Here is a 57,463-nt window from a genome sequence, read left to right as displayed (position 1 = left end):
AAGATTGGCAATGAGGCCCGTGTAGAGGTCGCTGATGGTGGCGTCGTCAACCGGCTGCGCGACGAGCGACGCAGTGTCGAGAAAAATCTCGAGGATTTCACGGAGCTCAGGTAATACGGCAGGGTCAAATGGGGCTTCCCAGAGTTCGAGGTCCTGCTCTTGCAAATATTCACCGGATGCAAACACCCTCAAATCCTCGATGAACTCGTCGACATCGGATTGGAATGTGGATCGGAGACTACTCATCGTTGCTGCCTACCTTTACACCGAGTAAGCCTTCGATAGCTTGTCGAAGTAACCCGTTGTAATCACCTTTGGCGGCGTCGATAATTTGAATCGCAGTTGGTGTGTCGAGGTCGTCAGCAAGGGCCTGGCGCAAATCTTGAATTGTCTGCTCCACGCGAGACTGCTGATCTGTCTGAGAAAGAATTGTGTGCCACGACTTGAGTCGATGCTCTGCTTGATCGAGTGCCTCGTAGGAAAAATCACGGTCTTGGCGATAGTGGCCGGAGAAAACGGCAAGGCGAATCGCAGACGCTGAGTGTCCCTGTTCCGTTAGCTTGTGCACAAAGACGAGATTGCCGAGAGATTTCGACATCTTCACTCCCTCAAGCGCGATCATTCCCGCGTGCACGTAGTGGTGTGCCATCCGTTGTTCTCCAGTCGCAGCCTCAGCATGCGCGGCAGAAAACTCGTGATGTGGAAACGCTAGGTCCGAGCCTCCGCCTTGGATTGCAAACGGTACGCCGAGACGGTTCGCAGCGATGGCAGAGCACTCGACATGCCAACCTGGGCGGCCGGGGCCGAAGGGCGAATCCCACGCGGGCTCCCCTTCCCTGTGTCCACGCCACACCAGCGCATCGAGTGAGTCTCGTTTCCCCTCACGGTCAGGGTCTCCCCCGCGCTCGGCAAAGAAATGCTCCATCTGCTCGCGCGTCATGTTTGACTCGTATCCAAACTGTTTGGTTGCGGTGATATCAGCGTAAATATCACCGTGGTCTAGGCGGTACGCTGCGCCGACGTCGAGCAAGCGCTGCACCATCTCAATGACCTCATCGACAGTCTCCATCGCGCCAACATAGTCCTGAGGCGGGATGACTGAGAGCACTTCCATGTCGCTGCGGAAAAGGTTGATCTGTTCCGTTCCCAGCTCGCGCCAATCGACGCCGTCTCGCTCCGCGCGCTCGAACAATGGATCGTCGACATCGGTGATGTTCTGCACGTAATGAACGTCGTGGCCGTTAGCAAGGAGCTGACGATAGATGAGATCAAAGGAGAGGTACGTAGCTGCGTGTCCTAGGTGAGTGGAGTCGTATGGGGTGATCCCGCAGACGTACATCCCCACCTTCCCCGAGTGATGGGCAGCTGTGTTCACGGGCTTTACCACCCTATCTGCGGTGTCATACAGAGACAGCGGCACCGGAGTACCAGAGACAGCAGGGACTACAGGTTGTGGCCAAGAATGCATAGTGACCACCATACCGCGGCACGCTCATCATGCGCGGTTACCGGCGTTCAAAGGCAAGCGTTGCCTACACCGGTTGTATAACTCCGGTAGCCAGCAGCGCCATCACGATGATGCCAAGAGGTATGCGGTACGCAGCAAACCAGGAGAATGAGTGGTGCGAAACAAACTTCAGCAGCCAAGCAATGGAAATATATCCCAAAACAAATGCGATAGCGCTTCCGACGAGCAACTGCAGACCTGTTGCTGCTTGCCCTGCTTGCGGATCAAACGCATCCGGTAGTGAGAAGATGCCTGATGCGAGCACTGCCGGGATAGCTAAGAGGAACGAAAAACGAGTTGCTACTTCCCGCTCAAGGTTCAAAAAGAGACCGCCCGAAATAGTGCCGCCCGAACGCGAAACACCCGGAATGAGAGCTAGACACTGCCACAGGCCCATCACGATGGCATCTTTTACTGTCAGCTGCTCGAAGCTACGCTTTTTCGTCCCGCGCTTTTCCGCCAAGATGAACACGAACGAAAACAAAATGAGAACCGTTGCAGTAATCCAAAGGTTGCGGAAGTTCTCACGGATCAAGTCTTTCAGAGCAAAGCCAAGCACCCCGACTGGAATAGTGCCAGCGATGACCATCCATCCCATCCGGTAATCGAACCCGCGCTTCGTCTTATCAAACAGTCCGACACACCATCCAGAGAGGAACCTCCAAATGTCCTTCGCAAAGAAGACCAGCACAGCGAGTTCGGTGCCGAGCTGAATGACAGCGGTAAAACTCGCGCCAGCGTCCTCGCCCCACAAAAGCTCGGACACAATGCGGAGGTGGCCTGACGATGAGACTGGAAGGAACTCGGTTAAGCCTTGGACGACCGAGAGGACAATCACTTGAGCCCATGTCATTGACTCTGCTAACTGAGAGGCGGCAATCATGTTGGAAAACCTTACCCGTGCGGAGAAAAATCCCCACATGCGTACAGCATTGATAAGGTTGACCTCCGTGAGAACAAAACGAAAAGTCGCCTTAATGCTGCCCATTATGGCCGTAGCTTTGGCTGTTGCGGCGTGTACCCCCGATGTCGTTGACCCAAATGACGCCATAAGTATGGGTAGCGCTGAACCAGTTGCGTCACCCCCTTCGGCACATCCTGACGGCCAGTTGCTTCAATTTGACACCATCGTCGATGTGGATCAAACGAACGACTTGATTGGTGTGCGCACCCCGGATGCGCTTTACGTTGGGACCAGCGCACAATTCGAAGAAAACCGAGTTGAAGAGTTCAAGTTGGAGGATGCTTGCGGTGAGGTCTCGGCAAACGCTGGTCAGTTTGCGGTAGGGTGCGGGGACTTCATTGCCATCATTAACAAAGAGGGGCTTCAAAAAGTTGCTACCGACCACCCGGTGACTGTGGCAACTGTCGCCTCGGACGGCAGTGTTTTAGCCGGAAGCGACAGTGCGAAGTCAGTGTGGTTGTATAGCAACGGTGAGCTCAAAAAGGAGTTTTCTGTCGCGCGCGAAACTGACCAGCTGCAGGCTGTTCCGGTAGATGGTGGTGCCGATTCCGTGGTGCGCGTCAACACATTTGACACCACCATTCAGGACCTTGATTGGGGCACTGGACGTCAGGGGGCAACGTTGCGCGCTGGGCTTGGCGTCGGCAAGGTTGCTGCTGGAGAGCACGGTCTGGTGCTCGCTGCGGATGCGACGGGTAGCCAGCTACTCGTGTACACCACCAATGAAGTCATTCGTCTCCAGCAGAGTGTGCCGGTGCCCTCCGGAGCGTGGGACGTCGCGTGGGATAGCGCTAATAAGCTCGCGTGGGTGACTTCAACCGAAAGGAACCTCGCGACTGCCTATGACATTTCCCACGGCGTCCCCGTTGAACGTGCTCAGGTCAGTACAGTTCCAGATGCACAAAGTATTGCAGCGCTCTCTGACGGAACACTCATTATCGGATCTGCGTCAGGTAGTGGCCTGCAAATAGTTTCCACTGAAAGCATTGAGGCCAAATAGAAATGAATCAACGCAATTTATACGACACGGTATATGGGCTCGCACTTCGGGGAATGTTTACAATTCCGCCTGAGCGCATCCACGACATCATCATGGGCGGGCTGAAAACCCTACAACGCCTAACTCCCCTCACCCGAGCTATGACTCGTGTCGTACGTGTCGACGGCCCGCTTCTCGAGCAGACGTTGTTCGGCGTGCGTTTCCCCGCCCCGGTGGGTCTCGCTGCAGGATTCGATAAGAACGCGGAAGCTCCGGACACGTGGTCGGCGATCGGCTTCGGTTATGCGGAATTAGGAACTGTGACCCCGAAGGCACAGCCCGGAAACGAACGTCCACGGCTCTATCGCTTGCCGAAGGACAAAGCGATCCTCAACCGAATGGGCTTCAACAACGATGGCGCGCTGAGCATTGCAGAGCGTCTCCGAGCACGGAAGACTCCTGAGATCGTTGGAATCAACATCGGGAAAAATAAGCTCTCCGAGGACGCAGTTGGAGACTACCGAGCTACCGCGACTGTGCTCGGCCCTCTGGCGGACTACCTTGTTGTCAATGTTTCTTCCCCAAACACCCCTGGGCTTCGCAACCTTCAGTCAGTTGAATCGTTGAGGCCAATCCTTGACGTGGTTACTACGGCAACTACGACGCCTGTGCTGGTAAAAATTGCTCCTGATCTCAGCGACGAGGATATCGACGCAGTTGCAGACCTGGCCGTCGAATTGAACCTTGCCGGCATCGTGGCGACCAATACGACCATCTCCCGCGAAGGCCTTCGAACCGATGCTGCCGAAGTGGAAGCCATGGGGGCGGGTGGTATTTCCGGCGCGCCGCTCAACAGCCGCGCACTGGAGGTTTTGCGACGTCTCCATGCGCGAGTCGGCGACCAACTCGTACTTGTCAGTTCCGGTGGCATTTCGACACCAGAGCAGGCATGGGAGCGTATTACATCCGGCGCAAGCCTTCTCCAGGGGTATACGCCGTTTATTTACGGTGGTCCGGGGTGGATCTACCGAATTCACAAGGGCTTGCAGGAGCAACTTAAAGCCCATGGACTTTCCAATATTACAGATGCTGTTGGCTCCGAACTCCCCTGGATCGCCTTGAGCTCCGACTAGCCTAGTGGCCTACGTTTGGGCATTTGTACTGGCGATTTGCATCTTGAATCAACGTCACTCTATAGTAGTGCAAGTGCCCAGCCGAGAGGTTGAAAGCAAAACACCCAGCCCGGGTGGCGGAATGGCAGACGCGCTAGCTTGAGGTGCTAGTGTCCTATTAACGGACGTGGGGGTTCAAGTCCCCCTCCGGGCACAATGACCGGCTTCCTCCAGGAAGCCGGTTTTTTGTTTAGGCCGCACTTAAAGACGAAGGGCAAACGGATGCGCCAACAGTCACCACTACGCGTGATGCTCATTTTGGTACTTCTCGCAATTGCACTGTGGGTGTGGCGCTTCTTTGAAATACCTTCGCTGTCGACGTTTCGCGAGTGGGCTGATAGTACGGGAGCCTGGTTTCCAGTCGTTTTTTGGTTGCTCTACGTACTCATCACGCAGTTCCCGATCCCCCGTACGTTGCTCACCATTTCCTCCGGTGTTCTCTTCGGTGGTTGGTTCGGGATTCTGCTCGCTATCACCGCAACGACGGCCTCAGCAGGTCTTTCGCTAACCGTTGTGCGGTTTCTTTTACGTGACTGGGTTGAGAGCAAAATTTCTCACCCCAAGCTTCACATGATTAATGAGCGGTTGGAACAGCGCGGTTGGCTGGCTGTAATGAGCCTGCGACTCATCCCCGGTATCCCTTTCTCGGTCATGAACTACGCTTCAGCGCTAAGTCGAGTCCGGCTTTTGCCGTTCATGGGGGCAACGCTCATCGGCTCGGCTCCTAACACGATTCTCGTTGCATTGTTCGGAGACACGTTGAGCGGAGATGCAAACCCAGTGCTTCTCGGCGCCGTGTTTGCACTGTCTGTTCTTGGCGTGACAGGACTGATTATCGACGCGCGCCACCCGGCGAAGCCGCGTCGAATAGAAGAGTAAAGGCTCGAGCGTGTACTTTCTTGAAGCACGCTAGTATGTACGCATGATTGCTGTGCATGCACGTTACCGTGGTCGCGAAAAAGGTCGCGCCGCGTTCGTCGAGTCCTCGGCTCACGCGCTCTCGACGCTTCCGGGTGTTTCGCCGTTCGAAGTCATTGGCGTTGAGGATATCCGCACAACAGTGGATGGGCCGGAGACAGCACTTAACCTCATTATGGCGCTGCTGTCAGATGGTAATTGGGCTGTCGGCCTGGGAATCACGCGCAGGCGACGTGCGCAGTTTGCCGCCACTGAGGCTGTCGGCACACGTGCAGCGCAAGTGAAAGTTATCACGGATGCTCATGCGCCTGACACCGAGGCAGAAGATATCTCAGCGACGTTTGCCCTGCTGGCGCACATTCTGCATAAGCGAACGTTTGAAGGCCGCGAAGCCACATCGCTCGTGCGCTCTGGGCTCAACCAAAATGAAGCCGCAGCGCAACTAGGTATTTCTAAACAGGCAATGAGCCAGCGCCTGCAGGCCGCCGGGTGGCAGGCCGAGCAGGCTGGCTGGAAACTCGCGCTACACCTTATGCGTCGCGCGAGTCATTAGATTCAATTGCCCGGTGTTCGCCCTTTTGGGCAACTTGCGGCGTTTCGGTCGGGGTAGAGACTTCGTCGAATGCGCTTGTCGGATCCGGGTCGTCGACGTGCTTGTTCGCGACGGCACGCGCCTCTGCAAGTGCCCGAGCAAGTTCAGGATCAGTGGAGGTATCAAACCACTGGTCCGTGCTGTCGTCTTCGCCGGCCATAGCGCGCGTTTGTGAATCTGCACGCTGGGGTTCGTAGCGGAACACTCCGTCGCTGTCCTTGCCAGCGAACGCCTTGGCGAACTGCTCCAAAGAATCGCCAAAGCTGTTCGGAATCATCCACATCGTTGATGCTTCATTGGCCGCGATCTTAGGCAGCTTCTCCAGGTACTGGTACGCAAGCATCTCCGGCGTCACCTCTGAGGACTTGATCGCCGCGTTGACTTTCTGAATGGCTCGCGCTTCACCTTGCGACTCAAGATATTTCGCCGCACGCTCGCCTTCCGCGCGTAGAATCATCGCCTGGCGCTCAGCTTCAGCCGCGAGAATAGCAGCGTGCTTCTCGCCTTCAGCAGAGAGGATTCGCGCCTGCTTCTCACCTTCGGCAGTCTTGATGTCCGACTCGCGCTTACCTTCAGCGGTAAGGATCATGGCGCGCTTTTCGCGGTCGGCTTTCATCTGCATTTCCATCGATTGCTGAATCGATGGTGGCGGATCAATCGCTTTCAGCTCAACGCGGCTAATACGCAGTCCCCACTTGGCGGTAGCAGCGTCAAGCTCACCCCTCAGGCGCCTGTTAATAGTTTCTCTCGAGGTCAGCGTTTCCTCAAGCGTCATCCCGCCGACGACATCACGCAACGTCGCGACGGATATTTGCTCAACACCTACCAAGTAATTATCGACGCCGTAAATAGCCTTTGCCGGATCGTTAATCTGAAACGTCACCACAATATCAATTGCGACGGTGAGGTTGTCCTGCGTAATTACTGCTTGCGGAGGAAACGAAACGACCCTCTCGCGCGTATCAACGCGCGCTCTAACACGATCAATAAACGGCACCAGTAGTGTTAGCCCACCGGAAACGGTCCGTGTATAGGACCCCAGACGTTCAATAACTGCTGACTCACCTTGCGGGATTAGCTTCACAGATGCGAGCAGCACCGCGATTACCAAGATGAGCAGCAGCCCCAGTATTACCAAGGCCATTATGGCGACTCCTTCCATACGACAGCGATTGGGCCGTCAATATCTGAAACGATGACTGTGGAACCAGACTTAATGGTGTGGCTTGGATCAATTGCTCTCGCGGACCAAAGCGATCCGTCCAGTTGAATCTGACCGCTGCTCGGCGTGATCTCCTCAACCACTTGTGCACTCGTGCCAATGAGTGATTGGCCAAGCTCCCCCACCGTAGATGGGCGGCGCAAGCGCCTGTGCAAGTAAGGCCGGAGGAGGAACCAGAAACCGGCCGAAGCAACTACAAACGCCCCGATTTCAACCCCCAAAGGCACCCCGGCAAGCGCAATAGCAGACGTAGTAAGCGCCCCTGCTGCAATCATGAGGAACGTAAACTCCCCTACGGCGAGTTCAGCAACTGCGAATGCTACGGCAATGCCTAGCCAAATAAGACTACCCACGGCTTCACTATACAGAAACGATTCGGTCAGCAGTCGGATTTCTTAAGCTGCGGATTGGTGACAAAATCCACGAGTCGCTCAACTGCGCCGATAAGGGTGGAATCAAGATCTCGGTATGTCTCGACAGCATCGTAGACACGCCGCCAGCCATCCTTCGGACTGCCCCACCCGGCACGTTGGCATACCCCTGTCTTCCAATCCTCTCCGTAAGGCACCTTTGGCCAGTTCTTCAACCCAACTCGTTCCGGCTTTACGGCTTCCCAGATGTCGATGTATGGGTGGCCTGTGACAAGTACGTGTGGACCTACCCCCTCGACGAGGCGGGACTCTTTTGTGCCTTCGATGAGGTGGTCAGCAAGCACACCGATGCGTCGCCCCGGTCCCGGGTGGAACTCCTCCAGCCTGTCGCTCAAGTTGTCAAGCCCCTCAAGATACTCAACGACGACACCTTCGACTTTGAGGTCGTGCCCCCATACCTTCTGTACGATAGCGGCGTCGTGAATACCTTCCACCCAAATTCGGCTTGGCTGCGCAACTTTCGCTTTCGCGTTAGCTACTTTCCGTGAACCGGAGTTTGAGTGGGTGCTCGATTCCTGCTGCGGAGCGACATAGCGGTGTAAGGAGACTCGCTGTCCCTCTACTTCGAAGGCTCCGGGAAGCATCTTAAAAAGGCGTTGTTGCCCGTGCCTGTCCTCAAGACGAACGAAATCACCGTCGTACGTACGCTCAAAACCAACTACGGCTCCCACGAATTCGTCGCCCACAATCTCAACGATGATGCCCGGCTCTGCGGGGATGCTGGGATACTTGGGCTTCTTGTTGCGCGAATGCCCTTGGAAAATATCTCCGCTGTAACGATTATCCGGTGTCATAGTGGCACTAGTCTATCGGTTACCATCAGACGAATGAATCTTCGCGCGCATGTTTACTCGCCACTGCAAAACACTGCGGTGTGGATCGCAGCGTGGTTGTATCACGTGACGTCGACAGACGAAACGCTCGCAGCACTTGACGAGCTCGGTGGAGGCCACCATTATGGCACCGGTGGGGGCGTAGAATTGCTCACCGAAATTCGCAGGGTAGCTAATCTTGAGTCCCGCGAGCCGGTCGTGCGGCTAGTCCTAGGTGGAGCGGGCGACACTCCTGCGCTGTGGGCGCACACAGCAGCGGCGGAAGCAATGACGGATGCAGGAGCCTTGATCATCATCGGGGCAGAAGGGCTCTATCACATTCTCATTCCGAGCTTCGAAACAGACGGCGTGCACTGGCGGTGGTTCGAGGATTATCGACGCCCACCAGAACCAGACTGGCTATCTCCTGGTGAGGCCGACCAAATGCTGAGAAGCGCAACAGATCAAGCTGCGATGATGATTGAGGCCGTCGCCCAGCCCAACGAAACGCTGTCCTCACCCCGACTGACGGTCGGCCATATCACCGATTTCTATGACACCCCAGGATTGCCAATTGCCACCACGCCAAGGGCAGCTCAGATTTTTGCGCGCGCGGATAGAGTCTCGGCGATCGTCGAGACGGTGACAGATCGGCTGGGAGATCACTCTTTTGATCAGCACTTGCTCGTATTGGGAAGGAGCATCCGAAGAGCGCGAACAGCAGGCGTTGCGGAAGCCGTTCGCGATTTTCGGGCTACTCGGTAACGCGCGGACGAATCGGAGCGCAGCAATCAGTGTGGCAAGGAACACCATTTTCGGTGCAGCCCTGCACCGAAATCGTGGACAGCGTAGGAGGCGTCGTGCCGCGGCTAATGCATTCTGCAATGTCAACGATCATCGATGCGAACCGCGGCTCGAGACCGATAGTCGGGACCCTGGTGAATTCAACGCCGAGCTTGTCGCACTCAGCCTTCAATTCGGTATCGAGATCCCACACAACCTCCATATGGTCAGTCAAGAACCCGATCGGCACGCAAACGATGTGAGTGACTCCCTGTTGATGGAGCTCCTTGACGCGGTCGATAATATCGGGCTCTAGCCACGGAGTCTGCGGGTTGCCGGAACGCGATTGCCAAACGTTTTCGTAAGTCTCTACTCCTGCATGCTCTGCGACGAGGCGCGAAGCCTCAAGGACCTGTCGCGAGTAAAGATGTGCGTCCTCGTGGCCGCCAGCGGCGGCATCTGCAGCTGTGGGAATTGAGTGCGCCGAGAAGAGGATCCGGGTCGTTCGCAAAGCCTTGTCATCAAGTGACTCCATTGCTTGCTTCAACGAATCGCCCATGAGCCGGACAAACGTTGGGTGCCCGTAGAACTGCCACAGTTTTGTGAAATGCAGCTCAGGGTGTGCCTGGTGCAACCGAGCAATATCCTCATCATACTGACGGCAAGCGGAGTAACCGCCCCAAGCGCTCGTAGCGAAAACGAGGATGTCCCGATGCCCAGCTTCTGAGATTTCGCGTGCGGTATCTTCTGCGAAAGGATGCCAATTCCGATTTCCGAAATAGACCGGAAGATTATGCCCCCGCCTACTCAGCTCGGCACGAAGCTGCTCGATGATTTCTAGATTTTGGCCATTAATTGGGCTCACTCCACCGAAGTGGAAATAGTGCTCACCAACTACTTTCAACCGCTCTTTCGGGATGCCCCTGCCGCGTGTGACATTTTCGAGGAATGGAATTACTTCGTCCTCCCCTTCTGGTCCACCGAAAGAGAGCACGAGCAACGCATCGAAATTTTTGAATGCCATGGGGAATGATTCTAATGAACTAAAGCAGACGGACTGCATTCGCTGACATACCAGACCAACGAACTGGAGCAATCTGAACATTCTGGCCAGCTTGGGGAGCCTCGATCATCATGCCGTCGCCGAGGTAAATTGCCACGTGCTGACTGCCGCCAGGGCCCCAGAACAAGAGATCGCCACGCTGTGCTTCACTCGGCGCAACTGGAGTTCCTCGCTGGTACTGGTAGCCCGTGTAGTGCGGCAGCGAAATTCCTACGCCAGCAAAGGCGTAGAGCACAAGCCCAGAGCAATCGAATCCAGACATGCTCCCGCCATTCACACCCACAGTTGGACCATTCGCGTCACCACCGCCCCAAACATACGGCGTACCGATCATCGCTTCGGCACGTGCGATTACTGTCTCTACAGACGAAGAATTTGCCGACGGTGCTAAGGCAGACCGAACTTCATTCGTAATCGACTCGAAGGTGCCAACTGCAGGAACGACCTGTGACAGATCGGAAGTAGCAGACTCAGGCTGACCAGCGGAGGAATCAGCAGCCAGAACACTATTGAGTCCCTGTGCGAAAGCAGCAATGACTTCACTTGTGCTCGAGCCTCCATAGGGGTTCGCTGTTTCGCTGTGATCAGGCTGAGAGGAACCAACGAGGGCTTCAGAAGCGACGATGGTTGCTGCTTGGGTCAGCAAGTCAGTGACATCGCTCCCCTCGGAGTACTCCAGCCGCGGCGTATCTGCCTGGTTGGAGACCTCCACATATCCACCTGTACGCTGCGCCGTATTCACGGCTTGTACTAGTGCTTGCTCATTTGGAACGTCAGCTCCGGGAGCAATTTCGTTCACTCGTTCTTCGACGGCGTCAAGAAGCTCAGGCGAAACCTCATACGTTTCAGCTGGAGTCTCGTGAACCTCAGCTGACTGCGGCGCAGGGCTATTTGAGATGCCACGTTCCTGCGCGACGTCGCTCTCGATGCTGTTCAACTCCGCAGATGCAGCCTCACGCTGCTCAATGACATCGTCTAGCTGTGAAGACAGAGAGGCAAGCTCATCACGCGTAGCGGTTTCAGCGGCCACAGCTTCATCCGCAGCCTGCTGCGCAACTTCACTGGCCTGGCGCTGCAGAGATTCATCGTTCGCAGCCTCGAGGCGAGCTTGCTCAACTTCGGCAAGCTTTTGCTGTTTTTCCTCGCTTCGTTGACGGAGAAAGAGTGAACGGTCAAGTACATCCTTTTGCGATTGCTCTCCACCGAGTGCCTGAATCGGGCTTCCACCAGCGGAGTTGCGATACTGCGACCGAGTCACTGCGGATAGCTCAGCACGAGCTTTCTCAACTGCCGCCTGCGATTCCTCCAGACGACGCTTCGCCTCCTCAGCACCGCGGCGTGCCTGCTCAGAACGAGACTGAGCATCATGGAGGTCTACAAAAGCACGATTTGCCGCTTCCCGTAGTTGACCAATTTTCAGGTCTAGTTCGGCGATCTCAGCTTGCGATGCTGAAAGCTTGGCTACTAGAGCAGACGCAGTTGACTGCGCTGCGGGAGCAGCAACAGCAGGGCCCACAGGAGAGCTCAATGAAAAAGCCAACGCGAAACTGGTTGAACAAGCAAGGGTGCTGGACCAAACCTGGCGAGCACGCGTTCGCGTGCTCTTCGACGGGGTAACCACGAAGGTGCTCCTCACGCCGCACCCAACATCAACTCATGCAAAGTCTCACGCCGGGCAAGCAAGCGAGTGACTAGCTCGCTGTCAGGCAAACCCGACCTGTGAAGACTCCGCGTGCTGAGACGAGTACGGCTCTGTTAAATCGACTACTGAAAACAGCCTCACGGTTGTGTACGACGCAAACATAGACGTGGTTTGACTGGACCACACGTGTCAAAAGTCAGTGCAACTTCCTTGACTAGAGGAAAGCTCTGGCACGTTTGCAACACACCTCAGCTCATGAGGCAACAAACAAACCATACGACACTTAACTGATTTGTTACACAAACTTTATCTTCAGTAACAGAAGTTAAGGATTTTCACTTGACGACGAGAGCTCTAACCTTGGATTATGTAGGCACAAAAGTAGCAGTGTGATTATCGTCACTTAAAAGTTGCTAATCGAAATGTCAAGTCTCTACGCCTGACGCCAATTCTGGATAGCGGTGGCTCCACACGTGACGATGAGGACTACTGCAACCGCAATCAATACCGAAATCCAATCAAGCTGCCTAGAGGTTGCCTCTTGCAGAAACTGCGCCACCCCATCTTCGTAGCTTGAGGCCCGTACAGAGGCGAGCTGGCCAGCCTCGATTGAGGAACGTGGAAACTTTTCTGATGTAGCAATGGCGACATTGGGCGTTCGGATATAGATAGTTTCGATTCCGGTGGCAAGATTGAGGTCTTGCGCCAGATCTCTTAACTCAGGAATGCGGGGAGGCGTCGAGTCGAGAAAAACGAGCCCCACATTAAGGCCAGAATGATCATGCGCGCTCGACAAGGTGGAAGATAGTGACTGTTCCAGGCTGCCGGTGCCTTCATTGACAGTCTCGAATGCGATACCGTCAATATTGAGCTGATCTACAAGGCTATCGAATCGTGGATCTGGATTTTGGTATTGCATGTCGCGGCTACATTCCTCTGCGGTCGATGGGCCCCTCATTCTATCCTGTATGGCGATAACCGCCTTGTACTCCCCCGTACGGTTCGCCTTAACTGCGGAGATTGTTGGGTTGTGCCCCAAATGGGGGGTTTAGCTCCATTTTTTCTCAAATCTTCCCTGTTGGACAACAAACATTACATCCGTACTGTTATCATTGCTACGCATAGGCGGTTAATCGCATATCTTTGAGGTTGACCGTTTGGACCTTGTTCCAATTTATCTGGTTTACGACGAGAAACGGAGCTTACTGTGACCGAAAGCAAGAACTCCTTTAACGCCAAGAAGTCGCTTCAGGTCGGCGAGAAGTCTTATGACTACTTCGCACTTGATGCGGTTGAAGGCATGGAGAAACTTCCATACTCCCTCAAGGTTCTTGGTGAAAACCTCCTCCGCACTGAGGACGGCAAGAACGTGACCAAGAAACACATCGAGGCTATCGCGAACTGGGATCCAGATGCCGAGCCATCTGTAGAAATTCAGTTCACCCCTGCCCGCGTCCTTATGCAGGACTTTACTGGTGTTCCTTGTGTCGTGGACCTGGCCACGATGCGTGAGGCAGTTTCCACACTCGGCGGTGATCCTGATCAGGTCAACCCGCTGAACCCAGCCGAGATGGTCATTGACCACTCTGTGATCATCGAGGCGTTCGGTTCCACCAACGCTCTCGACAAGAACGTCGCAATCGAGTACCAACGCAACGAGGAGCGCTACCAGTTCCTGCGATGGGGTGCTGAGAACTTCTCGAACTTCCGCGTTGTGCCACCGGGGACCGGTATCGTTCACCAGGTCAACATTGAGTACCTCTCCCGCGTTGTATTCGATAACGATGGAGTTGCATACCCAGACACCTGTATTGGTACCGACTCCCACACCACCATGGAAAATGGCCTTGGCATCCTGGGCTGGGGCGTTGGCGGTATTGAGGCTGAGGCTGCAATGCTTGGCCAGCCAGTTTCGATGTTGATCCCACGCGTTGTCGGATTCAAGCTCACCGGTGAGATTCCTGCCGGCGTCACCGCTACCGATGTTGTGTTGACGATTACCGAGATGCTGCGCGAGCACGGCGTGGTTCAGAAGTTCGTCGAGTTCTACGGCAATGGTGTAAAGCAGATCCCACTTGCAAACCGTGCGACGATCGGCAACATGTCGCCTGAGTTCGGCTCCACCTGTGCGATCTTCCCAATCGATGAAGAGACCATCAACTACCTGCACCTTACCGGTCGTTCCCAGGAGGACATCGACCGTGTGGAGGCATACGCGAAGGCTCAGGGCATGTGGCTTGAGCAGGACGCTCCAGAGGCGAAGTACTCCGAATACTTGGAGCTTGATCTCTCAACGGTCGTTCCGTCAATCGCTGGCCCGAAGCGTCCGCAGGACCGCATCCTCCTGTCCGAATCCAAGGACACCTTCCGTAAGCAGCTGCCAGACTACAACGATGCTGGCAACGAGACCTTCGAGCCAGTTCGTGCGGCGAAGGTTGAGACAGTTGACTTCAATCAGTCCTGGCCTGCAAATGGAGAATCTGCAGCGGTCGGCGCAGAGGGTCGTGCTTCGAAGCCCGTTATCGTTGAGTCGCCGCAGGGTGGCGAGTACACCCTGGATCACGGCATGGTTGCGATTGCAGCTATTACTTCCTGCACCAACACTTCCAACCCATCGGTCATGGTTGGCGCTGCTCTGCTCGCACGCAAGGCTGCGGAAAAGGGTCTGAAGGCGAAGCCATGGGTTAAGACAATCATGGCACCGGGTTCCCAGGTTGTCGACGGCTACTACGAACGCGCCGATCTCTGGAAGGACCTCGAGGCTGTTGGCTTCTACCTCACCGGCTTCGGCTGTGCATCCTGCATCGGTAACTCTGGTCCTCTGCCAACAGAGGTCTCCGACGCTATCAACGAATACGACCTGACCGCGACCGCAGTCCTGTCTGGCAACCGTAACTTCGAGGGCCGCATTTCTCCTGACGTCAAGATGAACTACTTGGCTTCGCCTCTGCTCGTCATCGCCTACTCCATCGCTGGCACGATGGACTTCGATTTCGAGACCCAGCCACTTGGTCTGGACCAGGATGGCAACGACGTCTTCCTGAAGGATGTATGGCCATCAACTGAGGAAATTGAATCCACCATTGCTGGCACAATCTCCCGTGAAATGTACGAGGCTGACTACGCCGACGTCTTCAAGGGTGACAAGCAGTGGCAGGATCTGGATATCCCAACCGGCAAGACATTCGAGTGGAACGACGATTCCACGTACATCCGCAAGGCCCCGTACTTTGACGGAATGCCAGCTGAGCCAAACGACGTTTCGGACATCGATGGTGCTCGCGTACTTGCCAAGTTGGGTGACTCTGTGACGACGGACCACATCTCCCCTGCTTCGTCCATCAAGCCAGGTACGCCGGCAGCAAACTACCTCGATGCAAACGGCGTCAAGCGTCAGGACTACAACTCCTTCGGCTCACGTCGTGGTAACCACGAGGTCATGGTTCGCGGTACCTTTGCCAACATCCGTCTCCGCAACGAGCTTGTTGAAGACGCTGGTGGCTACACTCGCGACTTCACCCAGGAAGGTGCACCGCAGGCATTCATCTACGATGCTGCACAGAACTACCAGGCCGCTGGTATTCCGCTTGTCGTCCTGGCAGGCAAGGAATACGGCACTGGTTCTTCCCGCGACTGGGCTGCAAAGGGCACGAAGCTGCTCGGCGTCCGCGCTGTCATCGCTGAGTCCTTCGAGCGTATTCACCGTTCGAACCTCATCGGCATGGGCGTGCTTCCACTGCAGTTCCCAGAAGGAAAGTCTCACGCATCGCTCGGGCTCGACGGCACAGAGACGATCTCCATTAGCGGCATCACAGCGTTCAATGAGAACGGAACGATCCCTGAGACCGTCCGTGTATCCGCAACGAAGGATTCCGGCGAGACCGTAGAATTCGACGCTGTAGTCCGCGTAGATACACCAGGTGAGGCTGAATACTACCGTCACGGTGGTATTTTGCAGTATGTTCTTCGCCAGATGGTCAAGAACTAACACCGTAGTTACGTAACACGCTTGAGGGGTCTCCGCGGTATGTGGTGACCCCTTAAGTCTTTCTTTTTCTCCAATGCAATTATTAAGTAGCTCGAAAGGTTGGGCGCCTGACTATGCCGATCATTAGTGATGCAGAGCTCGCGCGGCGTCGCAAAGAAATCTTGGATGCGTCGAGAGCATGCTTCGCCAAGTATGGGTTTGAAGGAGCTACCGTAGCTCGTTTGGAAAAGGCCACTGGCAAAACGCGTGGTGCTATTTTTCATCACTTCGTAGACAAGGAAACGTTGTTTCTCGCCATCGCCAGCGAGGACGCTGAACGCCAAGCTGAGGTAGTTAGCCGACAGGGGCTCGTAGAAGTTATGCACGACCTCTTGCAACATCCGGAAGAAAATGACTGGTTCGTGACGCGTTCTGAGATTGTTCGAAAGCTCCGCACAGATCCTGCATTTGAAGCTCGGTGGAGGAAGCACCAGGAAGTACTTGATGAGGCTGTGCGGAAACGGCTGGAATCGAATACGGCGATGCGGCAAGATGTGCCAATTGAAGTAATGCAGACCTATCTAGAGACAGTTCTGGAAGGGTTCATAATCAAATTGGCCGCAGGTGAGCCACCAGAGCAGCTGGAAGCAATGCTAGACGTTGTCGAGCAGTCTGTTCGATCTTCGGTTTCTAGCTAGCTACCGGGCGATATAGACTGTTCGTCATGTCTAAGTTGCTTATGGTGTCGCTGCGAAATGGTGAGATCGGTGCTGACGTTGCTCACGCCGAGTACAACGACGTACTCAAAGCGACGAAGATGGATCAGACAGCTATAGAGCTCTGTCATATCTCTGACGAGCACGCCCAGCTGAAGTCACTGGATTCAGTTGAAGGCGTGATCGTTGGAGGTTGTTCTTTAAACGTTTCAGATGCACATACCTCAGCGTGGGCGCAGCATGTAGATGCTGTGCTCACTGAGGTTGTGGAATCTGGAAAACCCGTGTTCTTCGTTTGTTTCGGAACGAGCTGGCTGGTGCACTACCTCGGAGGAAACATCGTTCACACGCATCCAGAGGACTCTGGCCCGACACAGGTTTCGCTTTCAGACGCCGGTAAACGTGACGTACTGCTTCAGGGGTTCCCAGGGAACTTCACAGCGCTGACCGGACATACCGAGAATCCTGACGAGTCCACCCTCCCGCCCTCACTTGAGATATTGGCAGTTGGGAATAGTTGTCCGGTTCAGATGATTCGGTACGGTGATCATGTTTGGGCGACGCAATTTCATGCGGAGATGGATGCCAAAGCAATGCAGACTCGTATGGACTTCTTCGCTAACTATGGGTACTTCTCTCCGGAAGACTACGACAAGATCGTAAAGGGGCTGCCTCTTCACGATGTTTCGTGGGCAAACAGAATTTTACAATCATTTACGCAATACTGCGTGGGTTGAGTAGAAACAACTTGTTTCTGGTAGCTAGAATTCCTACTTATGCATGCAATCATCACAACCACAGGTAAAGACCGTGTAGGCATCATCGCAGGAGTTGCGATCGCCGCGGCTGAGGTAAACCTCAATATCGTAGATGTTTCCCAAACTCTCATGGATGACTTCTTCACCATGATCATGCGTGTGGAACTTCCCGAAGGCGATGTAAACATGGAATTACTGCAAACTCACCTTTCAGCAGCTGGTGAATCTTTGGGGGTCATTGTTCGGATCCAGTCCGAGGACCTTTTCACCGCCATGAACGAAATCTAGGGAGGGGTTGCTGTGGCTGTTGATTTTGATTTCAAGTCCCAACACATTCTTGACGTCATCAAGATGATTGAGGACTACCGGCTGGACATTCGTACTGTAACAATGGGAATCTCACTCATCGGTTGTACACGTCCCACTATGGATGCAACGTGCCAGGCGGTCTACGACAGAGTGACGACGAAGGCAGCCCGTCTGGTAGAAGTTTGCCAGGACATTGAACGCGAGCTCGGTATTCCCATTGTGAACAAGCGAGTCTCCGTTTCTCCCATTGCTTTGGTCGCAGCTGGGGTGGACGGCAATCCGGTCGACATTGCAAAAGCGCTTGACAAAGCGGCGGGTGAGCTGGGAGTCAACTTCGTAGGTGGTTACTCGGCGCTCGTTGAAAAGGGGGCAACCACCTCTGATATGCGTCTCATCGAGTCCATTCCGGAGGCATTGACCGTCACGGAGAACGTGTGTGGCTCGGTGAACATCGCTACTTCCCGTGCTGGTATCAACATGGATGCTGTCGCGAAGATGGGGCGCGTCGTGAAAGAGGCAGCGGAGCTGACCAAAGACCGTTCTTCGATTGCGTGCGCAAAGCTTGTTGTGTTCGCAAATGCTGTGGGTGATAACCCATTTATGGCCGGAGCGTTCCATGGCATTGAGGAGCCTGACGCGGTTGTTTCAGTTGGTGTATCAGGCCCTGGTGTCGTCGACAATGCGATCCAGCGGCTCGGAAAAGCCAGCTTGAACGAGGTAGCTGAAGAGATCAAGAAGGCTGCGTTCAAGATCACCCGCGCAGGCCAGCTGGTTGGCAACCTTGCTTCAGAACGTCTCGGAGTGCCATTTGGCATCGTCGATCTCTCCTTGGCGCCGACTGCTGAGGTTGGTGACTCCGTTGCGCATATCCTCGAGCACATGGGGCTAGAGCAGGTCGGCACGCACGGTACGACGGCTGCGCTCGCGCTTCTTAACGACGCCGTCAAAAAGGGCGGCATGATGGCATGCTCCCGTGTCGGAGGGCTTTCTGGATCCTTTATTCCGGTTTCGGAAGATAAGGGCATGATTGATGCGGTCCGCGCTGGATCCATCAGTATGGACAAGCTCGAAGCGATGACGTCGATCTGCTCTGTTGGGTTTGACATGATCGCCATTCCTGGCGACACCTCCGCGGAGACCATCGCGGGGATGATCGCTGATGAGGCTGCAATCGGCGTCATGAACCATAAGACCACCGCAGCGCGCCTCATCCCCGTCCCCGACACCAAGCCAGGTGACGAGGTAAACTTCGGCGGCCTGCTCGGCTACGCGCCGGTCATCCCGGTCAATACGAAGAGCAGCGCGGAGATGATCCAGCGCGGCGGCTTCATTCCGGCACCTGTGCACGGGTTTAGGAACTAGGCGTGCTTTCCTTGACCCTCACATTGTGTGAGGGTTTAGGTTTGAAGGCGTGAAGATTTCAGATGTTGCCGTGGCCGCAGGTTGCTCCGTACGTTCAGTGCGCCACCTGCACCAAAGCGGAGCCGTAGCAGAGCCCGCTCGCACGAGTAGCAACTACCGGGAGTACACGATCAGCGACCTCGCTGCTGTGGTCCGGGCTCGTGCGCTTATCGACGCCGGCGTGCCCATCGCCGACGTCGCAGCAAAAGACACAGCGCTTGTGGTCGAGCATGCTCTAGACCAGCTGGATAGCCGCATTGCCCACCTGCAGCAGCAGCGAAAAAGGCTGGCCAGGCTTGCGTCCAATCCTTCTGGCGCGCCGGAGGATATCCGCCAAGCACTGGGTGGAGTATTCACCGACCCGCAGGCGCTCCAGCGCGAGCTGGACGCGTGGGATCTCATGGCGCTGACCGGGGTTACCACTGCCGCCACGTGGGGCCAGCTACGTACAAACCTCAACGATCCGGAGTGCGTCAAGGCAGCCCGCGCCGCCGAGAAACTCTGGGACGACCTGGGGGAAATGCGGCCGCGGGACAGCAACGTAGCCGAAACCGCCGCGCGCTTTCGCGAGCTCCTCCCCCACGGGCTGCTCCGGGGCGTTCTCTCTACCCTCCAGCCTGGTGACGTACCACTCGGTGTACACGATGTGCCGACCCGTGGCGCGCAACGAGTCGTGCTGCAGGCGTTGGCGGAGGGCTTCGATGGATAAGGTCCTCTCACTGTGGAAGAGGCATCCAGGCTTCCGTCTTGCACGCTACGAGCTCGAACTGTACCTCGATTTACTGCGGTGGATTCGCGGCCACCGGCTCGTGCCAGAGGATGCGGAGGTCCTCCCCCACCCGCCAGGGCGATTGCAGATGCTCGTGAGCGTGGTTTCGGTCTTGTGCATTGAGATGGTGGTGGTTCACCTGCTCCTACCCGAAAGCACGGTGCGGTTAATTGCGCTGCTGCTGTCCATCTGGGGCGTTGTGTACGTCGCCTCGCTGATCGGCAGCGAACGCATTCGGCCGAGCTACGTTGCCGATGACGTAACAGTACTGCGCCGCGGCAAGCTAGTGTTTGCCGAAATCCCGTCCTCGCTCATCAAGCAAAAACACCACCAACGAACGTTTGCGTCCGAGGTGTCTATTGACGGCGAGACGCTCACTGTAGGCGGGGCAGGTGGCACCGACACGCTTCTAGATCTCAGCGAGGCGATCGACGTCGCCGGTGATCGCTACCCCTGGCAGCGACCCCGGATGCAACCAGTGACTCAAATCCGTTACTACGCCGGGGGTGCACGTGAATCTAGCGCTTCTTCCCGATAAGGAAGTAAGACACCCAGCCAAAGGTGTTTACCACGCCGATGATCGGCGTCCACAGCCACTTGGGGCCACGCAATTTGCTGTCTTCGGCCCTTGCGAGGTCGCGCAGCGCAACTGCTTTGCCGACTGTATCCATCGCCGCAAGCACTCCTACGATAGTTTTTTGGTCTGTTGACATGCTATTCCATGCGTCACGCAGGAACTTCAGGTTTTCGTTGTTGGCCATGTGGTCAGTCTACGCGTCGGTTAGAACAGTACGTTATTGCGCGGTGTGCCGATCACCACACCGTTGAGTCACACGCTAGTCAGGACAAGCGTAACCACAGTGCTTTCGGAGTCAGGCGGCGCCTCAATAAGCGAGCTGCCTGGTGTTATCACGTGCTCCAGCAGCCTCACTGATTGATTGTCGGCGATTCTTCGTCCATAAATATTTTGCGGCCGATCGAGGGCGCATTAGCGGTAATCTGGTAACTCGAATCTCCGTTTTAGTCCTCGATCTCGTAGCTGGTGGACAACAAGACCACTAACATTTTGCAGGTAGTTTTAAGCCAATTCGACGATCTCCATATACTCGTCGCTCCATAGATCTTCATCGCCTTCAGGCATGATAATCACTCGCTCAGGCTCAAGCGCTTCGACGGCTCCAGGGTCATGCGTGACAAGGACGACAGCGCCGGAATAGGTTTTCAGTGCATCCAACACCTGTTGTCGGGACTGCGGGTCCAAGTTGTTCGTCGGCTCGTCAAGAAGAAGGACATTCGCCCGTGAGGAAACAAGCGTTGCCAATGCCAGCCTCGTTTTCTCACCACCCGATAGCGTTCCGGCCGGTTGGTCTAGCTTGTCGCCCGAGAACATGAACGCGCCAAGCAGCCCGCGTAAATCTTGCTGCCCGGCATCAGGGCATGCCTCGATCGTGTTTTCCCACACCGTTTTGGCACCGTCGATGGTGTCATGCTCCTGCGCGAAGTAGCCGATGCGAAGTCCGTGACCGGTGACCAAACCGCCTTCCCCATCAGTACGTTCGACGCCAGCGAGTAGCTTCAACAGCGTAGTTTTGCCAGCACCGTTGGTGCCGAGTACTACGACGCGGGAGCCTTTGTCTACAGCCAGGTCAACGCCGGCAAACACCTCAAGAGAACCGTACATCTTGGTTAGTCCCTTGCCGTAGAGCGGGGTCTTCCCACAGGGGGCGGGCTCTGGGAACTTAATGGAGGCGAACTTATCCGCCACACGGATATCATCAAGTTCACCCATCATGCGCTCAGCGCGAGCAAGCATCTGTTTAGCAGCTGCAGCCTTCGTCGCCTTCGCTCCGAGTTTGGCCGCCTGTTTTTGCAGTGCGGAAGCTTTCTTTTCCGCATTAGCGCGTTCACGGCGGCGTCGTGCTTCATCGAGTGCCCTGGCATCCTGGTACTTCTTGAAGCCCATGTTGTAGACATCAGCCTCAGCGCGCACTGCATCAAGGAACCAAATCTTATTGCATACTGCCTCAAGCAACTCAACATCGTGCGAAATCATGATCAAGCCACCATCGTGCTTGCTCAAGAACGAACGCAGCCATGTAATAGAGTCCGCGTCGAGGTGGTTAGTGGGCTCGTCGAGAAGCAGTGTGGTTTGGGACTTTCCAGAACCCGCCCGAGAGGCGAAAAGGATCTGTGCCAACTCCACGCGACGGCGTTGACCACCGCTGAGGGTACTGAGCTGTTGGTCGAGCACTCGTGCTGGAAGCCCGAGGTTGTCACAAATCTGCGCAGCCTCTGCGTTCGCCTCGTAACCGCCTAGCGCGTGGTACTGCTCTTCGAGCCGGGAAAACTTCTCGATTGCTTTATCACGGGTCGCACCATCTGACTCTTCCATGATGGAACGCTGCCGATCCATCGAGCGTTGGATCTGATCAAGGCCTCGCGCCGAAAGAACGCGATCTCGGGCACTCTGCTCGATATTGCCTTCTTTGGAGTCTTGTGGCAGGTATCCGATCTCGCCAGTACGAGTAACCGTGCCCGCGTAGGGTTCTGTTTCTCCTGCGAGGATTCGCATCGTAGTGGTCTTCCCGGCACCATTTCGGCCGACGAGACCGATTCTGTCACCAGGTTGAACACGGAGATGCTGCCCAGGCGCTTCGAGAAGCGTCCGGGCTCCTACACGGACTTCGAGATCATTAGTAACAATCACAAAGGGTTACTCTACAAGGCCGCGTGAGTAGACGAAAACGTGGTCTAAACAGCGAAACCTAGTGCACGCAACTGCTCGCGCCCTTCTTCCGTAATCATCTGCGGTCCCCATGGTGGCATCCACACCCAATTGATGACGACTTCATCACACACAGTATTCGTCGTGATAGCGTGATCAGCTTGTTCTTCGATGACATCGGTAAGCGGGCAAGCCGGCGAAGTCAACGTCATGTTGACGACTGCTCGGTGGACATTATCGTTAGTTTCTACCCACACGTCATAGACAAGTCCAAGGTCAACAACATTGATACCCAACTCGGGGTCAATGACGTCGTGTAGGTACTCCTCTACTTCACCACAGATTTTGAGCTGTTCCTCGGTCTGTGCTGGCCGCTCGTCGCCATCGCCAAGGTTCGAAGTGTGATCGTTATCCACCATATTTTCGCCTTTCTATTTGTCTAACGCCTCGGACGTGGCGGCTTCAAATGCTTTCCAGCCCAACAACGCACACTTGACGCGAGCTGGGAACTTAGAAACACCTGCGAACGCAATGCCATCGCCGATGGCTTCCGGATCCCCTTCTTTGGTCCCGCGAGAGGTGATCATTTCCTCAAACGAGTGCAACTTTTCCATCGCATCCGCAACAGGTAGCCCCACCAGTTCTTCTGTCATCACACTGGTTGAGGCTTGGGAGATCGAGCAACCTTGAGCATCGTAAGAGACGTCTTCAACCGTCTTTCCGTCGGCAGACAGGTGCACACGCAGCGTCAGCTCATCACCGCAAGATGGGTTGACGTGGTACACCTCCGCTTCGTACGGTTCGCGCAGCCCCTTATGCCGTGGGTTCTTGTAATGGTCCAAGATTACTTCTTGGTACATAGACTCTAGGTTCATCGTCTAGGAATCCTCCTCGACTCCGAAGAAGCGGCGCGCTTCGCGAATGGCTTCAACCAAGGCGTCTACTTCCTCTTTGGTGTTGTACAGGTAGAAACTTGCTCGAGAGGTTGCCTGCACCTCGAGTTCTCTGTGAGCGGGCCACGCGCAGTGGTGGCCGGTGCGGATAGCAACACCGTGAGCATCAAGCACCTGTCCTAAATCATGCGGATGCACGCCATCGACGGTAAAAGCGATCGCACCGCCGCGCTGTTCAGCCACCGCAGGACCAGCGATAACTAATCCTGGAATCTCTTGCATTCGTTCCAGGGCATACTCCGTCAACATATGCTCGTGGCGTTGGACATTTTCCATTCCGATGGATTCCAAGAACTCGACGGCAGCACCAAGGCCAACGACCTGGCTTGTCATCTGCGTGCCAGCTTCGAACCGTTGGGGCGTCGGCGCATACGTCGAAGAGTCCATCTTGACGATCTCGATCATGGATCCACCTGTCAAAAATGGTGGAAGTTCCCTGAAGATCGACTTTCTCGCGTATACGGCGCCCACACCAGAAGGTCCACACATCTTATGCCCTGAGAACGCTGCAAAGTCGACGTCAAGCTCGTGAAAGTTAACAGGCATATGCGGAACAGATTGGCACGCATCAAGGACCGTGAGTGCTCCTACTGCGCGAGCACGCCTCACGATTTCATCGACGTCCGCTACTGCACCAGTTACGTTTGATTGGTGCGTGAACGCAACAACTTTTACAGTATCGTCGAGTTCCAAGCTGTCAAGGTCGATGCGTCCATTAGCAGTCATCGAGTACCACTTGAGCGTTGCTCCAGTGCGGCGGGCCAGTTCTTGCCAAGGCACGAGGTTCGCGTGGTGCTCCAGTTCAGTGACAACAATCGTGTCTCCGCGTTTGATCTGGTGCTTACCGGCACGATCATCACCAAGAACATATGCGACGAGGTTCAGAGCCTCAGTAGCGTTCTTCGTGAATGCAATCTCCTCCCCGTCAGCACCAACAAAGTTAGCGATACGCTCACGGGCAGTTTCATAAGCGTCTGTCGCCTCCTCAGCCAGTTGGTAGGAGCCACGATGGACTGGTGCAAATGTGTTCAGGACGAATTCTTGCTCAGCGTTCCACACAGACTGCGGACGCTGGGACGTAGCCCCGGAGTCCAAATAGACGAGGGGCTTCCCATCGCGCACGGTCCGACTCAGGATCGGGAACTCTGCGCGAATCGCGTCTGTGTTCAGTGTTCCATCGGAATGTAAGTATCCCATTAGATGAACTTTTCGTATCCCTCTGCCTCGAGAACATCAGCCAACGAGGCGTCGCCAGTCTGGATGACCTTGCCATCCGAGAAGATGTGAATGAAGTCAGGCTTCACATACTCCAGGATCCGCTTGTAGTGGGTGATCATTAGGACACCGCCGTTGGTTTCTTCCTGGTAGCGGTTGATCCCCTCGGATACGATTCGCAGCGCATCGACGTCAAGGCCGGAGTCCGTTTCGTCCATCACAGCAAACTTCGGCTTGAGCAACGACAACTGCATGACCTCATGTCGCTTCTTCTCACCGCCAGAAAAGCCTTCGTTGACCGAACGCTCAGTGAAAGAAGAGTCCATCTTCAACAAGTCGCGAGCATCATTGAGTTCACGAACCCAATCGCGAAGCTTCGGCGCTTCCCCACGAACAGCAGTCACAGCAGAGCGCATAAAGTTCGAAGAAGAGACGCCCGGCACCTCAACTGGGTACTGCATTGCCAGGAAGAGTCCGGCGCGAGCGCGTTCGTCGATATCCATCTCGAGGATGTTCTCACCATCGAGGAGTACTTCGCCTTCAGTAACTTCGTAGCGTGGATGACCAGCGAGCGTGTAGGCAAGCGTGGACTTACCGGAACCATTCGGCCCCATGATGGCGTGAGTCTCTCCGCCCTTAATAGTGAGGTTTACGCCCTTGAGAATCGGCGTTGGCTCTTGACCTTCCTCGGTCGGCAGGACGTTTGCGTGGAGGTTCTTGATTTCCAGGGTAGACATTTTTTACTGATTCCTTTTCGTTTTACTGGTTCGTTTGCTCGAGCTCTCCGGCCACACGTGCAACGAGTTCTTCACGGAGGTCTTCGAGCGGGACCTGATTGAGGACCTCGTTAAAGAATCCGCGAATGATCAAGCGCGTGGCTTCGTCCTCAGGGATGCCCCTGGACCGGAGATAAAACACTTGCTCGTCATCGAACCGACCAACGGTTGCGGCATGGCCGGCTCCAGCGATTTCACCAGTCTCGATCTCGAGGTTTGGAATTGCGTCAGCGCGAGCACCATCCGTCAAGACCAGGTTCCGGTTCGTTTCATATGTATCTGTGCCGTGCGCGCCTGCGCGAATCAGCACATCACCGACCCAGCAGGTTCGTGCTTCTGGCAGATCCGACGCCTTGTCGCCTTGCAACGCACCCTTGTACAGCACGTTCGACCGGCAGTTCGGAACGCTGTGGTCGACCAGCATACGGTTTTCGATGTACTGACCCGCGTCCGCAAAGTAAACGCCGTTGAGCTCGACGTCTGCACCCGGAGCTTGGAACTTTACGCGTGGGGTGATGCGCACGATCTCGCCACCGAAAGCTGCGACGTTGTGGCGCAGTACCGAATCGCGCTCCATCAAGATGGACTGTTGACCAATGTGCACTGCGTCCAAGTCCCAGTCCGTATCTACGACTGCGCGTACGTGCGCGCCTGCGCCGATATGCCAATTGACGTTGTCTGCATGCACACCTGTGCCGGTGTACTTGACAACGATGTCAGCCTCTGCATGGGTCCCAACTTCAAAAAGGATCGTTGCAAAGGATGTCACGTCGGCGCCGGCACCAGTGATGGTGACGGTGATGGGCTTGGACAACTTGCTGTTACCAGGCACGGTAATCAAGGTGCCGGTTTTCGCGCTCGACCATGCTTGTGCAGCAACGCGGTCTACGGGCGCGCCGGCTACTTTGAGCTGATCGTCAGCTGCGTCAAGCTCCGTGACGACGACCTCATCTGGCGCATCAATCGTGATCTGGGCGTCAGCCTGTTGCGGGAACTCCCCGTTGTGCAGACCTCGGATGCGGCGAAGTGGAATGAACCGCCAGACTTCGTCACGTCCACGTGGAACGGGAAAATCCTCAACATTGAACGACGAAAACAGATCTCCCTTGTTGTTGTGAGGAGTTGCATTCGATACGGGATTAATCGTTGAAGTCATGGTGATTAGCCCACTGATCCTTCCATTTGCAATTCAATCAGACGGTTGAGCTCCAGGGCGTACTCCATCGGGAGCTCCTTGGCAATAGGCTCGACGAAGCCACGGACAATCATCGCCATAGCTTCTTCTTCGGCAATACCGCGGGACATCAGGTAGAACAGCTGCTCTTCAGAGACCTTGGAGACTTTCGCCTCGTGTCCGAGCGTAACCCGATCGTTCCTAATGTCGTTGTACGGGTAAGTGTCAGAACGAGAAATGTCATCGACAAGCAACGCGTCGCACTCAACGTTCGAGGCGGAATCATGCGCGTTTGCGTTGATCTGTACCAGGCCACGGTAGGCCGCGCGTCCGCCACTGCGCGCAACTGACTTTGAAACGATTGAACTCGAGGTGTGCGGAGCCATGTGTGTCATCTTGGCACCGGTGTCCTGGAACTGTCCTTCACCAGCAAATGCGACGGAAAGCACTTCGCCACGGGCATACTCGCCAGTCATCCAGACTGCTGGGTACTTCATCGTCACCTTTGAACCGATATTGCCGTCGACCCACTCCATCACTGCGCCCTCTTCGGCCTTAGCGCGCTTGGTGACGAGGTTGTAAACGTTGTTCGACCAGTTCTGGATCGTGGTGTACCGGCAGCGGCCACCTTTCTTCACGATGATTTCAACGACCGCGGAGTGAAGCGAGTCGGACTTGTAAATCGGGGCGGTGCATCCTTCTACGTAGTGGACGTAGGCGTCCTCATCAACGATGATGAGCGTGCGCTCGAACTGGCCCATGTTCTCGGTATTAATACGGAAGTATGCCTGGAGCGGGATATCGACGTGGACGCCCGGCGGAACATAGATAAACGAACCGCCTGACCATACTGCCGTATTCAGAGCTGAGAACTTGTTATCGCCAGCGGGGATGACCGAGCCGAAGTACTCCTTAAAGATGTCCTCGTGCTCGCGAAGCGCGGTGTCAGTGTCTACGAAGATGACACCCTTCTTTTCGAGATCCTCACGAATCTGGTGGTAGACAACCTCAGATTCGTACTGCGCAGCAACACCAGCGACTAGGCGCTGCTTTTCTGCCTCAGGAATGCCAAGCTTGTCGTACGTATTCTTAATGTCTTCAGGAAGGTCATCCCAGCTCGTAGCTGGTTGCTCCGTAGAGCGGACATAGTACTTAATGTTGTCAAAGTCGATGCCACTCAGGTCTGCGCCCCAAGTCGGCAGTGGCTTCTTTTCAAAAATGTCCAAAGCCTTGAGGCGCTGTTCCAGCATCCATTCTGGCTCTTCCTTAATGCCAGAAATGTCCTTGACTACCCCAGCGTTAAGACCACGCTTTGCTGCCTGCCCGGCAGCGTCTGGGTCGTGCCACCCGTAGTTGTAGCTACCGATTGACTCGATAATCTCTTCGTCGTTCATTGGTTTCTCTAAACCGGGTGCGGGATTAGCTTTCGTCATTATTTTCCGCTCCTTTCAGATACGTTATTTTTCGGCCCGTGAACAGCAGCGAGTGGAATGTTTGTTGTGCAGACACCATTGCCCTCTGTAATGGAGGCAAGTGGTTGGATGTGTCGGCCTACGATCTTAGCGATCATTTCTTGCTCTGCTTCGCAAATTTCGGGATGCGCAGACGCTACTTGTGACACCGGGCAGTGATGCTGACAAATTTGAATTCCAGTTCCTGCCTGAGTCACCGAGGCAACATAGCCGTGACGCTCTAAAACGGACACGACTTCGAGCACGACTGATTCAAGGTCGCCACTGCTTGATCGCTCCGAAATCGGCTCCACTTCTTCAAGGATGCGTTCAATCCTAGTTTTGGCGAACGCTTTGACTGCTTCATGGCCGCCAAGTTCTTCAAGAGCTTCGATTGCATCAAGCGCCATATTCTCATAGTTGCTACCGAAGCTTTCTCGGCCTTCTTCCGTCAAGCAGTAGTGCTTCGCGGGACGGCCTCGCGGTGGCTCTTCTCCAGCAACCGGCAGTGGCTCACACGTCTCAATGAGTCCAGCCTCAGTGAGCTTATCCAGGTGCCGACGGATACCGGCAGCTGAAATTCCAGTTTGCTCACCAAGTGTTGATGCAGTCACCGGTCCGCTTTTCAGCAAGAGCGCCATCACTCGCTTGCGAGTGCCACCGTCAACTGACCGCGCTTGGTTCAGCACTGGCTCACCTCGCTTCGATCTGCTTTGATCTCTGACTTTCCAACCGATTGGCTGTACACCGACCGGCCTTTACACAACACTACTGTGTCCTAATTCAATGTGCACGTTTAACCCGGTCGTTCGGCTACAATCTTGCCTGTGTTGTTCCAGGATTCACCGATAAAGTCTTTGCTTGATGCGTTTCCTCGCATCGGCAAGCCTGGATCACGGTCGGCTGGGCTCCACCGAGTCTCTAAAGAGGTTTGGCGAGGACAAGACTTTCGTTCAACCAACTACGCTGAGCAGAACCGGTTCGCCGTACTTAGATGGCTGGGTTTGGTCGGCACACTTCTCATTGGCTTGGGAGGCCTCGGGGGCGGGGCCTTGCCGGTCGTCGATAATCCTTGGTTCTCTCTGCCTGGCGGGGCCTTGCTTGGCCGAATGATGCAAGCGTCGTCTTCCATAGTTCTGTTCGGAGTAGGACTCTTGGTCTCCGCTTGGCTGTGTATGGGCCCCTTCGTTGGCGTAAGTGGCCAGAGGCCCCGCGTTTCGACGCCGCTTCTCATGCGAACATTCGTTGTATGGGTTGCTCCTCTGGTGATTACCGCTCCCCTCTTTACCCAAGACATCTATTCATACTTAGCTAATGGTGCAATTGTCCGGTTTGGTCTTGACCCGTACTCCGCTGGACCAGTCGAGCTTCTCGGGCCAGAACACCATCTAGCGCGCTCGGTCCCGTTTATTTGGGCGCATTCTCCAAGCCCCTACGGGCCTGTCGCGTTAGGTATTGCAGCGGCAATTTCTCGTATTACTGCTGACTCTATTGTGCTCGGGGTGATTGCGCACCGCGTCGTATCACTCGTCGGAGTGCTCGCCGCAGCGTGGGGGATCCGAAAGATTGCCGGCCGCTGTGGCGTACCAGAGACTGCCGCACTGTGGCTCGGGGTGCTCAATCCGCTAACGATTCTGCATCTCATTGGTGGCATCCATAATGAAGCGATCATGCTCGGATTGGTGTTAGTCGGGTTTGAGCTAGGACTTCGCGGGGCCGACAGGTTGAGGACCATCAGTTCAGCGCAAGCGTGGGGTTACCTGGCTCTCTCCGCGATCACCATTACCTGCGGAGGACTAGTCAAAGTGACAGGCTTTCTCGGTCTCGGTTTTATAGGCATGGCAATCGCTCGTGTGCTTGGGCAACGCCAGCGCAAAGCTACAGCCCTTAGCATCGCGGTGCTTTTTCAGACAGTTATTCTCATTGTCACTACTGCCGCCGTTTCACTTATAACAAGCATTGGGCTCGGATGGGTCACTGGTCAAGGCGGAGCAGCATCGATTCGTAGCTGGCTCTCGATCTCAACAGACGTGGGCGTAATCAGCGGCTTTCTAGGAATGCTGCTTGGTCTCGGCGACCACATTGACGCAGTTCTCATTGTCACCCGCGGGATTGGAGTGGCCATCGCGGTGGCGTTTCTGGTTCGCCTACTGTGGGCTACGTTGCGGGGAGCCATTCACCCTGCAGGTGGACTTGGCGTCGCAACGCTCGTGCTTGTTATATTCTTCCCAGTTGTACACCCTTGGTACCCTCTGTGGGCTATTTATCCCCTTGCTGCATGGGCAAATAGGTTCTTTTTCCGCGCCGGGGTGGCTGTGTACTCTGCTGTATTTAGTTTTCTGGTACTACCGCGTGGTCTCGGCCTGCAAGCAAAGACAGTTTTCACTATTTACGGTGTCGCAGCCTGTTGTTTTGTCGTATTTGTTGGGCTCAGTTTCCTGTTGTATCGGCGCTTTGGTGCCGGCAGGCTACACTAGCTATCCATGAACGCGCCTGTTCTTTCAGTTGACAATGTGAAGAAAACTTTTGGGGACGTTACTGCTGTAGATGGAGCATCGTTTGCCGCAAAAGAAGGAACCGTGCTGGCTTTGCTCGGTCCGAATGGAGCCGGCAAGACAACGACCATCGAGATGTGTGAAGGATTCACCCGGCCAACCTCAGGGACAATCACGGTACTAGGCGAAAACCCTGCAACCCACCCTCAGCGTGTGCGAGACCGAATTGGGATCATGCTGCAGGGTGGCGGATCATATTCGGGCGTCAAAGTCAGAGAAATGCTGAAGCTTTCGGCTTCATACAACGCAAATCCTCACGACCCTGAGTGGCTCATGGCCCTCCTAGGGCTCGAGGGAGTCGCCAATACCACGTATCGACGCCTCTCCGGAGGGCAAAAGCAACGCTTGTCCCTGGCGCTTGCACTTATAGGTCGTCCGGAGCTGGTTTTTCTTGATGAGCCAACCGCTGGCATGGACGCACAGTCACGCAACGCTGTGTGGGATATTGTTTCTGCACTAAAACGTGACGGAACCACGATCGTCCTGACTACGCACCTGATGGACGAGGCGGAGTCGCTCGCCGATGACATTGTGATCATGGATCATGGAAAGGTTGTCGCCGAAGGTTCACCGGCGGACCTGACCAGCGGATCATTTGAGCAGCAAATCACGTTTGGTACGGCGCAACCACTCGACCTCGAGAAGCTGAAGCAGCACGTGGCTTTGTGTCAGATCGATACAGCTGTGGCCCAAGTTCGCCCAATGCGCTACGTAGTCAACGGTTCGGTTTCTCCTGAACTTGTCGCCTGTATTACCGAAGAAGCACTTCGCCAATCCGTGCTGATTCGGGATATGCAAGTAAGCCACATGGCGTTGGAAGAAGTGTTTTTGAACATCACCGGTAAGGAATTAAGGAGCTAGCGGTGCACATCAAGGAAGGAACCTTTACGCCCGCCCCGCAACGGTCTTCGAAGTTTGCGATGGCCAGCGCTCAGGGACTCATCGAAAGCAAGCTGATGCTCCGTCACGGCGAACAGTTGGTGCTCAGCATCTTCATCCCGGCAGCGTTGCTCATCGCATCAGTATATTTGCCTGTTTTTGGGGATGACTACAGCCTCGACACCCTGGTGCCGATGGTGTTTGCCGTCGCGGCGACCAGCTCTGGATTTACGGGCCAGGCGATTTCGCTCGCCTTTGACCGCCGATACGGTGCGCTGAAGCGGACCGGTGCTTCCGGAGTCCCACCGTGGACGATCATCGTCGGAAAAATCCTTGGCGTGGTCGCGATGGTCTGCGTCCAGATTGCGGTGCTAGGAGCTGTTGCAGGTTTCCTTGGCTGGCGCCCCTCAGTCGTTGGCGCGGTGCTTGGTGCCTGCGTCTTGTTCCTGGGGGTTGCTTGCTTTACTTCCTTGGGCTTGCTCATGGGCGGCTCGCTAAGTTCCGAGATGGTCCTTGCCATTTCGAATTTAATGTGGGTGATCATGATGGGAATCGTGGGTTGGGTCGTCTATTCTGGCGACCTTAGCCACGCTGGTTGGTGGAACCTAGTACCCACGGTTTCGCTGGCAGCTGGTATTTCTGATGCACTCGCGCTGACTGCGAATGGTCCTGCGTTGCTTAGCTTGCTAGCGTGGCTCATCGTCGGCGTTGGCTCAAGCGTTCGCTTCTTCCGTTTCGATGATTAAGGCCATGCGCTCATCGACTAAGATTCGAGCCTGAATAGTCGAACGTGTTTTATACGTCCAAGGAAAGTGCATGACTTTACAACAGACCGGTGCGCCGATGACGCATCAGGATAAAAAGCAAGCCCCCAGTCTGAAGTTGCAACGAACTCTAGCCATGATTCTCTTGCTCTGCCAAGGCGGGATCACCGTAACAGGGTCGTTGGTGCGAGTGACCGGTTCGGGGCTTGGTTGCAATACGTGGCCACTTTGCCATGAAGGTTCGCTTGTCCCCGTCGCTGGTGCCGCACCTTGGATTCACCAAGCCATTGAGTTTGGAAACCGCCTGCTTACTTTCGTGGTCGCGGCTGCCGCGATCGCCGTGCTTTGGGCTGTCTACCGCGCATCCCGCGGTCGAGATGCCCAATTCTTGGCATGGTTCTCCCTCGTCGGCGTGGTTGTCCAGGCGATTATCGGCGGTATTTCTGTTCGCCTTGATTTGCAGTGGTGGGCGGTCGCCGTGCACTTCTTGCCTTCGATGGTGCTCGTGTGGGTCGCTGCATTGCTCTACATGCGTTTGGCAGAAGACGAGTCCACGGTTGCTCAAGACCGCTACCCCGGGCACATCCGAGTGATCGCCGTGATCGCTGCCGTTGCGTTGAGCTGTGTACTTGTGACAGGAACGATGGTGACAGGGTCCGGCCCGCACTCGGGTGACGCAAGCGTCGGTATGGAAGGTCGACTTGCGATTGACACAGCGTTGTTGGCATATATTCACGCAGGGTGCATGTACGCGTATCTACTTCTTACAGTGATCACATTTTTCCTGCTACGTAGAGCGAAAGCCCCGCATGCGGCACAGAAAACTTCCTGGATTCTTCTTGGACTCATCGTGGTCCAGTGGGCAGTAGGTTTAAGCCAGTACTACATGGGCGTGCCGCGTTGGACGATTCCGATCCATATTGGGCTGTCGTCTCTAGTTGTAGCGTTCACCGCGTTCTTGTACGCGCACGCTGTGCGTCGTGAGTTGCTGTATCGCTAGACGCAAACACCATGTAGCCTGAGAAAGTATGAAAGCGATTGAGTTCGACGCGCAGCAGGTGCGTTGCATTGATATCGCTTCACCGTTCCCCAGCGATAGAGAACTTCTAGTCGAAGTCCTCTACGCTGGGTTTTTTCTTCACGACACCTCCTTCGGCAACCAAGGATGCGGTCGTGTCCTGAAAGACCCCCTCGACGAGGTTGCGCCAGGAACTGTGGTTGCGTGGAGCGATGCCACCGGCCCCATCGCCGAGCAGGTTGTCGTTGACCGAAGCCGGGTAGTCGCTGTATCGGACCTGATCGCCCCACGCATTGGTGCTTCAATGTTGAGGCCGGGAATGGCCGCAAGTTATTCGCTATTCGAAGTTTTGAAGCTTGTGCAAGGTGAAGCTGTCGTCGTCACGAATGCAGGTTCCGCAATTGGGTTGTACATGATTGCAATCGCTCGAGAGAAGGACATCATCGTGTATGCCGTTTCGGAAAGCGAGGAAGGCCGAGTAGCAGCAGATAAGGCTGGAGCAACAGCCGTATTCAGTGGCCAGCCTGGTACTGCTGCACAGATCAAAACGCTCAATGATGGGATCGGCGTGGATGCAGTTGTGCTAACACGCCCCGACTTCAAAAATGGCTTTGCGCACGAAGTTGGGCGCAGCTCTGCGCGTACGTGTTGCTATGAGGACTTAGCGTCGATACGAATGGATGCCAACGGCTTCCGTAAGCATGCACAGACTGTTACCAGAGTGCTCGAAGAAACACGATGGGAACCGCCAGTTCACGTGTGTGAATCGATAGATGACGCCAGCTCGCTACTGGGTTCCGAAACTTCGGAGGTTTGTGACAATGACCTTGGAGCCATCAAGCTCCAAGGATCCACGCGCTAGAAGAAGGTAGCGAATAGTGGAGTCCAACCGAGCACCGCATCAACGGAAAGCCCCAAGAACAACGCCGCAAGATAGTTGTTGGAGAGAATAAACAGCTTGAGCGGTTTCACCTTCTCCCCGCGCTTTACCCCAGCATGCAGCTGTGTGGCAACGGCGAGGAACAATGCACCCGAAATCAGCGCGGTTGCAAGATAGATCCACGAGGTGGCGGGAACCAGGAGCAGGGACACCCCGACGGTCCACCATGAGTAAATGAGAATCTGACGGGTTGTCTCCGCAGGGGAGGCTACCACCGGCAGCATCGGGACATTAGCGCGGGCGTAATCCGCTCGGTACTTCATTGCTAGCGCCCAGGTGTGCGGTGGTGTCCAGAAGAAGATGATCATGAACATCACGATCGCCTGCCACCAGGCATCCTTAGAGCCGTCGGTGACATTGTCTCTAATTGCCGCCCAACCGACCATCACGGGCATGCAACCTGCTGCGCCGCCCCAGATGACGTTCTGCCAAGTTCGTCTCTTCAGCCACTTTGTATACACGTAGATATAGAAGAAGTTGGTCAGAATGATAAAGAACGCCGCGAGCCACGACTTACACAGGAATCCAAGCCAAAGCACACTCGCAACGAGAAGCGCCCAAGCAAATACGGCGGCTTTCTGTTTGGTGACCTTTGCCCGGACAAGTGGCCGTGCACGCGTTCGCCCCATTTTCTGGTCAATGTCGTAGTCGGCGACCATGTTAAATGCATTTGCCGCACCGGCCCCCATCCAACCACCGAACAGCGTTGCAAGAATGAGCCACACGTGCACAGTGCCACGGTCTGCTTGCAACATTGCGGGGATAGCTGCTACTAGAAGAAGTTCAATGACCCTGGGCTTCGTAAGCGCGAAGTATGCCTTGATGGTCTCCAATACTTCTCCTCCACATCAAACTTCAACCGTTCGGCTAGAACTCTTACGCAACATAGGTTCGCGTTCAGGTGTCGAGCATTTCGGCTGATATGGTACCGCAACGCATTACACGATGATCTTTTCAGCCCTCTTAATACTTTGACCCTCCCGGCGATGTTAGCCTCCGCTCACCAATTTGTCAGAATTAACGTGGCGGCTACACCCGCGAGTTTTCTTCGCACAACACCGTTGGGTGTCACCACCACAAAGCGAGTTTTACACTAGGCTGGGTCCTGTTCTGTTTCCATAGCATGAATCGAGGATTCTGTGACGCTTTCAGCTGAACTTCAAGCAAAAACTGTACGTAACTATCCCGAAGACTGGACCGACGTGGATACGCGGGCAGTTGATACGGCCCGAATCCTCGCGGCTGACGCCGTGGAAAACTGCGGCTCTGGGCACCCAGGCACCGCGATGTCGCTCGCCCCTCTTTCATATACGCTCTACCAGCGGGTGATGAATGTAGACCCCGCTGACCCACATTGGGCAGGGCGCGATCGCTTCGTATTGTCAAACGGCCACTCTTCCCTGACGCAGTATGTTCAGCTCTACCTGGGGGGCATGGGACTTGAGCTTAAAGACCTCCAGCAGCTTCGTACCTGGGGTGCTAAGACTCCCGGTCACCCTGAGTACAACCACACGGACCACGTAGAGATTACAACTGGCCCACTCGGCCAGGGGTTGGCATCAGCAGTTGGTATGGCGATGGCTTCGCGCCGGGAACGTGGCCTGTTTGACCCTGAGGCTCCGGCTGGCGAATCGCCGTTCGATCATTTCATCTACGTCGTGGCTGGAGACGGTTGCCTTCAAGAAGGTGTCACATCGGAGGCTTCATCTCTCGCAGGGACGCAGCAGCTCGGAAACCTGATTGTATTCTGGGATGACAACAGGATTTCGATCGAGGATGATACCCAGATCGCGTTCACTGAAGACGTTATGAAGCGCTACGAGGCCTACGGCTGGCAAACACTAACGGTTGAGTCCGGCGAGGACGTCGTCGCGATTGAGAAAGCGATCAAGGAAGCACAGTCCGACACCAATCGCCCAACGATCATTCAGGTAAAGACGGTCATCGGCTTCCCTGCTCCTACGCTGCAAAACACGGGTGCAGTACACGGCGCAGCTCTCGGTGCGAAAGAAATCGCAGCTGTCAAAAAGATTCTCGGCTTTGATCCGGAGATTCACTTCCCGGAGGAAGAGTCCGTTATCACCCATACTCGAAAGCTCCGGGACCGTGGTGCTGCGAAGCGTAAACAGTGGGACGAGACGTTTGCTGTTTGGGCTGAGGCCAACCCAGAGAAGAAGGCCCTGTTTGACCGATTGACGGCTCGAGAGCTCCCATCCAACTGGTCGCAGGACTTCCCAACTTGGGACGCTGACGAAAAGGGCCTTGCTACCCGTAAGGCTTCTGAAGCAGTAATCCAGGCTGCGGCTGCGGCCCTTCCAGAGCTTTGGGGTGGCTCCGCAGACCTTGCAGGCTCCAATAACACCCTTATCAAGGGGGCTGCATCGTTCGGGCCTCAGGCGATTTCTACCGATATGTTCAGCGCTGAGCCGTACGGTCGCAATTTGCACTTCGGCATCCGCGAACATGCCATGGGCGCGATCATGAACGGCATTGCACTGCACGGCAACACACGAGTTTACGGCGGTACGTTCCTGATCTTCTCCGAGTATCTCTACCCGGCAATTCGCGTCGCAGCACTTTCAGGTATCGACGGCTACTACGTCTTCACGCACGACTCGATCGGCCTGGGCGAAGACGGTCCGACCCACCAGCCGGTTGAAACGCTCACTGCGCTTCGAGCCATCCCGGATATGGCGGTGATCCGACCGGCCGACGCGAATGAAACGTCTGCTGCGTGGAAGTCTGCGCTGGAGGCTAAGCCGATGCCGAAGGCACTGGCGCTTTCCCGTCAGAACCTCCCTGTGCTTGAGGGCACAAAGGAAAAGGCATTCGAAGGTGTTGCTCGCGGTGCGTACGTACTCGTGGACTCCTCTACCCCGACGCCTGATTTGATTCTGATGGCTTCTGGCTCGGAAGTGCAGCTTGCTGTTGAGGCTGCGAAGTCCTTGGAAGCCGAAGGTATCGGAACTCGAGTTGTCTCGGTGCCTTGCATGGAGTGGTTTACGCAGCAATCGCCGGAGTACATTGAATCGGTACTTCCTGCAGAGGTTCGAGCAAGGGTCTCTGTCGAGGCCGGTCTGTCCATGCCATGGCATCGTTTTGTAGGCGACGCCGGTCAGTGCGTTTCCTTGGAGCACTTTGGTGCCTCCGCACCAGGTCCAGAGCTCTTCGAGCGGTTCGGCTTTACAGCAGACAACGTTGCAGCAGCCGGACGCGCGTCTGTAGCAGCGGTGCAGCGATAGTTGAAGAGTTGTCCTGGTCAAGCCCTCCCCTAGCTTGGCCAGGCCCATTTTTTAGAAAGGAATCTGAGCATGAACACAGTTGAAAAGCTTCGGGAGCTCGGCACGTCCACTTGGCTGGATGATCTCTCTCGCCAGCGCATCGCCACTGGCAATCTAGAAGCAGTCAAACGTGAGAAGTCGGTCGTTGGCGTGACAACCAACCCTGCAATTTTTGCTTCAGCAATGTCGACTGGAAGCGCGTACGACGAGCAAATCCAACAGTTGAGAGCGTCAGGTGCCAGCCCCGACGAGGCGGTTTACGCGATGAGCATTGACGACGTCCGCGACGCGTGCGACATCTTCCAGGACATCTACGATGCGACCGACGGCCTTGATGGTCGCGTTTCCATCGAGGTTGACCCCCGCTATGCTCACGACGAAGCGAAGACGATCGCTCAAGCGAAAGAGCTGTGGGCACGCGTGGGTAAACCGAATGCAATGATCAAGATTCCAGCCACAGACGCCTCGTTGCCAGCAGTCACAGCAGCACTGGCAGCTGGTATTTCAGTGAATGTCACGCTGATCTTCTCTGTGGAGCGCTACCGCGAGGTCATTCGCGCGTACAAGGAAGGTATTCGGCAGGCTGCAGCCAACGGCCACGATGTCTCAACCATTCATTCTGTTGCCTCATTCTTCGTGTCTCGCATGGACACCGAAGTCGATGCTCGCCTTGAGCAAATTGCTACTTCTGAAGCACTTGCGTTGCGAGGCAAAGCAGGCGTGGCAAACGCACAACTGGCATACCGCTTGTTCCTTGAGGAATTTTCTTCGTTGGATGACCTTCCAGCTGGTGCCAACGTTCAACGCCCACTGTGGGCCTCGACTGGTGTAAAGAACCCTGAGTACCCTGCCACGTTGTATGTGTCTGAGCTGGCTGGCCCAAACACGGTCAACACCATGCCGGAATCAACTATCGACGCCACCCTGGCTAGCGACAGTCTTCACGGCGATACTTTGTCTGCCAGTGCTGACGACGCTCAGAAGACGTTTGACGCTATCACCGCCGCAGGGATCGACTTGTCTGATGTCGTGCGAGTCCTCGAGCAGGAGGGCGTCGATAAGTTTGTTGATGCGTGGCAAGAATTGCTAAATTCCATGTCGGAAAAGCTGCAATAAAAAGGAGTACATGTGAGTGACGAGAGCACGCATTGGGTGAACCCGCTTCGGTCCCCCGAGGATAAGCGGCTTCCCCGCATTGCGGGTCCGTCTGGGATGGTGATCTTCGGTGTAACTGGAGATCTAGCTCGGAAAAAGCTCCTGCCGGCAATTTACGACCTCGCGAACCGGGGTCTCCTCCCACCGGGCTTTGCTCTCGTCGGGTTTGGGCGTCGAAACTGGTCTAAACAAGATTTTGAGGACTATGTGCGTGAAGCCGTTGAAGCATCTTCCCGCACCGCGTTTAATACGAACGTTTGGGACCGGCTCGCAGAAGGTATGCAGTTCGTCTCGGGCTCGTTTAATGACGACGCCGCGTTCGACGCCCTAGCCAATACACTGCGCTCGACCGATGAAACACGGGGGACGAACGGAAACTGGGCCTTTTACCTTTCTGTGCCGCCCGAGCACTTTTCGAGCGTTGTCCACCAGCTGGACCGCAGTGGAATGGCACAGCCTCAAGACCACGGCTGGCGCCGAGTGATCATCGAGAAGCCATTCGGGCATGATCTGGAATCCGCCAAAGAGCTAAACCGAGTAGTGAATTCAGTGTTCCCGGAGCGATCCGTATTCCGAATCGATCACTATCTCGGCAAAGAAACCGTGCAGAACATTATGGCGCTGCGTTTCGCAAACCAGATGTTTGAACCAGTGTGGAATTCGCACTACATCGACCACGTACAAATCACGATGGCTGAAGATATTGGGCTCGGCGGCCGCGCAGGCTATTACGACGGTATTGGTGCAGCACGAGACGTCATCCAAAACCACCTGATTCAGCTGCTCGCCTTGATCGCTATGGAGGAGCCGACGTCGTTCTCCCCGGGGCGTCTTCGTGCGGAGAAACTCAAGGTCCTCCGCGCTACGACTCCCGTCGAGCCGTTCGATGAGACGACCGCACGCGGCCAATACGTAGCGGGCTGGCAAGGTTCTGAACGCGTAATCGGGCTCCGGGAGGAGTCCGGGTTTGACCCCAACTCTGCAACCGAAACCTATGCGGCCTGTACGTTAGAGATAAACTCGCGTCGCTGGGCAGGTGTTCCTTTCTACCTTCGCACTGGTAAGCGCCTCGGGCGTCGAGTGACTGAGATTGCCCTGGTCTTTAAGCGTCCTCCGTACCAGCCGTTCGAAGACGATCAGACAAAACTACTTACGAACAATGCAGTCGTTATCCGCGTGCAGCCGGACGAAGGCGTGCTGATGCGCTTTGGTTCCAAGGTGCCTGGAACTGCATTTGAAGTTAGGGATGTCAACATGGATTTCTCGTACGCAGAGGCATTTACGGAACAGTCTCCCGAAGCATACGAGCGGCTCATCCTCGATGCGCTACTCGACGAATCCAGCTTGTTTCCAACCAATGCGGAAGTCGAGCGGAGCTGGGAAATCCTCGATCCAATTCTCAACTACTGGGAGTCGCACGGACATCCAGATGAATACCGCGCGGGCACTTGGGGGCCCGCATCAGCAGACGCGATGCTGGCCAAGGACGGCCGCCAATGGCGTCGTCCATAATGTGTGCAAACAACGAACGTGAGGCTTAATCCTTGATTGTCACTCTTCCCGACACGACCACCCGCGATGTGTCCACAGCGCTCCTAGAGGCTCGTGAAAATTACTCGTTGGCGACTGGGCGCGTGCTCACACTCTTGGTCGCTGCACATGCCGAGGATGATGTCGATTCTATTCTGGAGACGGTCCGGAACGCGACCATGGAGCACCCGGCTCGAGTTCTCGTCTTGTTGCTCGACTGCCAGAGCGAGCAAACCTGGATGGATGCAGAGGTAATCGTCGCGGCGGACGCTGGCGCCTCTGAGATGGTTGTCATGACTCTCCACGGTGAACTTACCCAGCATCTTGACGCGGTGGTCACCCCGCTGTTGCTGCCCGATACCCCTATCGTTGCTTGGTGGCCCACAACTGTGCCAGATGTTCCTGCAGAAGCAGAGCTGGGTAATATCGCGCACCGCAGAATCACGAATGCGTGGCGCACTATGGGGGCAGAATGCATAGAGCAGCTGGCTAAGGCGTACGTCCCAGGTGATTCGGACATGATGTGGTCTAAAATCACGCCATGGCGCGGCGTTGTCGCCTCAGCTTTCGACCGCTATAAACAGCAACCACGCCGGATCTTGCTCAGCGGTATTACCGAGCATCCAAGCGTACAAATCGCAGCCTCTTGGCTCGATGCCTGCTTTGGCGTTGAGGTAACCGTGCAAAACGTAGCAGGCGCCGACGCCATTCCTGGCTCCCCAATCCAACACCTATCGCTGGACTGCGAACAAGGCTCTGTGCAGGTACAAATTGTTGATGAGCACACCGTGCGAGTTTCCGTACCGGGATACCCTGATGCGTTTGTTGCACTGAGTGCTCGCTCGGACGCAGAATGCCTCGCTGAGGAGCTACGCCACCTCGATCCTGACGCCATGTATGCTCGGGCATTGTTACATAACCTCCCTTAACTTCGCACCGAAAGAGGGTCGACGGATGTCCAATACAGTCAAGACCAACACCTTTACAAACCTGGAACAGCTTATCGACGTCTCCACCTCCGCATTCCAAACGTTGATTTCAGAGATCCACAGCTCCCCTACCGGTGGTGTAAACGGCGACGGAACCGCACGTGTTGTGCTTACTGGCGGAACAGCCGGAATCCGGTTCCTTGCAGCCCTAGTTTCATCAGATATCGACTGGTCCAGGGTGAAGCTATTCTTTGGCGACGAGCGCAACGTAGCCGTCAGCCATCCTGATTCGAATGAAGGCCAGGCCCGGGCAGCGTTGCTCGATCATATAGATATCCCAGAAGGAAACATTTTCGGGTATGGGTTGGACGGAGGGACGATGGAGCCCGCTGTCACTCGTTATGAAGCGCACCTGAAAGTTGAGGCGCCTGAGGGGTTCGACCTCCATCTACTGGGAATGGGCGGTGAAGGCCACATTAATTCGCTATTCCCACATACGCCTGCTGTGAGAGAGGACGCCGCTCTGGTTGTTGCTGTGACGGATTCACCAAAACCACCTGCGGAACGTGTTTCGTTGACACTACCTGCTGTTCGGAAAGCACAAAAGGTCTGGCTTCTTGTTTCTGGTGCAGAGAAGGCAGAAGCTGCGTCCGCAGTTGCAAACCGGGCAGAGTATCTTGACTGGCCAGCGGCCGGTGCTGTCGGCAAGGAAGAAACGATCTTGTGGGTCACCGACGACGCGGCACCACGTTAGATTCCCGCAGATTCGGATTTCTGACCAACGAAAAGGCCCGCCGGAAGCTTATTGCTCCAGGCGGGCCTTTTGCTAGCGGCTAAGCAGCAAAAGTCTGAATAAGATTCAGGCCCACGATGCATACAAGCCAGATGAGCGTAATGATAACCGTGTAACGGTCGAGGTTCTTCTCCACGATAGTGGAGCCGGACAGGTTAGCCTGCACGCCACCACCGAACAGGCTCGAAAGCCCGCCTCCCTTGCCTTTGTGAAGCAGCACGAACACTGTCATCAAGACCGCAGCGATTACGAGCACGATCTCAAGAGCCAACGTCATGGTGGTAAATCCTCACTATAAAACCTACATTGATGTAACTCGGACCAGACTACACGAAGTCACCGAATGGTGTTATTCGACGCGCTCTGGTCCGAGCGACATGTCTTGCAAATCTACTGTACTGCCTGGGCAGCCGCAGCAGCCAATTTCGCGAAATCCTGGCCGTCAAGAGACGCACCTCCGACAAGACCACCGTCAACATCAGGCTGAGCGATGATCTCACCGACAGTTTCCGTCTTTACGGATCCGCCGTACAAAATACGGATGCCATCAGCAACCGCATCACCGGCCAAGTCACAGATCAGGCCGCGAATAGCCTGGCACACTTCCTGCGCATCGGAGGCAGAGGCAACCTTGCCAGTGCCGATAGCCCATACCGGCTCATATGCAATGACGGTCTTCTCCAACTCCTCGTTGCTCAAACCGTCCAGGGATTTCTTCGTCTGCTCTACGACGTAGTCGACATGGGTGCCTTGTTCGCGAATGTCTAGCGGCTCACCGACACACACGATTGGGTTCATGCCGTGCTCAAGTGCCTTCTTTGCCTTGCGGGAAACTAGCTCATCGTCCTCACCGTGGTACTCACGGCGTTCTGAGTGGCCGACAACTACCCACGTGCAGCCAAGCTTCTCCAGCATTGTGGCCGAAACTTCACCAGTGTAGGCACCAGCATCGTGTGCTGACACGTCCTGTGCACCATATGTGATCTGCAGCTTGTCGCCTTCAACGAGAGTCTGGATAGAACGAAGGTCGGTAAACGGCACGGTCAATGCAACGTCCACGAACTCATAGCCGTCCTTCGGGAAAGCGAACGCGAGTTTCTGGGCCGAAGCGATTGCTTCGAGATGGTCGTGGTTCATCTTCCAGTTACCAGCAATCAGTGGTTTGCGAGACATATTCATACTCCTTTTCAACAACGACTACTGTCCAAGTACAGCAACGCCGGGCAGCTCTTTGCCCTCGATCAGCTCGAGCGATGCGCCACCGCCCGTAGAGATGTGGGAGAACCCAGCCTCATCGAGGCCCAGAATGCGAACAGATGCTGCGGAATCGCCGCCACCGACCACCGTGAAGGACCCGTTGTCCTTCGTAGCAGCGATCATTGCTTCAGCAACGGCTTTTGTGCCAGAGGCGAACGCTGGAAACTCGAAAACGCCCATTGGCCCGTTCCAGAACACGGTCTTCGAGCTCTTCAGCGCCTCACCATAACGCGCGGCAGTCTTCGGGCCAATGTCGAGAGACATCCAGCCTTCCGGAATAGCGTCGGCCGCGACGGTCTGCTTCTCTGCATCCTTTGCAAACTCAGACGCTGCGATCAGGTCCTCAGGCAATAGCAGCTTGTCGCCGAAACGGCCGATGAGGTCCTTGCAGGTCTCAATCATGTCTTCCTGCAACAAAGAGTTTTGAACGTTGTAGCCCTGTGCAGCCAGGAAGGTGTAGCACATGCCGCCACCGATAATTACCTTGTCGGCCTTCGCCGCAAGTGCCTCGATGACTCCCAACTTGTCGGAAACCTTCGAACCGCCAAGCACAACAACGTATGGATGATCTGGAGCATCCTTCACCTTGCTCAGAGTCTTGACTTCCTTCTCGACGAGGTAACCAGCGTAGGCAGGAAGCTTCTTAGCAACGTCGTAGACGGAGGTTTGAGCGCGGTGTACTACACCGAAACCGTCAGAAACAAACGCGCCGTTGTCCGCAGCTAGTGCTACAAGCTCAGCTGCGAACTCAGTGCGCTCAGCCTCGTCCTTCGAGGTCTCGCGTGGGTCAAAGCGTACATTCTCGAGAAGCAGAATCTCGCCACCGGTAAGCCCATTTGCCCGCTCATGTGCATCCTCACCAGAAACATCACCGGCGAGCGCTACGAACTGACCTAGGCGCTCACTTAGGGCTTCAGCCACTGGCTTCAAGGAGAACTTAGGGTTCACTTCCCCCTTTGGGCGGCCGAGGTGAGCCATGACAATGACTTTCGCGCCACCTTCCAAGAGCGCCTTCAAAGTTGGCAGTGATGCGTCGATACGACCAGCATCGGTAATATTGCCGTCCTCATCAAGCGGAACGTTGAAGTCAGAACGGACCAGGATGTGGCGATCTTCGACGCCTTCATCCAGAAGCTGTTGCAGCGTTTTCATTGTCATGGGACTCTCCTCAGTTGACTGTTGTTTGCAGTAGTTTTCTTTTCAAACAGTAGCGAAAGAAATGGCCCGAAGTGTGCGTACTGCACACCCGGGCCGTTCTAGGTCTTATGCCAAGTTATCCGCGACGTGCTTCGTCATGCGGACAAACTGAGAGGTGTAGGACCACTCGTTGTCGTACCAAGCAATCAGCTTGACCAGGTTGCCGTCGATGACGCGGGTCATCCCAGCATCGAAGATGGAACCATGGGTGTTGCCGATGATGTCGGAGGAAACGATTGGATCCTCGGTGTACTCAAGCGCCTTGCCAAACTCTGGGTCCTGAGCAGCCTTCTTGATTGCTGCGTTCACCTCATCAACGGTGACGTCCTTGCTCAGCTCGACGGTCAGGTCGGTTGCGGAACCGGTGATCGTTGGCACGCGCATTGCGAAGCCATCCAGCTTGCCCTCAAGTGCAGGCAGAACCAGGGCAACTGCCTTAGCAGCACCCGTCGTCGTTGGGACGATGTTCTGAGCTGCTGCACGGGCACGACGCAGGTCCTTGTGAGGTGCGTCCTGAATGCGCTGGTCGCCAGTGTAAGCGTGAATGGTGGTCATCAGACCGGACTTGATGCCGAACTGCTCTTCCAGAATCTTCGCGACTGGTGCAAGGGAGTTCGTGGTGCAAGATGCAGCGGAGATAATCTGCTGATCATTGCTGTAGTCGGTGTGGTTGACGCCCCAGACGTAGGTGCCATCGACGTTCTTACCCGGTGCGGAGATGATGACCTTCTTAGCGCCAGCCTCGATGTGAGCCTTTGCGTCATTGCCATCGGTGAAGCGGCCGGTGCAATCAAGGACGATGTCGACGTTTGCGTCGCCCCATGCGAGCTTGGATGGGTCCTTCTCTTCGGTAACCTCGATGCGGTGACCATCAACGGTGATGGAGGACTCGTCGTACTCAACGTCGCGGCCGAGCTGGCCATACGCTGTGTCGTACTTGACAAGGTGGGCCAAAGTCTTGTTGTCGGTCAGGTCATTAATCTTCACGACCTCAAGGTCGCTCGAGTACTGATCCAGGATGATGCGGAATGCCGAGCGGCCGATACGACCAAAGCCATTAATGCCAATACGAATAGTCACAGTCTTTACTCCTCTATGTCGGAAATTGTTGAGACTTGCTGATGGGCCGGTACCAATCTCTTTCCGTTCTCGGTGAGCTCCTTGGTTCAGCCCGTTGCTCATCAGTTTAGCGAGAGATTTCAACATGTGCATGGCCACGATGCCGCAAGAGACGCCCTAAAGGTGCATCACCAAAGAGACGGCGAAACCGGGGGTATCGTCTCATAATTTCACCAAGCATGAATGTCTGTTTACCGCCAAAGCCACACCTAATGCGACTCAAACAACGACAAAGGTAATCTCTTTTACCCCCGCGGGGCGTATCTGGCGAAGCTGCTTGTGCGCTATCCCCCGGAATTGTGATGTTGCACACAGGACGGTCTGGGAGCGCCCCAGAACGCTCTATGTTGCCTTCGTGTCTTTACCGCGAGTGTTCGCTATACCGAGCTCAGCAGCCCGCTTGTCAGCAAGGGACAACAGCCGACGAATTCGCCCAGCGACCGCATCCTTCGTCATCTGTGGGTCAGCCAACCGGCCAAGTTCTTCAAGCGAGGCTTGCCGGTGCTCAACACGCAGGTATCCGGCTTCGGCGAGATGCTCAGGCACATCGTCGCCGAGGATCTCCATCGCACGTTCCACACGCTGAGCGGCTACCGTCGCAGCATGTACGCTTCTGCGGGTGTTGGCGTCGTCAAAAGTTGCCAACCGTTGACCGCCACGCATCTGCGCTTGCTTCTCCCGAAGTTTTGCGTCCCACTCCAGGCGAGCAAGAGGCGCACCCATTCGACTGAGAAGCACCCCTATCGTCTCCGCATCACGGACATGTACACGCTCAACACCGCGAGTCTCCCGCATTCTGATGTGGCACCCAAGACGACGCGCTAACCCCACTAGGGCAAGCCCAGCTTCCTCGCATGGGCACTCGACCTCTAAAGCGGCAGTTCGGCCCGGCTCTGTGAGCGCTCCCCTAGCGAGGAACGCACCCCGCCACGCGGCTTCAACTTCAGCAATTTCTCCCGAAACGATTTGCGGGGGCATACCTACCACGAGATGACCAGACTGCGTCCGAAGATTTAGACGCCGATACAGCGCTTCAACACCAGTATCTAGACGTACTTCGTATTTCGTTTCCTTTGTCGCCGAGCCAGGTGAAACCACGGCGAACTTTGGTGAGCTCATGAAAAGAGTTTCAAGAATCAGGATTAAGCGACGTGCCACCGCCTCTTCCGCGAAATCCGCAATCATAGTTACCCCGTGGATTGAGGCGTCAAGTTTTCCTGCAAACCGAACTAACGCGGATGCCTCGGCGGCCGCGGCAGACTTCGCTCCTATTGGAGTTCGAAGCAGCTCTTCTTTGGTTTTGGCGGTCAGCGACACCGAGTGATCCTTTCTACAAAAACATCGGTGGATTAGTGTAGCGCACGTTATGCGTGAAAATCACGAACGAGAGATAGCAGCTCATGTGCAAGCTTGCGTGGATCATGCCGGTTTGTGTTGCGGTGCTGATCATCAACTTCATGAATATCTCGGAACAGTACAGTTGCACCAACTCGATCCGCGGCGCGCCCAAGATGAACGCGTTCGCCCTCCGTCGGGCTAATTGAGTTATCAGCCAGGAACACATCAACATGCAGGTTCGGAGCGTGCTGCTCGAAGACATGAATATGGCGTTCCGTGCTAAATCCCGGTGTCTCTCCTGCCTCCGGAGAAAGATTCAGCACTACAACTACCAACGCGGACGTCTCATTCAACGCGCGGACAATGTCCGGAACGAGTAGATGCGGAATCACCGACGAAAACCACGATCCAGGCCCGATTGTCACCACTTCTGCGTCCATGATCGCCTGCACTGCTTCGTCGGTTGCGGGAGGATTGTGGGGCAAAAGGCGGACGCGTCGCACAGTTCCGGGTGTGGTGGCAACGGCAACTTGACCGCGAACAGAACGCAAAACACGGGGGTCGTCGTCTAACCCCGCGACATCGGCCTCAATGTCGAGAGGCATAGGACTCATAGGAACAACCCTGCCCTGTGCGCCTGTCCATGAGCCGATGACGTCCAACGCTTGCTGAATATCGCCGAGTTCCTCGCTTAGTCCGGCAAGGAGCAGATTGCCAACTGCGTGCCCTGCCATCGCTCCATTTCCGCCAAATCGGTGTTGTAATGTATCTCTCCACAGAGCGCCATCTTCGTCATCCGCGGTCAGGGCTGAGAGCGCCATCCGCAGGTCACCAGGCGGAATGATATCCATCTCACGGCGTAGCCGACCGGATGAGCCTCCGTCGTCAGCAACTGTTACCACGGCGTGGATGGCTCGAGCCTCAGCCGCCCGCGCCGCCAATAGTGTTTGGTATAAACCGTGCCCTCCCCCAAGGCAAGTAAATGCAGGTCCCATAATTTAATCAGTGCTTCTTTCCAACGATAAAGAGCAGCTAGTTGCGTTCCAAGTCACGGTGCAAGACGTTGACGTCCACGTCATCGGACTCTCGAAGCCTGCGTACAATCTCCTCCGAAATTGCGACTGACCGGTGGTGCCCGCCAGTGCAGCCGATCCCAACAGTGATAAAGTCCTTACCTTCATGACGGTAGCCCTTGAGCATATCCTTCAGCATTGTCAAGAAGTTATCGACGAATGCCTTCGCTCCAGGCTGCGACAGAACATAGTCTGCGACTGGTGCATCGATACCTCGAAACTCCCGAAGCTCGGGGATCCAAAACGGATTTGGCAAAAACCGTACGTCCAACACTAAATCCGCATCACGAGGGGTCCCGTGTTTAAACCCAAACGACTCCACGGTGACGTGCTGTTTCGGTGCAGAGAGGTCGCCAACAGAGGCCTCAATCGACCGACGCAGGTCGTGAACTGAGAGGTGTGTCGTATCAATAATGAGATCTGCACGCTCCCGAACCGGGGCGATCTCCTTTCGCTCCCGTTCGATCCCCTCTTTCAGCGTGTCATTGCCCTGCAACGGGTGCGTACGTCGCACACTGTCGAATCGGCGGATAAGGACTTCATCGCGGGCGTCGAGAAATAAGATGAACGGAGATAGGCCTTTTGCCTCAATCGCCTCAATCGTCTCCATTAACGAGCCATTGAACATCCTGGCACGTACATCAGTGACTACAGCGAGATGGTCAACGGGGGAATCGTCCGCAGTTGACATCTCGACAAGATCGAGAATGAGCTGCGGAGGCAGATTCTGGGAAACGAAGTACCCCTTATCTTCAAAAACTTTCGCGGCAGTCGACAAACCACCACCAGAAAGCCCGGTGATTATCACAGGGCGACGAGATTCGGATGCAGGTAATAAAGGCGAAGTCATAGGCCCATACTAGCTAGGCTTCGACGTCCTTGTGTAGGTGCTCGAAAATCGTCTCTGCCAACTTCGGCCCGACCCCCGCTACCTGCTGCAATTGCTCAAGCGAAGCCTTGCGAATCTGTTTGACACTGCCGAAATGCTTCACCAGTTCTTTTCTCCGAGCAGGCCCCAGCCCCGGTACGTTGTCCAGTACTGATGCTCTCATCCGTTTCGAACGCTGCTGTCTGTGATAGGTGATCGCGAAGCGATGAGCCTCGTCTCGTATCTGTTGCAGCAGGTACATACCCTCGCAGTTTCTGGGCAAAATGATTGGTTCATCGTCATCGGCAACCCAGATTTCTTCCAGTCGCTTTGCCAGCCCGATGAGCTGCACATCCACGATACCAAGCTCATCAAATACCGCCTGCGCTGCGTTTACCTGTGGTTTTCCGCCGTCGACGATAAACAATTGTGGTGGATAGGCAAATCGTTGATTGCCGGTGGAAGCGACCTCACTCGCCTCCTCCGCAAACATCATCTTGCTTACTTCTTCGTCGGGATTGGCGAGTTTGTCCTCGTGGTAGCGCTTAAACCTCCGTCGAGTGACCTCAGCTATCGATCCAACATCATCGGAGCGCCCATCGCCGGCTGCTTCTTTAATTTGGTATCGCCGGTAATCGTTCTTCTTCGGCAGACCATCTTCAAACACAACCAGCGACGCCACAACGTCTGTGCCCTGAATATGAGAAATGTCGGTGCACTCAATTCGTAACGGAGCTTCATCCATGCCAAGCGCCGACTGAATATCCTGCAATGCCTGTGAACGGGCAGTGAGATCGCCTACGCGTTTCAGCTTGTGCTGATGGAGTGCTTCAGCGGCATTGCGGTGGACTGTCTCCAGCAACGCTGCTTTGTCGCCACGTTGCGGCACGCGGATGTCAACCTGCGCACCTCGAAGCTGTGTCAATAGCGTAGAGACGTCGGCCAACTCTTCTGGAAGTTCCGCAACAAGGATTTCACGCGGCACCGGAATACTCGGCACCGCTTCGCGATGCGATTGCTTATCGACGCCCCTTCGTCGGAATTGCTCTGTAATCTGTAGGTCTTCTTTTCGCTCCTGGGCGTCACGCTCAACGGCATCTGAGTAGTACTGAACCAGAAAGTCCTGCATCAGTGTGGGAACTGCAGGGTCCTTTTCCCCCTCTTCTAACCGGTCCAAACTGCCGGGTTCGTCGCCGGTCTTCTCAACGACCCAGCCTCGCTGGGCACGAATGCGACCACCACGAACGTTAAAGATTTGCACAGCTGCTTCCAGCTCATCGCTGTCGATAGCAATGATGTCAGCATCCGTATCGCTGCTGAGCACTACGGCTTGGCGCTCCATCACTTTGTCCAGTGCGCCAAGGTCATCGCGAAGACGCGCTGCCTTTTCAAACTCGAGTTCTTCTGCCGCAGTAGCCATTTGCTGCTTGAGGGATCTGACAACGTGCTCTGTTCGTCCGCCCATAAACGAGAGGAACCCGGCAACAATCTCGTCATATTCCTGTTGATCAACACGTTGTACGCACGGTGCCGAACACTTATCGATGTAGCCCAACAGGCATGGTCTCCCGAGCGACTCATGTCGATTAAACACACCGTTCGAACAGGTACGAATCGGAAACACTCTCGTCAATAGATCAAGCGTTTCGCGTACGGCCCACGCGTGCGAGAACGGCCCAAAGTAGCGGACACCTTTTCGTTTCGGCCCCCGGTAGAAGAATGCCCGGGGGTAGCGCTCTTTCACGCTCACAGCGAGCATGGGATACGTCTTGTCATCCCGGTACATGACGTTGAACCAGGGATCGAATTTCTTGATCCACGTGTACTCAAGCTGCAGCGCCTCAACTTCGCTCGCTACAACCGTCCACTCCACGGAGCTGGCGGTAAATACCATCTGGCGCGTTCGCGGATGGAGCTGCGCCGGTGGCTGGAAATAGTTGCTGAGTCGAGCTCGCAGGTTCTTCGCCTTACCGACGTAGACGACGCGACCATGAGGGTCGCGAAACTTATAAACACCTGGGTCGGTGGGGATCGTCCCTGGAGCCGGACGGTAGGAAGTGGGATCAGCCAAAACGCTCCGCGCTCCCTATTCTGACGGCATGTACTTAGCTTCGAGCTCGCGGAACTCCGCAACTGCATGCAACGCTAGCTCTTTATCTGCAGCCTGAATCGCCCACAGTGGAACGTATTCAAAGTCTGGAAGCTCTAGCCTGGCCATTCGGGCGCCCTTTGGGAACGAAAGCCCATAGATAACTAGCCAGGGGTAAAATCGCGTCCCGATAATGTTGGCTACCTCGACACCATCCTCATTGACCTGGACGCACGGCCGCGTCAACACGAGCCAGGTCAGAATCGAGAGGATGATACCGACTCCAACGAAAGCAAACTTGTCGAGCCACGTAATTGTGAGGCCCGAAAATTCCACGTCAACGACGGCGGCCATGAAGATGTGCACGGCCATCAGCACAAGAATGCATACAGCTGCGACTTTCTTCAGAAATGGGGACCGAATCGTCAGCTCCCACGGCTTAGTCGAGATCGAAGCGTGTGGGTCTAGTGCGTTGAGGTCTGCAAGCTCCGCTTCATCAATCTTGCGTGCAACCGACTGTTCTTCGCTCACTACTCTTTACTCCTCGCTGCCGTAGCACACGCTACGTTCTTTCAGTTATGAATGTTTCTTCGGGGTCGCTCGGACTTTTTCAAGCTCGATGAGGGCACCGATTGCTGCCTGCACGGCTTCCGCGCCCTTGTCTTCCTTCGCGTCCTCTCCACCAGCACGCTCGTAGGCCTGGTCTTCTTCTTCGACGGTGAGTACTCCGTTTCCGACGGGCGTTGATTCGTCGAGTGCGATGCGGGTCAACCCTGCGGTCACCGAGTCACAAACGTACTCAAAGTGCGCCGTCTCACCTCGAATTACGCACCCTAGCGCTACGACAGCGTCGTAACGCTGAGCACAGGCCTGCACCACAACCGGCAATTCTAACGCGCCAGCGACGGTAAATTCCGCATACTTAGCACCCATTTCTCGGGCAGTCGAGATCGCCCGGTCCCGGAGACGCTCCACGATTTTCTGGTTCCACAGTGTCGAAACAATGGCGACTGTATAGCCCTCGCCACTTATCGTCTGCGCATCAGGTGCACCGACACTTGCCATCTAATCGTCCTCCTGCTCAGTCCACGAAGCAGCCAACGGGAGATCATGCCCCATGCGCAACTGCTTGGTTTGTAAATACCGGATGTTCTCGTGAGTAGGCACAATTTCGATTCGAGCCCGCTCTTTCACGATCGGACCGAAGCCGCTGAGCGCTTCCACCTTTTCCGGATTATTGGATAACAGTGTAAACGAAATGATACCAAGGTCTTTCAAAATCTGTCCGGCAACCGAATACTCTCGGGCATCGACGGGCAGCCCCTGCTCAAGGTTGGCATCAACGGTGTCAAGGCCCTGGTCTTGCAGGCGATAGGCCTCGAGCTTGGCGAGGAGTCCGATACCGCGCCCCTCGTGCCCGCGAACATACACGAGCACACCACAACCCTTTTCCTGAATCCGGCGCATGGACTCATGGAGCTGCGGACCACAGTCGCACCGCTTCGACGCAAAGGCATCCCCCGTCAAGCACTCGGAGTGAACCCGCACAAGTACATCGTCACAGTTCGCGACGTCCCCGACTACCAATGCGATGTGCTCGGAACCATCGATGCGATTGCGATAACCGTACGCGGCAAACGTACCGAACTCGGTCGGCAACTTGGTTTCGACAGTGCGCTCGACTGTCATCTCATGGCGGCGTCGATAAGCAATAAGCTGCTCGATGGAGATCATCTTGAGACCGTGCCGGTCGCTGAACTTGCGCAGTTCATCAAACCGCGCCATATCCGTCGGATCCTCCTCGGACACGATTTCACACAACACACCGCACGGAGTAAGTCCTGCCAAGCGCGCGAGATCGATTGAGGCCTCGGTATGTCCATCCCGCGTGAGCACCCCTCCCTTGCGTGCGCGCAGAGGCACGATATGGCCCGGACGAGTGAAGTCATGCGGCCCATACTTCGTATCGACGAGGCGTCGAATAGTCTCAGCTCTCGATGTTGCGGAAATACCTGTCGATCCTGTCGCTGCATCGACAGTGACCGTGTACGCGGTGCCGCGGGCGTCCTCATTATGAGCAACCATGGGCGGCAGTTGGAGCTCATCCGCACGCTCGTCCTCGAGCGGGACGCAAATGTATCCGGAGGTGTAGCGCACCATAAACGCTACGAGTTCCGGGGTGGCGAACTCGGCGGCAAAAATAAGATCCCCCTCGTTCTCCCTATCCTCGTTGTCAACAACAACGACTGCTTCACCGCGAGCAATAGCTGCTACTGCATCTTCGACGGTGTCTAGCTGCGAATTACGTCCAACGGAGTCCTGAGGAGCATTCATGGAACCCAATGTTAGTGCCTCACCATGTTCTCAACGTATTTGGCAATGATATCGACTTCGATGTTGACCGAATCGCCTGATTTCCATGAACCTGCGGTCGTCGCCTGTAGGGTCGCAGGGATGAGCGAGACTTCAAACCAACCATCTCCTACTGCAGAGACGGTCAACGAGATCCCGCTGATCGTGATAGAGCCCTTTTCCACCACGTACTTTCGTACTTTTTCAGGGAGCGAAAACCGCAGTACGTCCCAGTGCTCACCAGGCGAGCGATGTTGAAGTGTCGCCACTGCATCGACGTGCCCCTGCACAATGTGACCACCAAGTCGGTCTCCCACTGCTAGTGCGCGCTCAAGATTGACCAGGGTTGCTTCCTTGTATTCACCGATACGGGAACGACGCAAAGTTTCAAGCATGACGTCTGCAGTAAAAGAATTTTCTGTGGCCTCAACTACTGTGAGACACACCCCGTCGACAGCAATCGAGTCTCCAAGTTCCACTCCTGCAAGTACGGTCTCTGCGCCGATACGGATCCGAACTGCGTCGTCGAGTGGCTCGATTGACGCCACCGAACCAACTTCCTCAACCAGTCCTGTAAACACTATGCAGTCTCCATTTCTATCAATACGTCCTCGCCAAGTTGGTGCACGTCGCAGATCTTAAATTCGAATGCGTCGCCTATCGTACGCGCCAGTGCAGCGTCCAGCACCGAGCGACCTTGGCCTAGCAGTTTTGGCGCAATATATGCTTGCACCCGGTCGACAACACCGCGGGTAAAGAAGCTGCTGAGGAGATTCGCTCCACCCTCAACAAGTACGTCACGGCAGCCAAGTTCCCAAAGTTCTGCGCATGCTGCCTCAGGGGTCGGATACTGCAAAAAGCCTAGCTCGCGTAAGTTTCCTTCGGGCACTTCTCTCGTGCCGATTACAACGCGGCGAGGCTGGTGCGGATACAGGCTTCCATCCGGTCTACGCGCGGTGAGCGAAGGATTGTCAGCGATCGCGGTTCCGGTCCCAACGATGATGGCGTCGCGTTGAGCGCGGTCACGGTGCACGAACTGGCGCGCCTCAGGTCCGGTAATCCACTTGCTGGAGCCGTCAATCGCTGCGGTGAACCCATCCAACGTCATCGCAAACTTCGCGGTCACGCTGACCCGATTGTGGCGTATAGAGGTAATCCAAGGCTGAAGGGCTTCAACGCGGTAAGGCTCGAAGCGGACGTCGATACCCGCGGCTTCAAGCCGCTGAGCACCGCCTGTAGCGAGAGGATTCGGGTCAGCCGTGAGATACACAACCTTGGCAACACCCGCAGAAATCAGTGCCTCTGTGCACGGGCCAGTTCGTCCAGTGTGGTTACACGGCTCCAACGTGACAACGGCTGTAGCGCCTTCTGCACGAGCTCCTGCCTTACGAAGTGCTTGAACCTCCGCATGTGGCCCGCCGACGGGGGCCGTCGCGCCGGTAGCGACTAGAACTCCGTCTGGGCTATACAACGCACATCCAACTGGTGGATTGGGACTCGTAGTCCCGCGGACTGCATCCCCTGCTGCGATAGCTGCTTCGATCACGCGACGCCAGCCGCTTCCTTTGCCATCCGACGCAGCGTATCTACTGCTTCAGCGGGATTATCTGCGCCGAATACTGCGGATCCAGCCACGAAGGCGTCCACACCGGCCTCGGCCGCCTGAGCAATTGTGGAGTTGGCGATGCCACCATCGATCCCAATTACCGTGGACAAGCCAGCAGCGCGAATGTGGTCACGCAGGGTAAACACCTTCGAGAGCACTTCCGGCATGAACTTCTGTCCGCCAAAACCGGGCTCCACACTCATCACGAGCACTTCCTCGAAATGCTCAAGATCGTCGAGGTATGGCTCGATTGGTGTGCCCGGTTTAATAGCAAATCCCGCCTGCACGCCTAATTCACGGCACTGCTTCGCAGCAGCGACGTGGTCATTCGTTGCCTCGACGTGGAAAATCATTCGATCACCACCAGCGTTGGCATAGGTCTCGAACCACTGCTCAGGTTCCTCGATCATGAGGTGCATGTCGAGAAACTGGTCGGTCACCCCGTTGACTGCTTTGGTCACATCCGGACCAAAAGAAAGGTTCGGCACAAAATGACCGTCCATGATGTCTACGTGGAGCATGTCGGCGTTCGGAACTTTCTCAACATCTTCGCCGAGAGCTGCATAGTTCGCGGCGAGGATGGACGGCGCAATATAAATCATGCCTCTACCCTAGTGTTTTCTTGCGAAGAACTGCGAAGAACATTGCGTCAGTTCCGTGGCGGTGTGGCCACATCTGCACACTACGATGTGGACCGACGTTTTCCATTGGCGCAACAAGTTGCTGTGCATCGCACTCCTCGACTTCGCCTGTGGCCAGCACAGCGTCAACGATGCCTCTGGTCTCCCGAATATCTGGCGAACATGTCGAGTACACGATTACGCCACCAGGTTTTGTCGCAGTAATGGCTATGTTGAGCAGCTTGAGCTGTAGCTGGGTGAGCGAAGCGATATCTGACTCGTGCTTCGTCCAGCGTGCTTCAGGCCGACGCCTCAACGATCCGAGGCCGGAACAGGGGGCGTCGACAAGCACTCGGTCGTATCCAGACTCGAGCTCAATGGTTGTCGCGTCCCCTGTGCGAACACTGACCGGCAAACCTTTCGTCGCCTTCTGCACAAGCTCCGCACGGTGAGGCGCAACCTCGACTGCATCAACGCGTGCACCATCAATTGCCGCCAAGGAACCGATGAATGCAGCCTTGCCACCCGGGCCTGCGCAGAGGTCCAACCAGCGTCCCTGGTCGTCAGCGACGGTCGCTTGGACAAGTGCCCGTGCTATCAACTGAGAGCCTTCGTCTTGTACCGCTGCGAAACCATCACGTACCGGCTGCAGCTCACCTGGGTTCCCCTCAGGCAAATACACGGCATACGGGGAGTACTTGCCAATGTCGCCACCAGTGATGAGTGCCAACTCCTCCGCGGAGATCTCGCCGGGCCGTGCGACAAGATGCACGATGGGACGCTCCGAGTCAGCTTCGAGGGCCTCGGCCAGCTCCGGATCATCTGCTTCAACCCCTAACGCCGTTGCAAAAGAACGAGCAATCCAAACAGGATGCGCGTGCTCGAACGCGATGCGCTCCAGTGGCTCATTGGGCTTGCAGGTGTCTATCCAGTGCTTCGAGGGTTGCCGACTCATCGTTCGCAGCACCGCATTAACAAAACCTTTCGCGCCCTGTTTCCCAGCGCCGATAACCAAGCGCACAGAAGTATCAACCGCGGCATGCTGCCCGACTCTGGTGTACAGCAACTGGTAAGCGCCTAATCGCAGAGCTGCGCGTACCTCAGCATCGAGATCAGCAATAGCGCGGCTCGAGCACTCCTGAAGAACTGCATCAATCACTCCGAGCGATCGCAGTGCTCCATACGTCAGCTCCGTGGCAAATGCAGCATCCTTGCCGCGCACCTTGTGTTCACGGAGTATTCCTGGCAAGACCAAGTTCGCGAACGCCCCGTCTATGTCGACGCGCATCAGCGTCGACCACGCTGCCTCACGAGCAGGGTCACCAATATCAACCTTTGGCGCTTGCTGGTTGGTTCGCTTTTGTGCAACCTTCGCCGTCTTCTTGCTTACTGTCGCAGGCTTACGACGCCCCGCAGACCGGGATCGGAACCCTCCGCTCATACAAATTTCACCCCTGCCTCAATAGTCTCGGTTGCGAGCCCGCGCCCCCACGCATCTGCAGCCATACGCTTCTTCCCAGGCGGTTGTATCTCTTGCAAGATCACATCGACTGTCCCAGTCCCAACTCGCACCCGATTCTTTTCGACGGCCACTTCGCCCGCGCCAAGCGTATCCGAGTCACCGATCGACACCGGCCCGATTTTGACACGCTGCTCACCGAGCATTGTCCACGCACCAGGTCCTGGCGTGTATGCGCGGATCGTACGATCAACTACTTCGGCGTCACAATCCCACTGAATCCGAGCATCCTTGCTCTGAATTTTCGGGGCATATGTGCCATCCACGGGCTGTGGTTCCGGT

General features: G+C 55.6%; 57 protein-coding genes and 1 tRNA gene (2 of these 58 only partly in view). 23 read left to right on the top strand and 35 right to left on the bottom strand.

Annotation, left to right across the window (positions count from 1 at the left end; genetic code table 11):
* The 3 genes from HMPREF3170_RS00855 to HMPREF3170_RS00845 all read right to left on the bottom strand — a co-directional run.
* A protein-coding gene (locus tag HMPREF3170_RS00855; protein WP_070477117.1) for a hypothetical protein crosses the window boundary here: on the bottom strand, positions 1–246 show its 5' portion. The gene continues 138 nt to the left of window position 1, outside the view; only the first 246 of its 384 coding nucleotides appear in the window; the start codon lies at positions 244–246; the stop codon falls past the left edge of the window.
* Positions 239–1,468, bottom strand: a complete 1,230-nt coding sequence (gene mshC / locus HMPREF3170_RS00850) for a cysteine--1-D-myo-inosityl 2-amino-2-deoxy-alpha-D-glucopyranoside ligase (protein ID WP_070477115.1) — start codon at positions 1,466–1,468, stop codon at positions 239–241. Before mshC ends, HMPREF3170_RS00855 begins: the two co-directional genes overlap by 8 nt.
* Positions 1,469–1,532: 64 nt before the next feature.
* Positions 1,533–2,390 carry an undecaprenyl-diphosphate phosphatase gene (locus HMPREF3170_RS00845; protein WP_070477205.1) on the bottom strand — a complete coding sequence of 286 codons (858 nt, stop codon included), beginning with the start codon at positions 2,388–2,390 and terminating at the stop codon, positions 1,533–1,535.
* 253 nt (positions 2,391–2,643) lie between these two features.
* On the opposite strand from HMPREF3170_RS00845, the gene HMPREF3170_RS00840 reads away from it, so the two are divergent.
* From HMPREF3170_RS00840 to HMPREF3170_RS00820, 5 genes are all read left to right on the top strand, one after another.
* Positions 2,644–3,471, top strand: a complete 828-nt coding sequence (locus HMPREF3170_RS00840; protein ID WP_246814876.1) for a YncE family protein — start codon at positions 2,644–2,646, stop codon at positions 3,469–3,471.
* Between the two features lie 2 nt (positions 3,472–3,473).
* Entirely contained in the window at positions 3,474–4,583 is a 1,110-nt protein-coding gene (locus tag HMPREF3170_RS00835) for a quinone-dependent dihydroorotate dehydrogenase (protein ID WP_070477111.1), read from the top strand.
* Positions 4,584–4,690: 107 nt separating this feature from the next.
* Positions 4,691–4,776, top strand: a tRNA-Leu gene (locus tag HMPREF3170_RS00830).
* 68 nt (positions 4,777–4,844) lie between these two features.
* A complete protein-coding gene (locus HMPREF3170_RS00825; RefSeq protein WP_070477203.1) occupies positions 4,845–5,501 on the top strand; it encodes a TVP38/TMEM64 family protein in 657 nt (218 codons plus the stop codon).
* 43 nt (positions 5,502–5,544) lie between these two features.
* Positions 5,545–6,093, top strand: a complete 549-nt coding sequence (locus tag HMPREF3170_RS00820; protein ID WP_070477109.1) for a MarR family transcriptional regulator — start codon at positions 5,545–5,547, stop codon at positions 6,091–6,093.
* Here HMPREF3170_RS00820 and HMPREF3170_RS00815 read toward each other — a convergent pair.
* From HMPREF3170_RS00815 to HMPREF3170_RS00805, 3 genes are read right to left on the bottom strand one after another with little or no spacing between them, the layout of a single operon-like run.
* Positions 6,071–7,276 (bottom strand): SPFH domain-containing protein, encoded by a 1,206-nt coding sequence (locus tag HMPREF3170_RS00815; RefSeq protein WP_176754853.1) that lies wholly within the window; start codon positions 7,274–7,276, stop codon positions 6,071–6,073. The two genes, HMPREF3170_RS00820 and HMPREF3170_RS00815, sit on opposite strands and share 23 nt — an antisense overlap.
* The gene (locus HMPREF3170_RS00810) at positions 7,276–7,707 is read right to left on the bottom strand and encodes an NfeD family protein (protein ID WP_070477107.1); all 432 of its coding nucleotides are present in this window, start codon (positions 7,705–7,707) and stop codon (positions 7,276–7,278) included. The genes HMPREF3170_RS00815 and HMPREF3170_RS00810 overlap by 1 nt, the downstream gene beginning before the upstream one ends.
* 26 nt (positions 7,708–7,733) lie before the next feature.
* Positions 7,734–8,579, bottom strand: coding sequence for a DUF3097 domain-containing protein (locus tag HMPREF3170_RS00805; protein ID WP_070477105.1), 846 nt, complete (start codon positions 8,577–8,579; stop codon positions 7,734–7,736).
* Positions 8,580–8,612: 33 nt separating this feature from the next.
* On the opposite strand from HMPREF3170_RS00805, the gene HMPREF3170_RS00800 reads away from it, so the two are divergent.
* Entirely contained in the window at positions 8,613–9,362 is a 750-nt protein-coding gene (locus tag HMPREF3170_RS00800) for a hypothetical protein (RefSeq protein ID WP_070362450.1), read from the top strand.
* Here HMPREF3170_RS00800 and HMPREF3170_RS00795 read toward each other — a convergent pair.
* From HMPREF3170_RS00795 to HMPREF3170_RS00785, 3 genes are all read right to left on the bottom strand, one after another.
* On the bottom strand, positions 9,352–10,404 hold the full coding sequence (locus tag HMPREF3170_RS00795) for a ferrochelatase (RefSeq protein ID WP_083290777.1): 1,053 nt from the start codon (positions 10,402–10,404) through the stop codon (positions 9,352–9,354). The two genes, HMPREF3170_RS00800 and HMPREF3170_RS00795, sit on opposite strands and share 11 nt — an antisense overlap.
* Before the next feature lie 19 nt (positions 10,405–10,423).
* On the bottom strand, positions 10,424–11,971 hold the full coding sequence (locus HMPREF3170_RS00790; protein WP_070477201.1) for an NlpC/P60 family protein: 1,548 nt from the start codon (positions 11,969–11,971) through the stop codon (positions 10,424–10,426).
* Positions 11,972–12,518: 547 nt separating this feature from the next.
* Positions 12,519–13,004 carry an Rv1476 family membrane protein gene (locus HMPREF3170_RS00785; protein ID WP_141742142.1) on the bottom strand — a complete coding sequence of 162 codons (486 nt, stop codon included), beginning with the start codon at positions 13,002–13,004 and terminating at the stop codon, positions 12,519–12,521.
* Positions 13,005–13,292: 288 nt separating this feature from the next.
* On the opposite strand from HMPREF3170_RS00785, the gene acnA reads away from it, so the two are divergent.
* The 7 genes from acnA (at position 13,293) to HMPREF3170_RS00750 (ending at position 20,543) form a co-directional block, all read left to right on the top strand.
* Entirely contained in the window at positions 13,293–16,073 is a 2,781-nt protein-coding gene (gene acnA / locus HMPREF3170_RS00780) for an aconitate hydratase AcnA (RefSeq protein ID WP_070477099.1), read from the top strand.
* Positions 16,074–16,186: 113 nt separating this feature from the next.
* On the top strand, positions 16,187–16,750 hold the full coding sequence (locus HMPREF3170_RS00775; RefSeq protein ID WP_070362446.1) for a TetR/AcrR family transcriptional regulator: 564 nt from the start codon (positions 16,187–16,189) through the stop codon (positions 16,748–16,750).
* A gap of 26 nt (positions 16,751–16,776) precedes the next feature.
* On the top strand, positions 16,777–17,505 hold the full coding sequence (locus tag HMPREF3170_RS00770; RefSeq protein WP_070362445.1) for a glutamine amidotransferase-related protein: 729 nt from the start codon (positions 16,777–16,779) through the stop codon (positions 17,503–17,505).
* A gap of 39 nt (positions 17,506–17,544) precedes the next feature.
* Positions 17,545–17,814 carry an ACT domain-containing protein gene (locus HMPREF3170_RS00765; RefSeq protein ID WP_070477096.1) on the top strand — a complete coding sequence of 90 codons (270 nt, stop codon included), beginning with the start codon at positions 17,545–17,547 and terminating at the stop codon, positions 17,812–17,814.
* Between the two features lie 12 nt (positions 17,815–17,826).
* Positions 17,827–19,197: a PFL family protein gene (locus HMPREF3170_RS00760; RefSeq protein WP_071572615.1), complete on the top strand. Its 1,371-nt coding sequence runs from the start codon at positions 17,827–17,829 to the stop codon at positions 19,195–19,197.
* 49 nt (positions 19,198–19,246) lie between these two features.
* Complete coding sequence (locus HMPREF3170_RS00755; protein WP_070477094.1) at positions 19,247–19,945, top strand: MerR family transcriptional regulator; 699 nt, start codon at positions 19,247–19,249, stop codon at positions 19,943–19,945.
* The gene (locus tag HMPREF3170_RS00750) at positions 19,938–20,543 is read left to right on the top strand and encodes a hypothetical protein (protein ID WP_070477092.1); all 606 of its coding nucleotides are present in this window, start codon (positions 19,938–19,940) and stop codon (positions 20,541–20,543) included. Before HMPREF3170_RS00755 ends, HMPREF3170_RS00750 begins: the two co-directional genes overlap by 8 nt.
* On the opposite strand, the gene HMPREF3170_RS00745 is transcribed toward HMPREF3170_RS00750, so the two are convergent.
* The 9 genes from HMPREF3170_RS00745 to HMPREF3170_RS00705 all read right to left on the bottom strand — a co-directional run bounded on the left by HMPREF3170_RS00745 (position 20,524) and on the right by HMPREF3170_RS00705 (position 28,988).
* Positions 20,524–20,766, bottom strand: coding sequence for a PLDc N-terminal domain-containing protein (locus HMPREF3170_RS00745; protein WP_070477090.1), 243 nt, complete (start codon positions 20,764–20,766; stop codon positions 20,524–20,526). The two genes, HMPREF3170_RS00750 and HMPREF3170_RS00745, sit on opposite strands and share 20 nt — an antisense overlap.
* Before the next feature lie 317 nt (positions 20,767–21,083).
* Positions 21,084–22,712 carry an ABC-F family ATP-binding cassette domain-containing protein gene (locus HMPREF3170_RS00740; protein WP_070477088.1) on the bottom strand — a complete coding sequence of 543 codons (1,629 nt, stop codon included), beginning with the start codon at positions 22,710–22,712 and terminating at the stop codon, positions 21,084–21,086.
* Positions 22,713–22,756: 44 nt separating this feature from the next.
* Positions 22,757–23,149, bottom strand: coding sequence for a metal-sulfur cluster assembly factor (locus HMPREF3170_RS00735; protein ID WP_070362441.1), 393 nt, complete (start codon positions 23,147–23,149; stop codon positions 22,757–22,759).
* Between the two features lie 12 nt (positions 23,150–23,161).
* The gene (gene sufU / locus HMPREF3170_RS00730; RefSeq protein WP_070477086.1) at positions 23,162–23,605 is read right to left on the bottom strand and encodes a Fe-S cluster assembly sulfur transfer protein SufU; all 444 of its coding nucleotides are present in this window, start codon (positions 23,603–23,605) and stop codon (positions 23,162–23,164) included.
* 3 nt (positions 23,606–23,608) lie between these two features.
* Positions 23,609–24,880 carry a cysteine desulfurase gene (locus tag HMPREF3170_RS00725; RefSeq protein WP_070362439.1) on the bottom strand — a complete coding sequence of 424 codons (1,272 nt, stop codon included), beginning with the start codon at positions 24,878–24,880 and terminating at the stop codon, positions 23,609–23,611.
* The gene (sufC, locus tag HMPREF3170_RS00720; RefSeq protein WP_070362438.1) at positions 24,880–25,635 is read right to left on the bottom strand and encodes a Fe-S cluster assembly ATPase SufC; all 756 of its coding nucleotides are present in this window, start codon (positions 25,633–25,635) and stop codon (positions 24,880–24,882) included. Before sufC ends, HMPREF3170_RS00725 begins: the two co-directional genes overlap by 1 nt.
* A gap of 22 nt (positions 25,636–25,657) precedes the next feature.
* Complete coding sequence (gene sufD, locus HMPREF3170_RS00715) at positions 25,658–26,830, bottom strand: Fe-S cluster assembly protein SufD (RefSeq protein ID WP_070362437.1); 1,173 nt, start codon at positions 26,828–26,830, stop codon at positions 25,658–25,660.
* 5 nt (positions 26,831–26,835) lie between these two features.
* Positions 26,836–28,281: a Fe-S cluster assembly protein SufB gene (gene sufB / locus HMPREF3170_RS00710; RefSeq protein ID WP_070362436.1), complete on the bottom strand. Its 1,446-nt coding sequence runs from the start codon at positions 28,279–28,281 to the stop codon at positions 26,836–26,838.
* Positions 28,281–28,988 (bottom strand): helix-turn-helix transcriptional regulator, encoded by a 708-nt coding sequence (locus HMPREF3170_RS00705; RefSeq protein ID WP_070362435.1) that lies wholly within the window; start codon positions 28,986–28,988, stop codon positions 28,281–28,283. The genes sufB and HMPREF3170_RS00705 overlap by 1 nt, the downstream gene beginning before the upstream one ends.
* A 138-nt stretch (positions 28,989–29,126) precedes the next feature.
* On the opposite strand from HMPREF3170_RS00705, the gene mptB reads away from it, so the two are divergent.
* The 5 genes from mptB to HMPREF3170_RS00680 all read left to right on the top strand — a co-directional run bounded on the left by mptB (position 29,127) and on the right by HMPREF3170_RS00680 (position 34,377).
* Entirely contained in the window at positions 29,127–30,776 is a 1,650-nt protein-coding gene (gene mptB / locus HMPREF3170_RS00700; protein ID WP_369822090.1) for a polyprenol phosphomannose-dependent alpha 1,6 mannosyltransferase MptB, read from the top strand.
* 6 nt (positions 30,777–30,782) lie between these two features.
* On the top strand, positions 30,783–31,715 hold the full coding sequence (locus HMPREF3170_RS00695; protein ID WP_070477084.1) for an ABC transporter ATP-binding protein: 933 nt from the start codon (positions 30,783–30,785) through the stop codon (positions 31,713–31,715).
* A gap of 2 nt (positions 31,716–31,717) precedes the next feature.
* Positions 31,718–32,479, top strand: a complete 762-nt coding sequence (locus HMPREF3170_RS00690) for an ABC transporter permease (protein ID WP_369822163.1) — start codon at positions 31,718–31,720, stop codon at positions 32,477–32,479.
* Between the two features lie 70 nt (positions 32,480–32,549).
* Positions 32,550–33,497, top strand: a complete 948-nt coding sequence (locus HMPREF3170_RS00685) for a COX15/CtaA family protein (RefSeq protein ID WP_070362433.1) — start codon at positions 32,550–32,552, stop codon at positions 33,495–33,497.
* 28 nt (positions 33,498–33,525) lie between these two features.
* Positions 33,526–34,377 (top strand): MDR/zinc-dependent alcohol dehydrogenase-like family protein, encoded by an 852-nt coding sequence (locus tag HMPREF3170_RS00680; RefSeq protein ID WP_070477082.1) that lies wholly within the window; start codon positions 33,526–33,528, stop codon positions 34,375–34,377.
* Here the strand turns inward: HMPREF3170_RS00680 and HMPREF3170_RS00675 are convergent.
* Positions 34,374–35,288, bottom strand: coding sequence for a heme o synthase (locus HMPREF3170_RS00675; protein WP_070477079.1), 915 nt, complete (start codon positions 35,286–35,288; stop codon positions 34,374–34,376). The two genes, HMPREF3170_RS00680 and HMPREF3170_RS00675, sit on opposite strands and share 4 nt — an antisense overlap.
* A gap of 306 nt (positions 35,289–35,594) precedes the next feature.
* On the opposite strand from HMPREF3170_RS00675, the gene tkt reads away from it, so the two are divergent.
* The 5 genes from tkt (at position 35,595) to pgl (ending at position 42,104) form a co-directional block, all read left to right on the top strand.
* Positions 35,595–37,697, top strand: coding sequence for a transketolase (gene tkt / locus HMPREF3170_RS00670; RefSeq protein WP_070477077.1), 2,103 nt, complete (start codon positions 35,595–35,597; stop codon positions 37,695–37,697).
* Between the two features lie 69 nt (positions 37,698–37,766).
* On the top strand, positions 37,767–38,852 hold the full coding sequence (tal, locus tag HMPREF3170_RS00665; protein ID WP_070477074.1) for a transaldolase: 1,086 nt from the start codon (positions 37,767–37,769) through the stop codon (positions 38,850–38,852).
* A gap of 12 nt (positions 38,853–38,864) precedes the next feature.
* A complete protein-coding gene (gene zwf, locus HMPREF3170_RS00660; protein ID WP_070362428.1) occupies positions 38,865–40,403 on the top strand; it encodes a glucose-6-phosphate dehydrogenase in 1,539 nt (512 codons plus the stop codon).
* Between the two features lie 32 nt (positions 40,404–40,435).
* Positions 40,436–41,350 carry a glucose-6-phosphate dehydrogenase assembly protein OpcA gene (locus HMPREF3170_RS00655; protein ID WP_070362427.1) on the top strand — a complete coding sequence of 305 codons (915 nt, stop codon included), beginning with the start codon at positions 40,436–40,438 and terminating at the stop codon, positions 41,348–41,350.
* Between the two features lie 25 nt (positions 41,351–41,375).
* Positions 41,376–42,104 (top strand): 6-phosphogluconolactonase, encoded by a 729-nt coding sequence (pgl, locus tag HMPREF3170_RS00650; RefSeq protein ID WP_070362426.1) that lies wholly within the window; start codon positions 41,376–41,378, stop codon positions 42,102–42,104.
* Positions 42,105–42,183: 79 nt separating this feature from the next.
* On the opposite strand, the gene secG is transcribed toward pgl, so the two are convergent.
* From secG to fmt, 16 genes are all read right to left on the bottom strand, one after another.
* Positions 42,184–42,420, bottom strand: coding sequence for a preprotein translocase subunit SecG (gene secG, locus HMPREF3170_RS00645; RefSeq protein WP_070362425.1), 237 nt, complete (start codon positions 42,418–42,420; stop codon positions 42,184–42,186).
* Positions 42,421–42,533: 113 nt separating this feature from the next.
* Positions 42,534–43,316 carry a triose-phosphate isomerase gene (gene tpiA / locus HMPREF3170_RS00640; protein WP_070362424.1) on the bottom strand — a complete coding sequence of 261 codons (783 nt, stop codon included), beginning with the start codon at positions 43,314–43,316 and terminating at the stop codon, positions 42,534–42,536.
* Positions 43,317–43,340: 24 nt separating this feature from the next.
* The gene (gene pgk / locus HMPREF3170_RS00635) at positions 43,341–44,558 is read right to left on the bottom strand and encodes a phosphoglycerate kinase (RefSeq protein ID WP_070362423.1); all 1,218 of its coding nucleotides are present in this window, start codon (positions 44,556–44,558) and stop codon (positions 43,341–43,343) included.
* A gap of 105 nt (positions 44,559–44,663) precedes the next feature.
* On the bottom strand, positions 44,664–45,677 hold the full coding sequence (gene gap / locus HMPREF3170_RS00630) for a type I glyceraldehyde-3-phosphate dehydrogenase (RefSeq protein WP_070362422.1): 1,014 nt from the start codon (positions 45,675–45,677) through the stop codon (positions 44,664–44,666).
* A gap of 381 nt (positions 45,678–46,058) precedes the next feature.
* Positions 46,059–47,033 carry a DNA-binding protein WhiA gene (whiA, locus tag HMPREF3170_RS00625; RefSeq protein ID WP_070362421.1) on the bottom strand — a complete coding sequence of 325 codons (975 nt, stop codon included), beginning with the start codon at positions 47,031–47,033 and terminating at the stop codon, positions 46,059–46,061.
* A gap of 47 nt (positions 47,034–47,080) precedes the next feature.
* Positions 47,081–48,049 (bottom strand): gluconeogenesis factor YvcK family protein, encoded by a 969-nt coding sequence (gene yvcK / locus HMPREF3170_RS00620; protein ID WP_070477072.1) that lies wholly within the window; start codon positions 48,047–48,049, stop codon positions 47,081–47,083.
* A gap of 37 nt (positions 48,050–48,086) precedes the next feature.
* Positions 48,087–48,977, bottom strand: a complete 891-nt coding sequence (gene rapZ / locus HMPREF3170_RS00615; protein ID WP_070477070.1) for an RNase adapter RapZ — start codon at positions 48,975–48,977, stop codon at positions 48,087–48,089.
* Positions 48,978–48,990: 13 nt separating this feature from the next.
* Positions 48,991–51,066 (bottom strand): excinuclease ABC subunit UvrC, encoded by a 2,076-nt coding sequence (gene uvrC, locus HMPREF3170_RS00610; protein WP_070362418.1) that lies wholly within the window; start codon positions 51,064–51,066, stop codon positions 48,991–48,993.
* Between the two features lie 15 nt (positions 51,067–51,081).
* On the bottom strand, positions 51,082–51,615 hold the full coding sequence (locus tag HMPREF3170_RS00605; protein WP_070477068.1) for a PH domain-containing protein: 534 nt from the start codon (positions 51,613–51,615) through the stop codon (positions 51,082–51,084).
* 45 nt (positions 51,616–51,660) lie between these two features.
* On the bottom strand, positions 51,661–52,149 hold the full coding sequence (ribH, locus tag HMPREF3170_RS00600; protein ID WP_070362416.1) for a 6,7-dimethyl-8-ribityllumazine synthase: 489 nt from the start codon (positions 52,147–52,149) through the stop codon (positions 51,661–51,663).
* The gene (locus HMPREF3170_RS00595) at positions 52,150–53,418 is read right to left on the bottom strand and encodes a bifunctional 3,4-dihydroxy-2-butanone-4-phosphate synthase/GTP cyclohydrolase II (protein ID WP_070477191.1); all 1,269 of its coding nucleotides are present in this window, start codon (positions 53,416–53,418) and stop codon (positions 52,150–52,152) included.
* An 11-nt stretch (positions 53,419–53,429) separates the two neighbouring features.
* Complete coding sequence (locus tag HMPREF3170_RS00590; RefSeq protein ID WP_070362415.1) at positions 53,430–54,017, bottom strand: riboflavin synthase; 588 nt, start codon at positions 54,015–54,017, stop codon at positions 53,430–53,432.
* Positions 54,017–54,979, bottom strand: coding sequence for a bifunctional diaminohydroxyphosphoribosylaminopyrimidine deaminase/5-amino-6-(5-phosphoribosylamino)uracil reductase RibD (gene ribD / locus HMPREF3170_RS00585; protein ID WP_141742148.1), 963 nt, complete (start codon positions 54,977–54,979; stop codon positions 54,017–54,019). The genes HMPREF3170_RS00590 and ribD overlap by 1 nt, the downstream gene beginning before the upstream one ends.
* Positions 54,979–55,644, bottom strand: coding sequence for a ribulose-phosphate 3-epimerase (rpe, locus tag HMPREF3170_RS00580; protein WP_070362413.1), 666 nt, complete (start codon positions 55,642–55,644; stop codon positions 54,979–54,981). Before rpe ends, ribD begins: the two co-directional genes overlap by 1 nt.
* Before the next feature lie 4 nt (positions 55,645–55,648).
* Positions 55,649–57,103, bottom strand: coding sequence for an RsmB/NOP family class I SAM-dependent RNA methyltransferase (locus HMPREF3170_RS00575; RefSeq protein ID WP_070477065.1), 1,455 nt, complete (start codon positions 57,101–57,103; stop codon positions 55,649–55,651).
* Positions 57,100–57,463, bottom strand: the 3' end of a protein-coding gene (fmt, locus tag HMPREF3170_RS00570; RefSeq protein ID WP_070477064.1) for a methionyl-tRNA formyltransferase. It continues 569 nt past the right edge of the window; only the last 364 of its 933 coding nucleotides appear in the window; its start codon lies beyond the right edge, outside the window; it ends in the stop codon at positions 57,100–57,102. The genes HMPREF3170_RS00575 and fmt overlap by 4 nt, the downstream gene beginning before the upstream one ends.

This window comes from Corynebacterium sp. HMSC08D02 (assembly GCF_001807505.1).
Taxonomy (GTDB): domain Bacteria; phylum Actinomycetota; class Actinomycetes; order Mycobacteriales; family Mycobacteriaceae; genus Corynebacterium; species Corynebacterium pseudogenitalium.
The sequence above is the reverse complement of the archived record's forward strand: the minus strand, read 5'-3'. Positions and strand labels throughout refer to the sequence as shown.

Bases quoted from the DNA above. Each gene is read 5' to 3' on its own strand.
- yvcK (WP_070477072.1), bottom strand. From the start codon at position 48,049: ATGGGACCTGCATTTACTTGCCTTGGGGGAGGGCACGGTTTATACCAA.
- HMPREF3170_RS00745 (WP_070477090.1), bottom strand. From the start codon at position 20,766: ATGGCCAACAACGAAAACCTGAAGTTCCTGCGTGACGCATGGAATAGC.
- HMPREF3170_RS00680 (WP_070477082.1), top strand. From the start codon at position 33,526: ATGAAAGCGATTGAGTTCGACGCGCAGCAGGTGCGTTGCATTGATATC.
- HMPREF3170_RS00805 (WP_070477105.1), bottom strand. From the start codon at position 8,579: ATGACACCGGATAATCGTTACAGCGGAGATATTTTCCAAGGGCATTCG.
- HMPREF3170_RS00685 (WP_070362433.1), top strand. From the start codon at position 32,550: ATGACTTTACAACAGACCGGTGCGCCGATGACGCATCAGGATAAAAAG.
- sufU (WP_070477086.1), bottom strand. From the start codon at position 23,605: ATGAACCTAGAGTCTATGTACCAAGAAGTAATCTTGGACCATTACAAG.
- HMPREF3170_RS00820 (WP_070477109.1), top strand. From the start codon at position 5,545: ATGATTGCTGTGCATGCACGTTACCGTGGTCGCGAAAAAGGTCGCGCC.
- tal (WP_070477074.1), top strand. From the start codon at position 37,767: ATGAACACAGTTGAAAAGCTTCGGGAGCTCGGCACGTCCACTTGGCTG.
- HMPREF3170_RS00575 (WP_070477065.1), bottom strand. From the start codon at position 57,103: ATGAGCGGAGGGTTCCGATCCCGGTCTGCGGGGCGTCGTAAGCCTGCG.
- HMPREF3170_RS00750 (WP_070477092.1), top strand. From the start codon at position 19,938: ATGGATAAGGTCCTCTCACTGTGGAAGAGGCATCCAGGCTTCCGTCTT.
- HMPREF3170_RS00695 (WP_070477084.1), top strand. From the start codon at position 30,783: ATGAACGCGCCTGTTCTTTCAGTTGACAATGTGAAGAAAACTTTTGGG.
- ribH (WP_070362416.1), bottom strand. From the start codon at position 52,149: ATGGCAAGTGTCGGTGCACCTGATGCGCAGACGATAAGTGGCGAGGGC.
- HMPREF3170_RS00775 (WP_070362446.1), top strand. From the start codon at position 16,187: ATGCCGATCATTAGTGATGCAGAGCTCGCGCGGCGTCGCAAAGAAATC.
- HMPREF3170_RS00595 (WP_070477191.1), bottom strand. From the start codon at position 53,418: ATGAATGCTCCTCAGGACTCCGTTGGACGTAATTCGCAGCTAGACACC.
- mshC (WP_070477115.1), bottom strand. From the start codon at position 1,468: ATGCATTCTTGGCCACAACCTGTAGTCCCTGCTGTCTCTGGTACTCCG.
- secG (WP_070362425.1), bottom strand. From the start codon at position 42,420: ATGACGTTGGCTCTTGAGATCGTGCTCGTAATCGCTGCGGTCTTGATG.
- HMPREF3170_RS00765 (WP_070477096.1), top strand. From the start codon at position 17,545: ATGCATGCAATCATCACAACCACAGGTAAAGACCGTGTAGGCATCATC.
- HMPREF3170_RS00845 (WP_070477205.1), bottom strand. From the start codon at position 2,390: ATGATTGCCGCCTCTCAGTTAGCAGAGTCAATGACATGGGCTCAAGTG.
- sufC (WP_070362438.1), bottom strand. From the start codon at position 25,635: ATGTCTACCCTGGAAATCAAGAACCTCCACGCAAACGTCCTGCCGACC.
- pgk (WP_070362423.1), bottom strand. From the start codon at position 44,558: ATGACAATGAAAACGCTGCAACAGCTTCTGGATGAAGGCGTCGAAGAT.
- HMPREF3170_RS00725 (WP_070362439.1), bottom strand. From the start codon at position 24,880: ATGGGATACTTACATTCCGATGGAACACTGAACACAGACGCGATTCGC.
- HMPREF3170_RS00735 (WP_070362441.1), bottom strand. From the start codon at position 23,149: ATGGTGGATAACGATCACACTTCGAACCTTGGCGATGGCGACGAGCGG.
- HMPREF3170_RS00825 (WP_070477203.1), top strand. From the start codon at position 4,845: ATGCGCCAACAGTCACCACTACGCGTGATGCTCATTTTGGTACTTCTC.
- HMPREF3170_RS00795 (WP_083290777.1), bottom strand. From the start codon at position 10,404: ATGGCATTCAAAAATTTCGATGCGTTGCTCGTGCTCTCTTTCGGTGGA.
- HMPREF3170_RS00815 (WP_176754853.1), bottom strand. From the start codon at position 7,276: ATGGCCTTGGTAATACTGGGGCTGCTGCTCATCTTGGTAATCGCGGTG.
- rapZ (WP_070477070.1), bottom strand. From the start codon at position 48,977: ATGACTTCGCCTTTATTACCTGCATCCGAATCTCGTCGCCCTGTGATA.
- tpiA (WP_070362424.1), bottom strand. From the start codon at position 43,316: ATGTCTCGCAAACCACTGATTGCTGGTAACTGGAAGATGAACCACGAC.
- sufD (WP_070362437.1), bottom strand. From the start codon at position 26,830: ATGACTTCAACGATTAATCCCGTATCGAATGCAACTCCTCACAACAAC.
- HMPREF3170_RS00835 (WP_070477111.1), top strand. From the start codon at position 3,474: ATGAATCAACGCAATTTATACGACACGGTATATGGGCTCGCACTTCGG.
- rpe (WP_070362413.1), bottom strand. From the start codon at position 55,644: ATGATTTATATTGCGCCGTCCATCCTCGCCGCGAACTATGCAGCTCTC.
- HMPREF3170_RS00785 (WP_141742142.1), bottom strand. From the start codon at position 13,004: ATGCAATACCAAAATCCAGATCCACGATTCGATAGCCTTGTAGATCAG.
- HMPREF3170_RS00770 (WP_070362445.1), top strand. From the start codon at position 16,777: ATGTCTAAGTTGCTTATGGTGTCGCTGCGAAATGGTGAGATCGGTGCT.
- pgl (WP_070362426.1), top strand. From the start codon at position 41,376: ATGTCCAATACAGTCAAGACCAACACCTTTACAAACCTGGAACAGCTT.
- HMPREF3170_RS00800 (WP_070362450.1), top strand. From the start codon at position 8,613: ATGAATCTTCGCGCGCATGTTTACTCGCCACTGCAAAACACTGCGGTG.
- sufB (WP_070362436.1), bottom strand. From the start codon at position 28,281: ATGACGAAAGCTAATCCCGCACCCGGTTTAGAGAAACCAATGAACGAC.